A 57,671-nucleotide genomic window follows, 5' to 3' on the forward strand; every position below is an offset into this window, starting at 1 on the left:
TAGGTTCTAGGTTCTAGGTTCAGTTTCTGCCAACCGTTTGATTAAGGCAAATAAATCTCTATAAATCTGGCACAAATTATAAGTAAATTCATTTTGTTGCAGATGGCATAACCCACCAATTTTACCTAAAAAAAAGGCCTGCTAGGCAGGCCTTTTCGTAAACTAATATTAGCAATCAGAAGCGTCAGGAATTGCAGATAAAACAGGAGCAACTGTCGCACTTGTAGCTTGTGTATAGGTAAAACGGCATTCTGCTGGGGCACCTTTTTGCCACATAGTCACAATACCTGTGCCTTCAAATATAACCCACTCTGCACCTGTATCAGTAGCAACTGTTGGATTTGTAGCGCTAGTTCCTGCATCAAAGCTCACTTCTATAGCATTCTCCAACTCAGCTTCTGTCGCTTGAAGATAACCAAATTGTGTAACTGCGTTAGTGCCAGTACCAATGTCAACAGAAGGAGGAGTCGTGTCTGTTGCCGCTTTTTTCTCTTCACCAGCCAAGGCAGCTTTAGAATAAACCAAGCTGTTTGCACCTTGAATTGCCGCTTTCATACCACTCAAAGCAGAGACACGTGCATCTGATTGCAGGTTAATAAACTTAGGTGCCGCTGTGACAGCAAGAATACCTAAGATAATGATTACAACAACTAATTCAATTAAGGTAAAACCTTGTTGTCTTTTCATATAAAACTACCTTTCCTTAAGGACGATTAAATTACGCTACTTATAAACTAAACTAGTTATAGACCTAGCGGCTAAAAATACAAAAACAAATTAATACCTTAAATTGCGATTAAGGTGAAAATGGCGTTTGGGTAAAACTTAATACTGTGCCTGTGCCAGGGTTATATACCACACCCTTAGCACCTGCGGTGGATAAGTCCGGTGCAGGTGTTGGCACACCCGTCGTTTGGTCCAACACCAGTGATGCCACTTGATGGTAAACACATATATCTAAACCAGCGACAACCGCGCCGGTAATGGCATTAGCACTGCCACCCGCGCCATCGATAACCCGTGCCGTATAACGTTGGTTACGGGCATCCTGAGTGTAGAGCACATTACGTGGAGCACTCTGCAAGACAGTATTAAACACTTCTTGGCAGCTGGCATCCGTCATAGTGGTCACATCCGTCACCGAAGCACCCGTTGGATAACCAAAGCGAGGATCGAGGGACACTGAGGTGCCGTCGAGAATAACAGTCGAATTTTGGCGTCCATCGACCTCCCACTGCGAACGCACAAAGCTCACAGCCGTCGATAAACCACCTGCGACACCATCAACACTCGCATCCTGGGCGTCATCAGTCACATTTAAAAAACGTGGAATGGCCGTCGCGGCCAACAGACCTAAAATCACTATCACTATGACTAATTCGATGAGTGAAAAACCATTTTGCTTAGTTTTCATCAGCTTCCCCTATTTTTAACGAAATCCATTCTAACAGCTAAATCAGTTTAAAAAAGCCTGTTACTTAACAATATTTTATTTTTGCGTCAAAAAAATGACCCTGCCAGAGTTAAGTTGATAACCAATACTATCGCCATTTTGCGAGCGATAACGACAGCTAGTATCCTTGGAAAAAAACTCACCCATTAAGGTGTCTTCCTGCAACTCACTTCCCATTAGCTGCAGCCATAACTCCTGACAACCTAAATGATCTAACTGTTTAGGCTGTGGCCAACCTGAGGCACTCATCTTAACCACACTTTGTCCCACGGTTTGCTTTTGATCGGTAAACACTTCCCAATCTAGCCGTAATTGCGCGGGTTTGCCAAGGGATAACCACTGGGAGCGCACCATAGCGAGGACGTTCAAAAAACGGGCATGCTCCAGTTCCACACTCCTAGCCGCGACCTGAGGCATGCTGGAAAAATACTTAATGCCGATCACCGCCATAACCACTAATACTAAGATGATAGTGATCATACGTCCGTAAACCCGTAATAGATCGCTTTCTGCCTTCTGCTGGCTCTGCATCTATTTATAGTCCTTCTCGTGGCAAACGTGGGCGCATATTCTTATTTGCCACCTTTAACAACATTGAGCATATCCCACATCGGCAGGTAGATCCCGAGCGCCAACACCAGCACTATCGCGGCAACAATCCCAATAAGAATAGGTTCTAATTTAGCAGTGAGGTTTTTAAGATCATAGTCCACCTCGCCCTCATAGAAATCGGCGGCATCGTTTAACAGTTGGTCTATCTGCCCGGTTTCTTCACCCACGGCAACCATTTGCAATACTAAGGGAGTAAATAACTTACTCTGATTTGACACCCTAAGCATGGAATCGCCAGACTCAATTCCACGGCGCATACCGACGATTTTGTCATGCATATAGGCATTATCCACGGCATCGGCCACTAAGCTCAGCGCCTGTGTCATAGGTACGCCAGCACTGAGCATCATGGAAAAACTACGGCAATAACGCGACAGTGTCGAACGTTCAATAATTGAACCTACCGCTGGGATATGGAGTTTCCACTTATCCCACTGCTTTTCGCCTTTTTCCGTATGGTGCCAATAACGAATACCGACTACGGTTGCCACCAAGGCCACTAACATCAAGGGCCAATAATTGACAAAAAGATTCGATGTTCCAATCAACACCTTAGTTGCCCAAGGTAAATCGGCACCGAAACGGGCAAACATTTCGGCAAACTTAGGGATCACCATAATATTTAAGATCACCATGGCGATTGTGATGGCGATCAGCACAAATATCGGGTATCGCATGGCCGCCTTAATGCGGCGGCGGGTTTCCTGCTCGCGCTCTATATAACCAGAGAGCTGGATAAAGGCATCCTCTAACTTACCGGTGTTTTCCCCCACATGCACCATAGAAACAAACAGAGAATCAAATACATCCGGATGTTGATTCATCGACGACGATAAAGGGCGCCCTGCGGTAAGCTGCTCGGAAATATCATTGAGGGCATCTTTCATCCGCTGCGAATGGGCGGTTTCAGATAATCCCGCAATGGCCCGTAGAATAGGAATCCCAGAGCGAGTCAGGGAGTACATTTGCCGGGTAAAAATTTGCAGTTCATCTAAACCAACTTTGCTGCCAACGAGCTGGGCCAATGAAAATGATCTCACGGCCTTAGCGACTTTCACCTCGAGGGGGATAATCCCTCGGGCCAAGAGCATGTCTGCGGCGGCGCTTTCCGAGGTCGCATCGAGCTGTCCGGTAACCGGCTGGCCCTGTCCACTGCGTCCACGATATTGATATATAGGCATAATTACGCCTCAAAGCCTTGTTGGCTCATCATATCCTTAGATAAGGGGATCTGTGATTCGCTCACATCCTCCACCAGCTTCGCCACCTCTTCAATGGTGGTCATGCCATCACTCAAATATTGTAGTGCCGATTCGGCAAGCGGGGTAAAGTTGGGACTCTGCAGGGCGGCGTGGGCAAACTCCTGTGGGTTACCCGAGCGCATGGCATCAATCATATTTTCATCCAGTTCGAGGATTTCAAAAATCCCGATCCGGCCACGATAACCGCTGCCGTTACAACTTTGGCAACCTGTGCCGATTCTAAAGTTTGCCGCCGAAAAATCTTTGCGACTCACACTGCTAAGCCAGGCCTTTTCCTGCGCGCTGGGGTGATAGTCGACCCCGCAGTTATGGCATACCCGCCGCACTAAACGCTGGGCAATAATCACCCTTAAGGCACTCGCCACTAAATAACTGGCGGCGCCCATATCGAGCAACCGCAGCGCACTGGTGACCGCATCGTTCGTGTGCAGGGTGGATAATACAAAGTGGCCCGTTAAGGCACCGCGCAAACCAATTTCGACCGTTTCTTGGTCACGCATTTCCCCGACCATGATGATGTCCGGATCTTGACGTAATGTGGTACGCAGTACGTTAGAAAAATCGAGTCCAATCTTATGATTAACTTGAACTTGGTTAATACGTGGTAATTGATATTCGACCGGATCCTCCACCGTAATGATCTTACGATCGGCGGTGTTCAGCTCGCTTAAAATACCGTATAACGTGGTGGTTTTGCCGCTACCCGTAGGCCCAGTCACGAGCAACATGCCATGGGGGCGCTTAATCTGTTTACGAATACGGGCCAAAATATGCGCCGGCATACCGGTTTCGTTTAAGGTCAGTAAACCCGCCGACTGATCGAGTAGACGCATCACCACAGACTCACCGTGGTAAATCGGCATAGTCGACATACGTACGTCAATTTGATGGCCTTTAATTTCCATATGAAAACGACCATCCTGTGGCAAACGTTTTTCAGAAATATCGAGGCCAGCCATTAACTTAAGCCGCAGGACTAAGGCGGCGGCGATATTCACTTCATTCAGTATCGTTTCATGCAACTGGCCATCGATACGCTGGCGAATACGTAGGGCTTTATCACCGGGTTCGATATGGATATCCGAGGCGCGCATCTGGACCGCATCCTCAAAAATCGACTGTAACAACTTAACGACTGTGGTTTCGTTATCGCTGTCACCCGAGGTTAAGCTTGCCAAATCAAACATTTGGTCGGCAGCATATTCCTCTTCGAGCTTGCCCGCGATCTGCGCAATCTGATCCGTGCGCCGATATAAATTATCAAAGGCTTGTAATAGTTGCTGTTCGGGTGCGACCGCTAAGGTGAGCTTTTTCGGTGCGACTAAGATTTCTAAGTGATCGAGTGCCTGTAGATCCGCCGGGTCACTCATCGCGACTAGCACGCTGTCACCCCGATCTTCCACCGCCAGCGCGCGGAAACGTCGTGCCTGCACTTCGGGAATTAACTGCACTACCTCCGCGGGAATAGGGCGCTTACTGATATCCAGTAGCGGCAAATTCAGCTGCTGTGAAAGAAACTGCAACAACTGATGCTCGGTAATAGAGCGAAGGTCGATAAGGGTTCGACCCAGTTTATGGCCCGTTTTGCGCTGCTCGGAGAGGGCCTGCTGCAGCTGCTCTTCGGTAATAATGGATTCTTGAACTAACAGATCGCCCAAACGCATCTTTAATCTGGGTTTCATTGGCTAGCTCCTAGTTGGTTTAAACGTTGTTCAATAAAAGCGGTGGCCTGCATTGAGAGCCCTGGATGGCTTAACGCGCTGTGATAGGCTTGGCTGGCTTGAACAAATTGCTGCTGTGAATCCAGTGCATAGCCTAAGCCCATCCACCATTTCCCCTGCTGTGGCTCCAGTTGCAATAACTGCCGATAGGCCTGTTCTGCCAAGGTAAATTGACCTTGTTTTTGGGCTAAATCACTCTGTGCTAACCATTTCTGCCGAGCTAACACGTGGCTATCGGGAATGTTCGCTAGGCTAGCTAAGGCTAACTCTGTGTCTCCCATCGCCTGCTGCACTCGAGCCAATAACAGAGTCAATTCAAACTCCTGTGGATATAAGAGCCAGCCTTGCTGTAATACTTGCGCCGCATCGTGCAATTGCCCTTGCCCATAATATAGCGCAGCCAATTGCTTGCGCGCTTCATGTAGACTGGGATCAAAATTTAACGCTTTATCATAGTGCTCAATCGCCTTACTCCAGTCTGCTCGCTTATCTGCATCGTTCGCCATGGTAAGTTGTTTTTGGGCTAATTGAGTCGGTGTAAGCCTGACTTCCGTCACCGCCATTTTGCCTGCGGCTTGCACTGAGTTCACAATAGGCTCGGGCGTTGGGGTAGGTTTATGTTCGTCAACGGATTGGGGCTGGATTTCGGTTTTAGTGTCGATACCAAGAGCCACATCCGATGCGGGAACCTGAGCCACGAGATCATCAATAGGCACTGCGGTACCAACAGCGGGCACAGTGACTGATGACGAGGATTCTGTTGTCGCTATTGGCTGTGATGTTTGTGCTTGTGATGCTTGCAATTGTGGCTGTAGCTGCTGCTCTAATTGCGGTTGCGGTTGCAAAACAACATTCTCTTGTTTGTTTATCCCTTGAAAGGCATAAACCGACAGAGCCCCGAGAAGCAGACAGACCACACCGATCAACCAGCCTTTTTTTGAATGCCCTGCGCGTCCCACATATTGCATTTGTGGCGGCGTAATATTGGTGAGCTGATGTCCCTGCTGGCGCTTATCGAGGTCCTGCAGCATCTTGTTAATCACACTCATATCCTATTCCCCCACATTTGCAGGAGATCCACACCCGAGACAGTGATGGCGAGAATTAAGGCCGATAGAGCCATGAAGGCCAGTGCGAAATAAGTTCGCCATTTCCACACCTTGAATGCATCTAGATTCGCATCTTCGGTGTCTAAAATGGCACCACGCACGTGGGATGCCTGTACTTGTATGGCACCCTCACCAAAGCTTAACAATAGGGCTTTATGAGCTAATATGTTGATCAACCTAGGAATACCTCGGGATGCATAGGCGATTTTCCGGGTGAGTTTGGCATTAAACAAGGGTTCACCCGCCCGCCCTGCAATCGCTAATCGATGGCGAATATAAGCATCGACTTCATCCCATGTCAGTGGGCGCAGGTTATAGCTGAAGGTAATACGTTGGCGTAGCTGTCTAAATTCTTGCCGCTTTAGTCTGTCATCAAGCTCAGGCTGCCCAAACAGCACCACTTGAAGCAATTTACGGCTCTCGGTTTCAAGGTTAGTGAATAATCGTAGGGCTTCGAGGCTATCATCGGGTAGCGCTTGAGCCTCATCGAGCACTAATACAATCGAGTGTCCATGGGCACTTAAGGCAAGCAACTGCTGCTGGATCAGCCCTGTCAGTTGCTGCTGATCCATGTCGGCAGCGTATTTTAACCCGAGTTCATTGGCGACCGCCCAGCGCAGTTCGGCGGGCGTTAGGTAGGGATTCGGTAAATAGGCGCAGTGAAAACCATTCGGCAGCTCATTAATTAACTTCCGACAAATTAAGGTCTTACCTGTACCTACTTCCCCCGTGACCTTGATAAAACCCTCACCCGTTTGCAGAGCCATTTGCAGCACTTGCAAGGCTTCCACGTGTGGCGATAACCCGAAAAAAATCCGGTGTTAGGTGTTAAGGAAAAGGGGGTTTGGCTTAGGCCAAAATGCTTCAAATACATAGAAGCTTACTTATTCTCCGGATACCAACGATCGAGTAAGGTCTTAGAACGCTCTAACTCATTCTTCCAAGTGTCGCCGCCGACCACAGTCGGCTTGAGCAAAATAATCAGCTCAGTTTTCTTTTTTTGTTTACTGCGATTTTTAAAGAGTTCGCCCATAAATGGAATATCCCCCAGCAAGGGCACCTGTGAGACAACTTCAATATTCTCACTCTTCATCAAACCACCGATCACGACCACATCGCCAGAGGCAGCCCGAATCACAGTATCGGACTCACGGATCTCACTCTGCGCCAATGGCAGCTCTAACGAGTCGGAGCTGACTTTAATTTCCTTTGTTTGTTCTTTGACATCGATAACCGATGGATGAACATGGAGCAACACGTTACCGTCTTTATCAATTTGCGGAGTGACATCGAGGGCGATGCCCGAGAAAAATGGCGTTAATTCAACCTGTGGCGTCGTTATTGGTGTTGTCCCTGCGACTGTGGTTGAGGATACATCGGTAACAAAATACTCATCGGTGCCGACTTTAATGACCGCTTTTTGGTTATTAGACGCCGTTACCCTTGGGCTGGAGAGCACATCCACATCCCCTTGGGTATCTAGCAAGTTGATCATGGTTGCGAAATCGGAGCCTTTGATGCTGATCGAGGTGACCCCCCCAATGGCGGAAGTGATCTTATCACTTAGGCCGGGTCCCGCCGAGGTGCCAAAATTGATATTGGTATTGCCCACATGGCCCAAGACGTTTTCCCACTGGATCCCCTGCTGATAACCATCGGACAAGGTCACTTCTAAAATTTTAGCCTCGAGGATCACTTGGCGCTGCAGGTGACTTTCGGCCGAACTTAAAAAAGTACGCACCTGACGTAACTCATTTGGATAGGCGCGGATCGTCACTAAACCAGCCTGCGGCGTCACGACCACTTGGCGGCCATTACCCGTGTCACCGATAATCGCCGTCAGAGTCTCCTTCAACTCCCCCCAAAAATCCGTCTTAGTGCGGGAGCGAATAAAAGTACCGTTGGTACTATCGCTGTTATTGCCGTTCGAGTTACTGCCATTATTCGAATTGTTATTCGAGCTATTGTTGTTGAAATTACTGTTATTCGAATTGCTATTAGAGTTACCGTCATTCGAATTATTATTGTCGGATATCCGCCCCGAGCTGACCGAAGTCAACGACAGGCCATCACGTTCCATATATAAGTAATTCAGCGGGAAAGTTTCGGTACGCATTCCCGCAGGGAATACCCTGAGAACTCGGCCTTCTCGGCTAACTTCGTAGCCGTAAATATCTTCAACGACTTGAATAGCTTCACTTAAGGTAACGCCTTTAAGTGAAAGAGAAATAGTACCTTGTACGTCTGGGTGCACGGCGACACTCAGGGGTGTGCCTTGTACTAGGCTCGGAAAAACACTTTTGCATCCACATCATGGGCCGACACATCGAAGCGTCGTTCGGTTTCCATCGGTGGAGTTAACCCCGCCATCAGCGCACCCGAATTAAGCTCACGTTGCACCGCATCTGGCATGGTCGCAGGTGGAGGCGGCGTTGCGGGTTTATCCACTGCCGTCATGGATGCTGCGAGTTCGGCCTTTGAGGCTTCAGGCTGTGGCCTATCCGTGGTTTGGCACGCCAGCAGACAAAGTGAGAGTAGAGGTGTGAAGTATTTAATCGCTGTCATCTGAGTTGTATTCCCTATCTCTCTGTTATTGCTTGGAACAATGCCAATTTTCGTCCATCGGAAAGTGATACAGCCGAAGGCGTGATGCGTACGACAGTCACCCCTTGAATGCTGTCACCGACAGACAAGATTTTATTATTGATCACGGCGTAGGCCATCTTTCCTGAACTGACTATGCTATTTAACACTAAGGCTTGATCATGGGATTGTCCCCCATGGCCCGCGCTGGAAAATCCTTTACCGGGTAAGGTCGGATCGCGCAATGCCTCCGCCGATACATTGGAGACAAGACCGGCTAATGCAATGAAAATATAAGGCTTATTTAGCAACACTGATAAAGTCCTTATTAATACTCAAGGTATAGAGTTCGATATCTATGCTTCCCTTTGGATAATCGGCGACCTTGTAGTCGAGCCGTTTCCAGTAAAGCTTGTCCGGCATAGCCTCAACCGCTTCAACGAAGCGCAGCACAGAGAAGTAGTCCCCTTCGAGGCTCATGCGGATCCCATGGCTGTATAAATTCAGCTTTTTCTCTTCCCCTACGGCCAAAAGCGGCACTGGGGCAATCGAGGTAAATTTCAGGAGCTTTATCCCTTGGATCTGTCCGAGTAAGTTGCTCAATAACTCGGGCATATAATCTGCGGGTACCATGTCGACCATCTGCTCATTGAGCTGCGCATCAATGTCTTGGTTCTGCTGCAATAGCAAATTGAGTCGCTGTTGATAATCTTGATTGGGATCCATAGCTAAACGCTGCTGATATAAATCAAGCTGTTGTACTGAAATGCTATTTTCCTGTTCAAGCGTCTTGAGCTGCTGGGCTATGCTACTGTGATTTTTCCAAAGTGATTCTAATGGCATAAAACCCAGCATACCCAACAATACGAGTACCGCGACCGCGATCAACACCCGCTCACGCTGACTCAGTACATCAAACTTCTGGCCTAAGCTCTTGAATATCGCTTTCATCGAGTGGACTCCACTGGCGTCTCACTCATTAGCGTGAACGCTAAAGGCTTATCCTCACCTCGATCCATTGTCATAGAAGAAAATGCTTGTCCTTTCAATGTATTGGTTGTTTTTAGTTTACCAACCCACAAAGGGATACTCTGTGGATGGTCGGCAAAACCCTCAAATATAAAGTGTTGCTCATTAATGGCGATGCGACTTAGCCAAACACTGGCATCGGAAACCCTAGCGAGATCCTTAAGCACTGGGCCAAACCCGCGGCTAGTGAGGGATGTGCGCACCGCGAGTTCACTCATTAACAATTGTTTTAACGCTAACTGCTGAGATTCCAAATCGACGCGTGCCACTAGGGCTGGATCGGGTTTACGGGCGGCAATTTGTGCTTCGAGTTCAAGCTTTTGTTGATCGAGCCGTTGTTTTTGACTGCTGGCTTGTTGCAGAGCAAACTCGGATTGATTCAATTGCCAGTAACTGTAGGCCCCCACAATAACGCAGAGTAAAACCAAACCTGTGGCATAGGTCATTAATCTTGCAAAGGTGAGCCGCTGCTCAGGCGGTAGTAGTGTTGCAGAATATAAATTAACCCTAGATTTCATCACTCGGCACCTCGGGAAAATTCGCTAAAGGCTAATCCCGCCATTCGAGCCCCGACAGCGCTTTTATCGATGACATTGACAGCTTGATTAAAGTTTGCCGAAACTAACTTAGCTAACGCATCAACGGCACCATCGACCAATAACTCGATAGAGGCCACTGGTGCTTGCCTGAGCTGGCTCTCAAAATAATCCATCGAACGTTGAATTTCTAAGCTGAGATTATCGGCAAGGCCATAATTGAGTTGATCAACGTCGGTTTTATCCAGTTGCATAAAGCCGCGAACCCGTCGCTGCATATAGAGCTGACCCTGCTTAACAACGGTCAGAAGTAATTCCTGGCCAGTATGATGACTGACGATGAGACGCGCTTGGTTGTCATCGATAAATAAGTTAGTCATAGCTAACTCTTCAATACTGATCCCCGCGACACTAAGCCCTTGCCCAAGGATGGCTTGTACTATATTGACTAAGTAGTCTTTTGCCACCACCACCACACTGATTTTATTGCTTGGTAGGGGCGACTCAAAATAATCCAAGTGGATCTGCGGCACTGGAATAGTCACCATATCTTTGATTGACCACAGCAATGCTTGGGGCAGTTCTTCGGCATCCACATTGGGTTTATCGGCGACTAATAATTGGTAACAACCACTCACGAGTACAATCTGCAGCCGAGCATTCGGAAAGGTGCGGGCGAGGGCCGCAAAGGCTGTTTGCCATTGCTCATTTTGCAGTTCAAATGATACCCATTGCTCCGCCAGGTTGTCGGTGGCGGGAGCATATACCCACAACTTATCAGTACAGACATAAACACCGAGATCTATTGGTGTCGCTTTATTCTGCCAAAAGGCTAATCGACTAATGAGTCTTTTATCCATAAAAATGCCTATAACCTGATGAATTGAAAAGCTAGAGTCACAAGTTCGCTACTACTTATTTACCTGAAAAAAAGATGGTTCATGAGATGCTGTAATGCAAACTTGGGAGCTCATCAAATCCACCGTCATAATTTTGGCACAGGCTAGTCTAGCCGCTAATCAGTGAATTTTATAGAGAAATACTCCAAATCAGGCCTATTCTTCCACAAGGATCACAAGAGTCAGCCCAAATCCACTCATGTTACTGCGCCTCAATAGGGTCACTAAAATACATGCCTTGGGCCATCCCTACTCCGAGGATCTGCAAGGTTTGCCACTCTTCAAAGACTTCAACCCCCTCGGCGCACACTTGCACTTCGGTACGATATAAACCACCGATTAAACTACGAATAAATAATTGATTTTCTGGGCGTAAATGAATATGGCGCACGATAGATCTGTGTAACTTAATCATATCGAAGTGACATTCTCTAATATAGTAAGTCCCAACAACCTGCTGGCCGACATGGTCAACGCAGAGGCGAGCCCCCATCTTACGTATCATATCGAGCTTAGGCTGTAGCTTTTCTTGATGATGGATAACTATGTCTTCAGAGACTTCAAAAATCAGTCGCGGTGTAAGGTGACGATATTCCAACAGAGTGGTTTTTAGCCATTGGGTAAAAGCGCGACTCATTAAGGAGTCTAAGCTCAAATTCACGCTATAAACTTGGTTTACATGTTGCACGTCACTCAGTAAAGCCAAGACCCGCTCAATCATCTGCCGCTCAATCTGCGGCATTAATCCACATTTATTTGCCATTGGAATAAAGAGCGTGGCACGGATTAGTGCGCCTTGATTATCCCGCGCACGGGTAAAGATTTCTCTATGGTGCTCAACGCCATCGGAATCGATAATGGGCTGACGAAAAGGATAAAAACGCCGTTGTACTAAGGCATTCTCTAAAAAGCTGCGCCAGCGAACAGAGCCCTTGGCAAACTCTTCATCAATGGCTCCCTTATCGTACATAAACCAATTGCTGTTTCCCTGTAATTGTGCGGCACGCAGTGCCATGTCGGCCTCGTCGATCAACTGGGTCGCATTGTCACCCGCAGTAAAATAGGCGCAACCTAAGTGGAAGAAATTATCGCTATTTTCCACATCGGGCAGGGGCTGACTTAGGCAAACCTTCAGCAACTTACTGGCGAGTTGATCTGCCTCTATTAACGAGATTTGCGGCACGACTATGGCAAACTGATTATGGGAGCGGCGGGCAAAAATACTGTTTGGCAGGCTTTGTAGGATCTGGCTAATGCCGTTGACTGTGGCACTGAGCAGATCCTTTGCCACTTGCTCACCCTTAGCTTGCTGCAGCAGATCTAAATCATCCATCTCCAATAGATAAATGACCCCGTGGGCAACCATGCCTTGGTCATTGCTTAAGGCATCGAGGCGATTATTTAAGAACAGTCGATTACCTATGCGAGTTTCGGCATCGAGGAAGGTATTGGAACGAATAAACTTATCGAAACGGCCACGTTCTTTTTGAGCATCCTGCAATTCTTCAAGCAGTTTCGTCAGCGCACGATTAATGAGCCTAGGCCTACCCTTTCCCGGCGTCGACAGAGCCTGCTCGTGTTTACCCTGCAGGATCAAACGACTGCGCTCGGCAAGTTCCTCTATGCCATCCAATTGTTGGGAAAACCAAGAATAACCCAAGCGAACAAAAGCTATTACGGCTAATAAGCCAACACCTAAGATCAAGATTTCATACCAACTGACACTGTAATGTGCAAAGGGCTGCGGCAGGGTAAGTGTCATTCTCAGCCCTGCGGGGTCGAGAAGATGGTTATACACCATGGCATTTTGGGCTAACACATTGCCTTTATAGGCAAATAGCACGTCGTCGTTCAGTGTTAAACGAAAGTCAACGGCATTATAGGCCAGTAGCATAGGCGGCAACCAAGACTCCAACTCCCAATCGGGCTGGGTATGGTAATGGTTAACGAGCATGGATTCGAGTTCAGACACTTTTTGCTGTTGAAACTTATAGGTCAACTGCACAAAGCCCATCATGGCGCTGAGTAAGAATACAAAGGCGATAGCAGCCAAGGACATCAACCAAAAACTGGTTAATTTTGTAGTTAACATTCGAGTGAATTTCATCGATCCGCTATCCTGCAGAATTATTATAATTATCGGTGCACTCTTAACACGAGTTCAACAAATGCTGCCTTGATTATTCAGTAGCATAACCTAAAAGGCAACCAAGGGTTTCATACCTGTTAAAAAACAAAAAGAGGCTAATTAGCCTCTTTTTGAATATATACCCAAGTTACCTCAAGACATGGGTTTCATCTTGAGGTTGTTTGGGTATAGGCCACTTTTAGCCTAGTCGGCGTATTGTGGCAGCGTTGGAATGGCCGCAACGCCAGAGTCAATAGCGGCCTGCGCTACAGCACGGGCAACTTGGGGTAATAGGCGTGGATCCATTGGCTTTGGCAGCACATATTCTGGGCCAAAGCTTAATGAACTGACCTTAGGATAGGCTTTAAGCACACTCGCAGGAACGGGTTCCTTAGCTAATGCTGCAATAGCATGTACGGCGGCGATCTTCATTTCATCATTGATGCAAGAGGCACGCACATCTAAGGCACCGCGGAAAATAAACGGGAAACACAGCACATTATTCACTTGGTTAGGATAATCGCTACGGCCAGTTCCCATAATCAAATCACTGCGAATCGCATGGGCCAACGCTGGCTTGATCTCAGGATCTGGGTTAGAACAGGCAAAAATCACTGGTTTATCGGCCATCATAGCGACTTCGTCGGCGCCAATGACATTAGGGCCAGAAAGACCTAAAAACACATCCGCGCCTTTAATTACATCTTGCAGCGTACGTTTATCGGTATCATTCGCAAAGAGTGCTTTATATTCATTAAGATCCGTACGGCCAGAATGAATAACGCCCTTAGTGTCTAACATATAAATATTGGCGCGATTCGCACCACACTTCACCAGCATGGTCATACAGGCAATAGCAGCAGCACCGGCGCCCATACACACAAAAGTGGCATCACTAATGAGTTTGCCTTGGATTTCTAAGGCGTTGATCATACCCGCCGCAGTTACAATTGCCGTGCCGTGTTGATCGTCATGGAATACAGGCACCTTACAGCGCTCAATCAACTCACGTTCAATCACAAAGCATTCGGGGGCTTTGATGTCTTCAAGGTTAATACCACCGAAGGTATCGGCAATTGCCGCAACAGTGTTAATGAACTCTTCGGGCGTATTATGGGTGATTTCAATATCCGTCGAATCAATATTAGCAAAATGCTTAAACAGTAACGCCTTACCTTCCATCACAGGTTTAGATGCTAAGGGGCCTAAATTGCCTAAACCCAGAATCGCAGTACCATTGGTGATCACTGCGACAGTGTTGCCCTTATTGGTGTAACGGTATGCATTGTCAGGATTAGCGGCGATTTCGCGCACAGGCTCAGCCACACCAGGGCTATAAGCAAGGGCGAGATCGTGACTCGTTTCGGCAGGTTTGGTAAGGCAAACTGCGGTTTTGCCTGGAACGGGGAATTCATGATAATCGAGCGCTTGTTGACGAATATCCGACATTTTAAAATCCTGAAATGCGACATTTATAGGTATGGGAGTAAGGCCTGCCTACTCAATATCACCTCATCAATGGGTGATTTAAACGGTGCGGCAGGTCGAAGTAAGATACGCCAATCGGGTAAATTTTTAAATAAAAGATTGAGAAATTTCGGTTTTGTCCCTAAATGCCCCACCTAAGCCGAGTTTTATAAACTTACCTTAGCGGATAAGGCACTATTGCCCACTCAAATTTGTAGGAAACAAACGTAAATTTTATATGAATAATGCGGCTTATAGCGTATTAACACGGAAAATATTGGTTAAATTACAATATCAGAGAGAAGTAGCCCTTATCTTATAGTTAATTGCTATAAATAAGTCTATTTGTCGTTTTAAAGATGTGAGTTAGAACACTTTTCGTTTTTTTGAAGCTGGGGTGGTGCATGTCCGTGTCGCTGAACAAAAAGCAAAAAGCAAAAAGACAAAAAGCAAAAAGGCGCCTAGGGCGCCTTTTCTAGAAATAATGCTGTCGCAATTATTTCTTTGCAAGCACTGCGAAGCGCTTGTTGAATTTGTCGATACGACCGCCCGTATCAACAACTTTCTGTGTACCTGTGTAGAATGGGTGACATGCACCACAAACGTCTAAATGCAGGTCTTTACCAGCAGTAGAGTTTACTTTGATTACGTTGCCACAAGTACAGTTTGCAGTGATAACTGCGTATTCTGGGTGGATACCTGGTTTCATTGGGGTTACCTCAAAATGTAAGGCCATGTCGCTCTTCCAACCCTTAGTCGGACACCACATGCAGTTAATAACGATATGTTAGGGCGCAGAATAGTACAGTATCACCACGGCGGATACAAGTAGATTATCTGAGCGTTTAACGGATAATAATCCCACCTATCTACGCCCTAGCCCGCGTTTTTACCTTCGAATATAGCCTTGGCTTCCCCTGAGTCTGAATAGCGCATCAACATATCCTTAGGTGGACAATAAAGCGTCACATTTTTCTTTAGGGCATTGATTTTATTTTTAGCAAAGGCTTTAGGATTCGAATCATAAATAGCCAACATGGCACCATACATATTCAGCTCCCATTCGGCGGCGTAGCGCTTCGCAATGCGCCACAGGGTTTCATTGGCGGCATAATTGAGCACACATTCCTCAGATGCCAGCGTAGTAGACTCACTCGGTTTGACGTCGAGAATAGGTGGTGCGTCCATTAATGCACTTTGTCCCCTAACACTTGAAGCGGTATTAGTCGTATTGATATGCGCAGTGGCTACGGGAGCCATTACTGTTGATTCTGCGTCAATATTGGCAATTTTAGCTGTGCTACCAAGTACAGGCTTCACCGTTTGAGTAGTGTTAACCGCAGCATTTGGGTTAAGTTTAGGCTCTGGCGTTTTATCAGCCCCAAACACTGGCAGACTCTTTACCTCATACCAGCGATCGACGTGATATTCCCGCACCAACAACCGTGCCTTAGGATCGGTGACATCCTCCACCCCAGTCAGCAAAATCAGAAAACGATTAAGCTGCTGCGCCATCAACTTTTCTTCCCCCGTGGACTGATGCACCACAAACTCTAAGCGCGTGATATCCTGATTATCGGTGATCACGTTCAGCCGTATCTTAGGATAAGCACCCAACTCAAACATCCGGCTATTGATACTCACATGGGAGACCTGCGCCACGGCAGTGGCACTGCACATTAAGGCAAGCAGTCCTAATAATCTCGCTATTTTAGTCATTTACTTACTCTCAACTATCCATGGATAAACCGTCATTAGGACTAGCCCTCGCTAGCCGTGCTGAGTACACTAAACCCCATTCCCATTAAAGAATCGCCCAGCATATGTCACTGTTTGTTGAAGTTGCCTTACCTGTGCCTATGCGGCAAAACTTCAGTTACCGCGTTCCAGCAACCTACCAACAAGCCCCCAAAATCGGTGTGCGTGTCAAGGTACCCTTTGGTCGCCAGCAACTGATCGGTCTCGTCACAGCAATAACAGATAGCTGCAACCTAGAACCCAAGCAAATTAAATCTGTTATCGAGTTTATTGACGATACGCCTTTACTGCCAGAATCCCTTTATAAATTAACCCTATGGGCAGCAAGATACTACTTTTGCAGCCAGGGACAAATGCTCACTCAGGCGCTGCCCGTCGCCCTACGTAAAGGGGTAGATGCCACGCCACAGACTATCTACTACTGGCAACTCACTGAGGTCGGGGAAAATATCGCGCCAGAGACCATTAAACGCGCGCCCGCACAAAAAAAACTGCTCGATTCGCTCAGAATCGCTAGTTTAACTCAGGAGGACCTCGTCAGTTTAGAGATCAGTAAAACCGCCTTAAAAGCCCTAGAAGAGAAAGGCTGGATTGAACGTCACGAAAAGCTAGCAGAGCTTAATCTTGATTGGCGCACCAAGCTAGAACTGGATGAAACACCCCACAGGCTAAATAAAGAGCAAGCGGTCGCAGTCACTCTCCTCAATCAGCAGCAAGGATACCACTGCACCCTATTAGAGGGCATTACCGGTTCGGGTAAAACCGAAGTCTACTTAGCTGTGCTCGAAGAAATACTCAAACAGGGTAAACAGGCACTGATCTTAGTGCCAGAAATCGGCCTGACACCACAAACCATTAATCGATTTAAGCGCCGATTTAAGGTCAATGTCGCGGTGTTACACTCAGGTTTAACCGATAACCAACGCCTCGAAGCATGGCGACAAGCCCGCTGTGGCCAAGCGGCAATCATCATTGGTACCCGCTCAGCCCTCTTCACCCCAATGGCGTTCCCTGGGGTGATCATTCTCGATGAGGAACACGACAGTAGTTTTAAACAGCAGGAAGGTATCGGCTACCATGCCCGCGACTTAGCCGTCATGCGCGGACATCTAGAAGCTATCCCAGTGATTTTAGGCTCGGCCACACCCTCACTCGAAAGTCTACAAAATGCCTTAAGCGGTCGCTATCAGCATTTACAGCTTGGTGAGCGGGCGGGCGCAGCCAAAAAAGTCCGGCAAGGGATCATAGATATTAAAAATTTACCCTTGAAGGCGGGGATGTCGGCACCACTGATCAATGAAATCCGCGCCCATTTAGATGCTGGCAATCAGGTATTGCTGTTTTTAAATCGCCGTGGTTTTGCCCCAGCCCTGCTTTGCCATGAATGTGGTCATCTCCATGAATGTGACCGTTGTGATGCTTTTTTCACTGTACATCAATCCCTTGGAGAGATCCGCTGCCACCATTGCGGTAACCAATATGCGATCCCTAAACAGTGCCACCACTGCGGCAGCACTATGCTGATGGGTCAAGGCATAGGCACTGAACAGTTAGCGCAGGCATTAGAGCAAGAGTTTCCCCAATACCCAGTTGTGCGCATTGATAGGGATACCACTCGACTCAAAGGTTCCCTTGAAAAACATTTAACCGCCATTCATAAGGGAGAATATAAGATCCTCGTCGGCACCCAAATGCTCGCCAAGGGGCACCATTTCCCCGATGTCACCTTAGTCGGGTTACTGGATGTGGATGGGGCACTCTTTAGCGCCGACTTTAGGGCTCCGGAACGCTTTGGCCAGCTCTATACCCAGGTCGCAGGGCGAGCTGGCCGCGCCAGTAAACCTGGCACAGTGTTACTGCAGACCCACCAAAGTGACAATCCTATTTTAAGGGATTTGCTGCATCGAGGTTATGGTGAGTTTGCCCGCAGCCAACTCAAGGAGCGGCAACAGGCATTATTGCCACCGGCTTGGCATATGGTGTTAGTGCGCGCCGAAGCCCATTCAGCCCTAGATGCCGATAACTTTCTCAACGCCTTTGCCGCCCTATTGCCCCAGGATAAAGAGTTTGAGGTCATAGGCCCAATGCCTGCGCCACTCGATAAAAAAGCGGGAAAATTCCGCCGCCAGTTAATGTTTCAAGCCAAAAATCGCCATCGCTTGCAACAGGAATTTGAACGCATTCATCCCCTTATCGAACAACTTCCCGAAGCCAAGCGTTGCCGCTGGAGCCTTGATCGGGATCCGCAGGATCTGTTGTAGCTCGGTTATTTGATAAATATTTCAGCGCCATTTGATAAAAAGTCCTTGGGAAGATAGCAATTAAGCACCACAAACGGCTAAAATATGCGGTTATTCCCTGTATTCACTCTTAAAGTTAGTAGCTAATTAATCCATGAAATCACATATCCAATCATTACTTGAACAAACACTCGAATCCTTTAAACAACAAGGCATTTTGCCGGCTGATTTTGAAGCGCGCATTCAAGTAGATCGAACCAAGGATAAGAGTCATGGCGACCTAGCAACCAACTTAGCCATGATGCTGACCAAGGCGGCGGGTAAGAATCCCCGCGAGTTAGCCCAGCTGATCATTGACAACCTACCCGCTTCAGCCTATGTCGCTAAAGTCGAAATTGCCGGCCCTGGATTTATCAATTTCTTCATTGATGACAGTGCCTTAGCTAACCAATTGCAAACAGCGATTCAGGATGAGCATTTAGGGATTAAATTACCAACGCCACAAACCATAGTGGTGGATTACTCTTCACCTAACCTTGCCAAGGAGATGCACGTAGGTCACCTACGTTCGACCATCATTGGCGACAGTGTAGTGCGTACCCTTGAGTTTTTGGGCCACAAAGTTATCCGCCAAAATCATGTGGGCGACTGGGGAACTCAGTTTGGTATGTTGCTGGCCTATATGGAAGAACTGCGCACCCAAAATGGCGAGCAGGCACAGCTTGAACTATCTGATTTAGAAACATTTTATCGCGCCGCCAAGCTGCGCTTCGACGAATCGGCAGAGTTTGCTACCCGCGCTCGTCAACTCGTGGTCGAGCTGCAATCGGGCGATGAGTATTGCAACAAACTGTGGCGCGAATTTAACGACATTTCCTTAAGCCACTGTCACGAGGTCTATGAGCGTTTAGGTGTCAGTCTGACCCGCGCCGATGTGCATGGTGAAAGTGCCTACAATGCGGACCTCGAACAGGTTGTAAAGGATTTAGACGCTAAAGGGTTATTGACCGAAAGCAACGGCGCTAAAGTCGTGTTCCAAGAAGCCTTCCGTAACAAGGAAGGTGAAGCACTGCCCGTGATCATTCAAAAGGCCGATGGCGGTTACTTATATGCCACGACTGACCTAGCTGCTATGCGTTATCGCTCCAACGTTTTGAAAGCTGACCGAGTGCTCTACTTTGTGGATCTGCGCCAAGCACTGCATTTCCAACAGGTCTTTAGTCTCGCTAAATTGGCTAAATTTGTTCGCGATGATATGTCACTGGAGCACTTAGGTTTCGGCACTATGAATGGTGAGGATGGCCGTCCATTTAAGACCCGCACGGGTGGTGTGGTCAAGTTGGTAGATTTGTTAGAGGAAGCCAACCACCGCGCACTGGATCTCGTTCGCAGCAAAAACCCCGATATGGATGCAGCGACCTTAACCGAAATTGCCCGTGTCGTAGGCATTAGCGCGGTGAAATACGCCGATTTATCTAAAAATCGTACCAGCGATTATATTTTCAGCTTCGAACAAATGCTCAGTTTTGAAGGCAATACCGCGCCTTACTTGCTCTACGCTTACACCCGTGTAGCAGGCATATTTAAGCGGGCCACCGACGTGGATTTAAGCCAAGCGACTATCGTACTCGAGCATGAGAAAGAAAAAGACTTAGGCAACAAACTCGCGCAGTTTGGTGAAATCCTCAATCGCGTAGTAGATAAAGGTCAGCCACACGTATTATGTGGTTACCTCTATGAATTAGCGGGCGCATTCTCCAGCTTCTACGAGGCTTGTCCAGTGCTTGCCGCCGATAGTGATGCACAACGCGATAGCCGCTTGTTGCTATCACAACTGACGGCTCGCACCCTGCAAAAGGGCCTAAATCTACTAGGTATCGAAACCCTAGAACGGATGTAAGCCATGAGTAATCGCGACTACGCCAACAGAAGACCGCAATCGGGCGCTAAACCGCGCCCCATTCGCGCAACGCGAGCACGGCCAGCCCAGAAGAAGGCTGCGCCGCACAAAAGGCTTCCCCTAGCGTTAATCCTGTTTGCCTTTATCGCTGTGGGCTGTTTTGGCTATTTTCTTTGGAGTATCAAGGATACAGCCAAACAGACCGCCTCGCAGACGGCAGCAGTAAAAACTGAACCTCGCACTAAGGCACAAGAACCCGCGGCAACGCTAACGCCTAAGGTGAAGGAAACCGATCGACAAGCGGTTGAGGTAACGGTTCCCGTTGATGAACCCGCGGTGGCCGTGGTCCCTAAAAAAAGATCCCAATGCTCTGCCACCACAACCAAAGGAAGAGTGGACCTATTTGGACGAGCTTGAAAACAAGCACGTTGAAGTGGATCTTCCCGATGTTGTGGCAACCCGTACACCACAGCAATATCAATTGCAGTGTGCTTCGTTTCGTCAGGAATCCCAAGCCAATCAGATGAAGGCTGTTATTGCCTTTCAAGGTTTAGAGGCGCAGGTAAGGCAAATCGAAGGCACCACAGGCACTTGGTATAAGGTCGCATTAGGACCATATGAAACCAGGCGAGAAGCGGAACGTAAACGCCATGTATTGCAAAATGCAGGGATCAATGGCTGTCAAATACTAGCGATTGCCAAGTAGTCGTTATTCGCTTAAGCAAAAGGCCAAATACCGAGTATTTGGCCTTAAGTGAAGGGGAAACTCAGAGTAGCATCAAGCTAGTTATCCCTTACTGCTTTTCTCTTTTAACCCTATGCTATTCATCCAATAATCGAAATCCACCATATTACCGGGCAACACGACTCGGCTGCTCTTATGGCTTAATCCATCGAGCTGTTTCATATATTGCTCACCCAACTGCATTCTCAGGGCATTATGACCACCGGGTGCTGCAATCACAGCGGCCAAGCGTTCAATGGATTCTGCAGTAGCGCGGGATAGGGTTAAGATCTCCTCCGCCTTACCTTCGGCTTCGTTAATACGGCGCTGCATCTCCCCCTCGGAACGGTTGACTGTTTCAGCCTTTATCCCTTCGGAGCGGTTAATCTTACTCTGCTTGTCACCTTCACTCTTAGCCAATAATGCGCGTCGTTCACGTTCGGCATTGACTTGCATTTCCATGGCATTTTTAACCGTTTCGGGTGGCGTAATATTTTTAATCTCGTAGCGATGCACACGGATCCCCCACATAGCTCCCGCCTGATCAAGCACTTCGACTACCTTAGCGGAGATCACATCACGCTCCTCAAAGGTTCTGTCTAGATCTAAGGTGCCAATCACAGAGCGGGTCGTAGTCTGTGCTAATTGAATGGCCGCATAACGGTAGTCGGTAATACCGTAGCTCGCCTTAACTGGGTCGGTCACCGAGATATAAATCACACCGTCGACCTCCACATTCACTTCGTCACTAGAAAAGCACTCCTGCGGTGGTACGTCGATCGTTTCCTCTTTTAAGTCATGGATATAGGCCACTTTATCCACAAAGGGGATCAAGGTATGAAAACCCGCGTCTAAGGTGCTGTGATACTTGCCTAAACGCTCAACAATATAGGCCGACTTAGTCGGAACTAAACGGATTGACTGGAAAAGTTTGATCACAAAAATCGCAAAAATCAGTCCCCAAATGGCCATCACGGCGAGATCGGTATCGAGTGGGATATTCATTAACGTGCTCCTTTATTAACAGAATGTTGGCCGCTCACCGTGTGGGTGACTTGCTCCATGCCTTCGAAAAAACCTTCGAGCTTCGCCATTTCAGCGGGAACGACTGACACTTGCGCATCGCTGAGGATCTTGCCGACTTGGGCGATAAACTGCTCTTTTAGCAGCATATTCATCGCATCATTACCGCCGTTAACCGCTAGGGCCTGGGAGATCATTGCCATCCCTTCCGACTTAGCCTTGGCAATGATGGCTATTTCCTGTCCCGTACCTTTGGCTTCGTTAATCCGCTTCTGTTTTTGCCCCTCTGAAATATTGATCGCCTCCTGACGCTCACCTTCGGACATATTGATCATGGCCGCCTTTTCCGCATTGGCTAGGGTGATTTCCGCCCGCTTGCGGCGCTCGGCTTCCATTTGCTTCTCTAGGGTGTGGATCACATGGCGTGATGGCGTAATATTGCGAATTTCATAACGCAGGACTTTGATCCCCCAAGGTTCAGAGGCTTTATCAATCTCACGCACTATGGATTCGTTTAACCTATCACGTTCAGAAAAAGTCTCACTGAGGGTGAGCTTACCGATTTCAGAACGCATAGTGGTCTGAGCCAAATTCACGGCGGCTTTACGATAGTTTTCAATACCGTAGCTGGCTAACTTACCGTCCATCACTTTGAGGTAAACCAATCCATCCACCTCAAGCTGGGTATTATCCTTGGAAATACAACTCTGTGGAGGTACATCGAGCACTTGCTCGCGGGTATCGTGGCGATAGGCCACGCGGTCGAAAAATGGAATTAAGAAATGAAATCCCGGTGACAATACAGTACGAAATTTCCCCAAACGCTCGATAACGTGCACCTCACGCATAGGCACAATCAGCATCAACTTATAGAGAATGAAGAAGAAAAATAGAATAATTAAGGTAAACAGAAACATAGACTCATCCTTTAGTTTTGAAAGTTGCCTGAATAACAGGCTCAACCACTAGGGCAATGTTTTCACGACAAATAATTCGGACTTCAGTGCCCACCGCAATAATGCTGCCATCGCCGAGTGCGGGCCATTCGCTCCCTTGAAACTCGACTCGACCCGTCGTTTGCCCCGGGCCAATGGCTTGTTTTACGCGGGCGATTTGATTGTAGATATCGAGTTCTTCATCGGTATTATCCACATGGGAATCGCCACCAACGAGTTTTTGAGTCACTTGCCTGAAGGTTAGCAGCAAAACAATGGCCGAAATAAACCACAGGGTCATACTCTGCACTACGCCTTCCACTAACCCGCTCCCCAAAGCGCCAGCAACGACTAGACAAGCCGCCCCCAGCAACACGACGATACCGCCGGGTATCACAAGTTCGGCAAGCATCAGGATCAGCCCAATGATCGCCCACACTAAAACTGGATTTGAAAACACCATATTTCCCCCTGAAATGAAAGTGTCTGTTGCTGCACTATAGCAGCAGTATTATTAACATGCGACATAATATGTCATCAATTTATACTGCATCCTAAAATTAATCCTTCAACAGGTGCGCTATGGCAGTTTGGGTTAAAGGCTTCCGCTGTTCTAAAATTAAGCACAATCAATTCAAAAAGTTAGCGTGACAGCATTCAACCCATAAAATTGAAGATAAAAAATAAAGTTAAAATCAATGAATTAGGCTGATGACATGGCAAGCATTTATTATGTGATTCTGACAACAACATTCGATAAAAACTTTGAATAAATGTAAATTTTTGCATATATTGCCCGCACTTTTTACCTTGCCCTTTGACAATATAGCCATTGCTCGGTTTGAACTTATCCATCAGACTGCGCCACGTCAGTGCGAGGATTGAGTACTACATTCTTTAGCGTCTACCCTACAACAGGAAATAACAATGAAAAAAACATGCCTATGTCTAGCATTAATGCTTTCTCCGCAAGCATTTGCAGATGACTTAGTACAGTGGTGGGATTTCAGTGCAACTGCCCTCTATGGTGAAGACTACGATTTGGCACCTTCGGACAAACAAACGACTGTCACACTCGAAACCGCTGGCGCATGGAAATATGGTGATTGGTTTGCCTTCCAAGATTTTATCTACTTTAAAGGCAACCACACGGGCATGGATAGCACCACCTACGGAGAGATTTCGCCACGCTTTAGCGCCAGCAAAATCCTCGGCGAGAAAATCGCCTTTGGGCCAGTGACGGATCTGTCTTTGGCCTTAACCTATGAAGAAGGTGAAGGCCCAGTTCATAGCCTGCTGTACGGCCTAGGTGTCGATGTTGCAGTGCCTTACTTTACTTACCTAAACTTCAACACTTACCGCCGTGATGCGATGAGCTCAGGCAATATCAGTGATGGCTGGCAGTTTACCCCAGTATTTCGTATCGATATTCCCGTGGGTTCCGCCAATATCGTCCTCGATGGTTTTATCGACTGGGTATTTGCCAGCGACAATGACGGCTATGAAGAGAACTTCCACTTTAACCCTCAGCTGAAATATGACTTAGGTAAGAGCCTATTTGGTGAGCACAAGGCCAACAAACTATTGGTCGGTATCGAATACGATCTGTGGACAAACAAATATGGCGTGAAAGGCGTAGATCAAGACACTTACTCTGTCATCGCCCAGTACCACTTCTAGTCGATACTGCATCGCCTTAACCTAGAAGTAGCAAAGGTGCCCTTAGGCACCTTTGCTATTTTTGAACACTCGCTTTGCAGGGGAGTGTGGCTAAGCTTAAGCCAGCAGTTTTTTCGCCGCAGCAACCACGATAGAAACCGCACTGACTTCAGTTTGTTTCATTGTGGCTTCGTTCGGGATTTCCTGTTGAGTGCGGTTCACGATAACGCCGGCCACACAGGCAGCACGCCAACCTTGAGTCGCACACATAGTGAAGAGTGTCGCCGATTCCATTTCATAGTTCAGCACACCCATTTCTTGCCATTCTTTCATTGAGCCCGCAAAACGACGGGTCACACGGCCAGTCACAGTGTCATAACGCTCTTGACCTGGGTAGAAGGTATCAGAAGAAGCAGTCACACCGATATGTGGCTCTACGCCCGCATCACGACACGCGGCAACCATAGCCGTAGTACATTCGAAGTTAGCAACCGCAGGAAACTCCATAGGTGCAAAATGTAGGCTAGCACCATCTAAACGTACGGATGCTTGGGTCACAATCACATCGCCCACATTGACTTGGGGCTGAATCGCGCCTGTAGTCCCTACGCGCAGGAAGGTATTTACCCCTAACTGTGCCAATTCTTCAACGGCAATAGACGTTGATGGACCACCGATACCCGTTGAGCAAACTACCACAGGCTTACCATCGGCATAGGCTAAATAGCTCGTATACTCGCGGTGGCTCGCAAGGAAAGTCGCATTATCCATTAACTCGGCAATACGTTTTACACGCTCAGGATCACCCGGCACAATTGCCAAGGTTGCACCATCGAGCATCGCTTTGGTCAAACCTAAATGAAATACATCAGCCATTATGAAAACCCCTTTCATTTTTGATAATTAAATTCTTATAAAATCGACTTTAACCTAGTATCGAAGCGGTGAAGGTTAACTTGATCACAGAATTATCGGCAAGAAGTAATTGTTTAGTCGTAATGTAATTACCAAAACTATTACCGTCTGATCACAAAGATAGCAAATGTTCGACGGTTCTGGTTGATCGCCTGAATTCTGCTGGAGAAAGTGTGAGCCAGATCGACTTGCACGCCATAGGTTAAGCTTATGATAATATAATTAATTGATTTAAAAGAAATTAGACCTAACTCTCCTTTACGGCTAATCTGAAGGGACACAAATATTGATCTCAATCACGTTTCCTCCTAATGCATTAAGGTTAGGGTTAAAGTGAAATCAGAAGTGTAGTAAGTAACGACAAGGAGAACGCCAATGTTTCCAGAGTACAGAGAGTTAATTTCCACCCTCAAGGCCCAAGATGCTCATTTTCAACGCAAATTCAGCGAGCACAATCAATTAGACGAGGAAATAAAACAACTGGAAAAACGAGTCGGTAGCGATTTCAACCCTGCGGTGAAAGAACTCAAGAGTAAAAAGCTACATTTAAAAGAAGAGATCTATCAGATCCTTAAATCCCACGAACAAAACTAAAACTAAGGGCGCCTAAGCGCCCTTTTTACTGCCAACCCAAATCCTTACAAATAGTAATCTTTGAGCGGTGGGAAACCGTTGAAGCAAACAGCCGAATAGGTTGTAGTGTATGCCCCCGCAGTTAACCAATACATTCTGTCGCCGATCGCGAGATCATTCGGCAGACCATAGCTATAGTGCTCATACATAATATCGGCACTGTCACAGGTCGGGCCCGCGATAACACACTTCTCTAACTCACCTTGTTTATGGGTGAATATAGGGAATTTAATTGCCTCATCCATAGTTTCAATCAGACCCGAGAATTTACCCACGTCGGTAAATACCCAGCGCTCTAACGCGGTGTAAGATTTCTTACTGATCAGCACCACTTCAGATACCAGCACCCCAGCGTTAGAGATCAGCGAGCGACCTGGTTCGAGAATGATCTGTGGCAAATCATCACCGAAATCTTCCTTCAAGAAATGGGTAATTTGCTCGGCATAAACGCCCAATTGATTGGTTTTGTCGATATAGTTCGCTGGGAAACCACCACCCATATTGATCATTTTCAAGGTGATATTGTGCTCATCACGCAGACGATCGAAAATGCTTTTTACTTTGCCAATCGCCGAATCCCAAGCACCTATATCACGCTGCTGTGAACCCACGTGGAACGAAATACCGTAGGGTTCTAGCCCTAATTCTTGGGCTAGGACTAACAGCTCATAGGCCATTTCATTCTGGCAGCCAAATTTGCGTGACAATGGCCAATCGGCGGTATCAGTACCTTCGGTCAGGATACGGACATAGATGCGTGAACCGGGGGCTTCTTCGGCGATCATACGTAGATCGGCTTCAGAATCCGATGCATACATACGCACACCGCGCTCATAAAATGCACGCACATCTTGGCGTTTCTTAATGGTATTGCCGTAACTCACGCGGTCGGCAGTCACGCCTACCTTAGTGACCATATCTAGCTCATAAATCGAGGCAATATCAAAGTTTGACCCTTTATCTTTTAATAAGGTCAAGATCTCGGCCGCTGGGTTCGCCTTAACTGCATAATAAACGTTGGCATAAGGAAAACTATTAACCATGTCATCGTATTGTTTCGCAATGATACTGGTATCGATCACTACGAATGGGGTTGCTTTGTCTTTGGCAAACGCTTCAATACGCTTGAATGTGTCCATGTCATAATAATCAGCAACATCAATAGATTGAAATTGGCTCATTGGGCCAGAGTCTCCTTTGGGTCAGGTCGTTAAAAAGTGAGTGTCTGTGTTAAAAACGTGCGCAGTAAACGATATTTTTTTACTTTACGCAACGAATTTTTATGCTGAATTACTAACTTTTTATTCCTTAAGGTTTTAAGGGAAGATTCTCTTTGAAAAAGTTTTTATAAAACAAATAATTACATACACAAATCCTAAGCTAAATTTGTGTTGATTATTCGAATACAAAGTGAATTTTTTACGACACGCGAAGGAGTAAGGCGGACAGACGAGCACACGCCAGCCTATCCATCCTAAATCGATAATGATTAGATGATATTAGTGCCTACTGTGCCCCTTGGAGTTTCTTAAGGGCCTGACCCAAGGCCTCACTTGAATCAAAATAAGCGATATCCAAAATATTGCGTTTATCGAGCAGTATCATGGTCGCCATATCTTTAGTATCGGGTAATAAATGGCTCACCTCTCCTTCCCTATCCAGACCGATAGCAAAGGGCAGTTCCTGCATTTGTGGTATAGCCACAAACTTAGCAATGAGTGATGGCATACCACTAATATCGGCGACATAAACTAGGTGTGCTGGAAACTGCGACTCACTTAAAGGCTGCAAAGTTTCTTTAATAATATCACCGCCTTTCATACTACGGCTAAAGAGTACAACCCGGGTTTCATCGGTTATATTGATCACTTTATCGTGCTGATCGAGTAATGAAATGGAATTAATCGCATCCCCAGCAACATAGCTAGCAGCAAATACCAGCATGGGGGTAAACAGGAAAGACAAACATAACAACCGTGTTTTCATCAACACTCGACTCCATTATTCGGATAAGTGGACAGCATACCTGAGTCATACGTTAGGCTCATCAAATCAACCGCGATTACATGATACGCTTCACAGGTAGATGGCAAACCAGTATTTGGTGGGATTTCTACGTTATACTCGCACAGTGAAATTTATTACAAGGATATCACTATGATAACACCAGGACTCGATCAAGAATTGCAGCAACTGCAGGGCGTCTACCAATTGATCACCGAATTTTTAGTCAATTATAGTTTCCAGTTAGTCGGTGCGGCGCTGATCTTTTTATTGGGTCTTTGGCTCGCCAGTAAAGTGTCCCGCTTAGTCGCTAAACAGTTCGAAAAACACAATATCGATATCACCCTCAGTAACTTCGTCAGTAATCTTATCCGTATCCTGATCATCGTCATGGTGGCCATTATCGCCCTTGGCAAAATCGGCATCAGCGTCACCCCCATGGTAGCGGCAATCGGTGCGGCCTCCCTCGGCGCGGGCCTCGCCTTACAGGGCATGCTGTCGAACTATGCAGCGGGTGTTACCATTATTGTGACTCGACCTTTTGTGGTGGGTAATACGATTGAAATCAAAGGCGAAAGCGGCGTCGTTAAGCGTATTCACTTAGGCATGACCATACTAACCAATGAGGAAGGAGAACAAATTAGCATCCCCAATAAGCATATCGTCGGTGAGATCCTGCATAACTCCTTCAGTAATAAGCTGGTCGAAACCCAATTTAACTTGAGCTACAACAACGACCCAGAAGCGGCGATAACCTTAATCACTGAACTGTTGAGCCAAAATCCCAATGTTAGTCAAGACACTACGCCTAATATCGGCATCAATGGCTTTAATGCCATCGGCATTGAGATTGGTGTGCGTTACTGGGTGCCGACCCAAAGCTACTTTCAGCATAAATATAAGATTAATCTAGCCATGTATAACGCCCTCAAACAGGCTGGTATCGAGATGGCTTGCCCTGTGCGGGAAATTCATTTGCAAGAAAAGTAACCTCATCTACTGGGGCAATGGACTCGGCCATCCGCCCCGCGTCTCCCACAGTAAACTTGCATTTTTTGCGGGAACCACGTTTACTGTGCTGCCAAAATATCAATAGTGAAGGAATACTATGTTGTTGATACTTATCATTATAGCCTTTGTCGTACTGTTTATTCTTTTTGCCAAATACCAAAAAAAGAAGATACAAGCCGAAGCGCTTGCCGCTGGAGAACCTTCGGCGCTGCTCAATCACGGACTCACATTAATCAATCAGGGCGAAGTCAATTCAGGCCTAGACTATATTCAACGGGCCGTCGATAAGGGCTTAGCCGTTGCCGCCATTGCCATGGCTGAACTGTATTCGGGCCGATTCCCACAGGTGCCCGCCGATCCCAAGGCGTCTGAATATTGGTATCGAAAAGCCGCCGAGATCGATCCGCAATATTTACCCATGCTCACCCTGACTAGCTTGGTCGCCACTGAGGCGCAAACACCCGAGCAATTGCTTGAGCAGGTAGAACAGCTCAAAACCAGTGCTGAAGCGGGGCAAGTCGAGTTTCAATATGAGCTCGCCTATTTGTATCTCAGACAACCCTTTCTCGATCCCGATGCAAGTCAAGCCATTTATTGGTTTGAAAAGGCCGCCGCCCAAGGAAACCAAGATGCCTATTACCACTTAGGAACTCTCTATTGGCACGATGAACGCGTCACTTCGGACTATAGCAAAGCACGGGAATACTTTGAGAAAGCCGTCGTCGCCGGTGATGAATTAGCGAAGGATAATTTAGGCCATATGCTGGCCGCAGGCCAAGGCGGCCCTAAGGATCTCGTTCGCGCCGAAGCCCTACTCAGCGACTATGCCGCAGAAGACGATTTCCGCCAGTATTACCTAGGCAAACGTTTCCTCTACGGTGAAGATTTTGCCATCGACTATGGCAAGGCTCGCCATTGGTTAGAAAAAACCTGCGCCGCTGACAATGTTTTTGCTAAGTTAGCGCTGGCACACCTTAAGCTACTCGACCCACAATCGGATAACGACTATCAACAGGCAAGGACTGAGTTCGAGGCTCTGGCACCCCAGTGGCAAGAGGAAGCCCTATTCGGCCTAGGAAAAATCTACGAAGAAGGCTTAGGCGTCTCACGCCAACCGATTAAAGCCTTAATGTATTACCAACTGGCCGCCATGAGCCATAACACAGACTATCGGGCCGCATACGAGAAGCTCGGCAAACGCTTAGGCACCTTAGAGATCCGTGAAGCGCAGAGCCTATGTAATAACTTTCTGCATCAACATCCCATCCCCGATGAGCAGCAAGCTTATTACTACTTTAATCAAGCGGAACTCTGCCGCAAGGGTGAACACCCTAGCCGCGAAGCGCTGCAAACCGCTGAGACTTGGTACCGCAAATCCGCCGACTTGGGTAGTCAAGATGCCATGCAAGCCATTGTTGAGATTAATCGCCATGGGTCGATAGATAAGCCCGTACAGGCTGTTATTTGGTCGAGCATACTGCTACGCAACTTTGGCAAATATGGGATGAATAGTGATCAGCTTTTGTATCAACAACAGGCCCAATCCCGCTTAACGGAATCCGAGTTGTTGTATGCCCAAAGCGAAATCGAACGCATTGAGTCCCAGCTAACGCCTTATTTAGAAAAGGATAACTAGCGGCAAAACGAGCATAAGGTTTGCTCAATACTGATTGGCCAAACCTTTGTCTATCAAGCAAAGTTATATTTAAACGCTACACTCTATTAAGCAAGTTTTAGCATTGCCCACCGATATAGGTGATCACCCAAGGCTAACGATATGAGAGTCATCCCGTTTATTCTCTTTGCCTATTTGCTTATCTCAAAGGCTCAGGCTGACACTGTCCTCCCTGTGTGGCAAGCCCATTGCCGTGACAGACATCCCGTCATCTATTTTGAAAATGAGCAATGTAAAGGCCCTGGTGCCTTAGTCATCAATCAGGTTATCAATCGCCTAGGACATCAAATCAACTGGAGCAATGTGCCATGGGCACGTACCATAAAAGTGGCAGAAACAGGGCAAGTTGATCTCATTCCAATTCATTCGATGACATCTGAACGCAGTCAGTTTCTCCATCCGATGCTCCTTGGATATAATAGGCGTTATGTGCATTACTATGCCCTATCCACTTCTCCAATCCATGTCACTCATTTTGAGGAGTTAAAGCCCTATGTTATCGGAGCCATAAGAGGCACCTTTTACAGCCATCAATTTAATAACTACAAATCACAACTCAAGGTCACATTTGTTAATAATCATCAGCAGTTAATAAAAATGCTAAAGGCTGGACGTATTGATTTAGCAATAACCTCTGAGCTTAATGAATTGCACACATTTGCGGGAAACGCGCAATTTAAAGCAATGGATTATACCGATATCAGCTTAAACGGCCGCTTCTTCAGCATCCCACGACAATCACCACTGCACAAATACGCTAAACAAGTTGAATTGATCGTTGATGATATGCGCAGCTCGGGGGAAATCACTCGACTATTTGAGTCCTATGACGTTGACCCGCCTATCAATCAACATGATTTAGCCACAACATCTAACTAAGAAGCTGTTTGGGTCATCGGATGCCGCAGCACTGTTGCCAGCGTTGGCACAACGGTTTGATGGAATGGGTGATGTGATTGCCCTTGAAAACCTTGTCGCTGCGGCAACTTTAAATAGCAAGCAATCCATCAAGTTTAAACGCCTTTAATCGAGTCAAATTATTCAGAGTTACTACTTTAGATATAGTAAATTTTACAAAGTGTTAACTCGATCACTGTCCATTTTTTGCCCTTTTCTTCCCAAAACCCACCTTGCTACATAACAAGCTAATTTAGCTTTAAAAACAACCCTTTGTTTTTAAAAATGTAAATTCATCCCAACACAACTCCGCAACCAATCAATTAGATTTTTATCAATGAAATTTTTATCAATTAGATTTTTTTAATAGAGGTGATACACCTCAAATAAACATCCAATCATCTTTGATAAATTTATTCACAAGGTGGGAGCAATAGATACATTCCACCAACAAAGTCATGTGAGTGACAATTAAGAAAGGATGAGATGATGAAAATTTCAACTAAGATCGCAATCGCCGTCGCGCTAATCAGTAGTCTAGGCCTCCAAGCCTATGCCGCCGAAGGGGGAAATCCTAAAAAGGGTAAACACCTGTATAAAAAAGAATGTAAAGCCTGCCACAGCCAAGCAGGTGAAGGCGGAGAGCTGACCCCAATGAGTAAAACCATGAGCCAGTGGGATCGCTTCTTCGATAAAGATAAGCACAAACTCAAACCTGAGGTATTCAACGGCTTCACAGAACAAGATCTCAAAGATATACAGCAATTCCTGTATGACCATGCCGCCGACTCGGAGCAACCGCAAACCTGCGGTTAATCGTTACCGAGCCTAAATCAAGGGAATAACCGCAGGCCTGCAACTGCAAGTTAACCCATTGAGATAAAACCAAAGCCCGATAAGAGAAAATGGGGAGAACACCTCAGGGCCTCCTGTTGGGTAAATTTGGCACTCGGCCTGAGTCGGTGCCAGCGGAACACTCAGGGAGAAACCCTATGCGTACACCTACACTCATTTCGATATTGGTTGCTAATGCGCTGTTTATGTCCGGCCAAGCCTTTGCCGCGGCCAATGAAGTACAAGCTGACACGCAAAAAATGACCGAGCTAAAACAACAGCTCGCCGATATCACAGAACAACTCGATGAACTCAATAGCCGAGTCGATAAAACCGAACGGCACACGTCTTTAGACCGCCTTGAAATCACTGGCGACTTTAGAACCAAGGCCCACTCACTGCATTACCGTGACGTGGTTTGGAACCCAGCGATTAAGGTTAACTTCAATGACTTTGGCGCCAAAGCCATGTCCGGTGTCTTTGGGATGCCAAACGATCCTAACTCGCCACTCGGACAGATGATGCAAGCCAATCCCGATCTGGCCGCCGCCTTCCAAAATGGCATGTTGCAGGGGGTGATGCCCTATGTGCTAGCCCCTCAGCAGATACAAGATATTGATAACGATATTTTTTATACCACTCGCCTACGGTTAAATCTTAAGGCCAAGGTATGGGATAACGTCAGCTTTGCTGGTCGCCTGAGCATGTATAAAAACTGGGGCGACTCCACTGGCGTACAAGTGTTCGACTCCTGGCGGTCATTCACTATGGATGGCACCAGCAGCGGCAACACCAGTGGCGACTGGTTAAGGGTCGAACGTGCCTATTTCGATTGGAAAAACATCAATGGTTCAGAGTTTTATCTCTCGATTGGCCGTCGCCCATCCACCTATGGCCCACCAACCCACTACCGTGAAAACGAACTCCGTGGCGGTACACCTTCAGGCCATTTAGTTAACTTTAACTTCGATGGCGCCACCTTAGGTTACAACCTAGGGGAAATCACTGGAGTGGAAGGACAAGTGGTTCGCTTCTGTTATGGCCAAGGTTTTGAATCCCAATGGGGCAATGGCGAAATGTTTGGTGACATAGTCACCAAAGATACCCACCTCGGCGGTTTTAATATCGATGCCATCAATGACGGTACTAACTTCCTGCAATTTACCCTGTTTGGCGCTAAAGACGTAAATGACGGCTTTAAGGGCACTATGGCCTTCCCGACCCAGCTCGCAGGTATTTTTGCCCCAACCATGTACCAAGATATGCAAAAGTTCGACAACTTTAACTTTGTCACCCGTGTACAACCCAGCGGTGTGATCGGCGACATGTATCTAGGTGGAATTGGCTTTGCTAGGGAAGAAGCCAACGATATCAAATGGTTCGCTTCACTCGGTTGGACTCGCGCAGAACCTAACGGTAACGCCGGCATGTTCGGTGGCATGTTGTCCGATGCCGTCTTTGAAGCTGAGCTCAACAGCACGGGCACCGAAATCATCATGGTGCCTAAGACCAGCGATGATACTGACACCAAAGACGGTTATGGCATCTATGTGGGTATCCAAATCCCTGCCCCCTTCGGCAAGTTCGGTTTGGAATATAACTATGGATCCGAGTATTGGACGCCCTTTACCCAAGCGCAGGACGACCCTATTGGCAGTAAATTAGCTACCCGTGGCCACGTCGGCGAAGCCTATTACATCTTTGATATTAATCCAAAAATGTTTATCAAACTTGCAGGGCTCTACTATGACTTCGAATACACAGGTAGCGGCACACCTGTAGGTGCACCGCAAAAAATCGATGATGTACTCGCGGGTTCGGCTTACTCCATGCTGCCCGTGGTCGATAAGGCCTTCGATGTGAACGCCTCACTGACCATTAACTTCTAATCCGTATAGATAAAAGCTATCAGCCCTCGGTCAAGCCGAGGGCGGGAGTACAAAATGAAAAGACTCTTACTTATTGCCTTGGCGGGCATAACATTACAAACCTATGCCGCCAATCCCCATAAAGACGCACTAAAAGGCCCTTTTACCACAGGCTCTGAAGTCACCACACAATGCTTAGTTTGCCACGAAGACCAAGCGACAGATGTGATGAAAACCTCCCACTGGACTTGGGAGTTAGCACAGAAACTCCCCGATAGAATAGTGCTGCGGGGTAAGAAGAACAGTATTAACAACTTCTGCGTGTCGATTGCGAGCAACGAGCCCCGCTGCACTAGCTGTCACGCTGGCTATGGTTGGAAAGACAACAATTTTGACTTTAAAGATAAAACCAAAGTCGATTGCCTAGTTTGCCATGACACCACAGGCACTTACGTTAAAGATCCCGCTGGAGCAGGGGAACCTATGGCAAAACTCGACCTCACTAAAATCGCCCAAAACGTGGGTGCTCCCGTGCGGGATAACTGCGGTAGTTGCCACTTCTACGGTGGTGGCGGTGACGCGGTAAAACATGGGGATCTTGATTCTTCCATGTCTTACCCAGACAAAGCGACCGATGTGCATATGGATAGCGATGGCAATGATTTCCAATGTCAAAACTGCCACACCACAGAGAAGCACATGATATCGGGTAATGCTATGGGTGTTTCACCCGGTGGCGTCGACCATATTGGCTGTGAAAATTGCCATGAATCAGCGCCCCACGCGAACAAAAAGCTCAATACCCATACTGCAACAGTTGCCTGTCAAACCTGTCATATCCCCTATTTTGCCAAAAATGAACCCACCAAGATGCGCTGGGATTGGTCTACGGCGGGGGATGATAAACCTGAAACTATTGATCAATATGGCAAACACACCTACCAGAAGAAAAAGGGTGACTTTGTATGGGAAAAAATGGTGCCGCCACAATACGCTTGGTACAACGGCACTGCCAACGCCTATATGGCGGGTGACAAAATGGACCCCAATGCAGTCACTAAACTCACCTACCCAATGGGTGACATTAACGATACCAAAGCCAAAATCTACCCCTTTAAAGTGCACACGGGTAAGCAGATTTACGACAAGAAACTCAATATCTTTATCACCCCAAAAACCTATGGTAAAGGGGGCTACTGGAGCGAGTTTGATTGGAACTTAGCCGCAAAACTGGGTATGGAAGCCAATTCAACTATGTTGGAAAAAGGCATCAAATACAGTGGCGAATATGGCTTTGCCGCAACCGAAATGTGGTGGAGGATCAACCATATGGTGTCGCCTAAGGAGCAAGCGCTTAACTGTAATGACTGCCACAACAAAGGCACTCGCCTCGATTGGCAAGCCTTGGGGTATCAAGGCGACCCAATGAAAAACAAGCAAGGCCCTAAACATAAACAACCTTAATTAACCCGTTTCCTGCAATACCTTTGAGATCTTAGTGTTTCACTAAGATCTCTTTTTATGTTGTCGCATGCTGACACAAATGCAGACAATTAGACTCAGCGATTCCTCTGCCTTGCCCCAGTTTGTCTCACTGGGTAACGCCACACGGCAGTTTGACTCTGTCTATCACCAAAATCATCTGATTTTTATGGCATTTATTTTGCCTAATCAGGCAATGTTCAATTGTGGCAACCTCTATGACCGCGGGCAAAACCCCAACACAGCACCCGACTCAACCGCTCAACCGTTTACTCGGTGAAACCAGTGGCGCCTTCGCCGACCTAGGCACTTTTTTACCCTTAGTCTTGGGCTTAATTGCCCTAAACCAATTTTCGCCCCAGGGGATATTTTTAGGCTTTGGCCTATTCGCGATATTAAGCGCCTTATTTTATCGCCGCCCGATCCCCGTCCAGCCCATGAAGGTCATCGCCGCCCTCGTGATCGCCCAAGGCTTAACCCCAGGAATGCTGCAAGCGAGTGCCATGTTGATGGGCATCATACTGTTAATTCTGGCGTTTAGCGGTGCCATCACTTGGCTCGCCAAACAATTATCCCAAGCCGTGAGTGTTGGTATCCAACTCGCCATTGGCCTGCAATTAATGTGGATGGGCACTAAGATGATGAGCGATCTTTGGCTGCTCGGACTCGGCGCATTCGCCCTGCTTTTTGTGAGTAAATTCTTGCCATTACGCTACCTTGCTATGCCTCTGGTGATTGCGGCGGGCATGTTTTGGCAGGCTAATAGCCAAACCGAAATGGCCAGCAGCCTGAGCATTCCCGCCGTGAGCGCCTCGCTACACTTGGCTTGGCCGAGTCTGAACGAGTGGAGCTCGGCGGCGATTTTGCTGGTGCTGCCACAGCTCGCCCTCACCTTAACCAATGCGGTGATAGCCACCTCGGCAATGGCGCAGGAAAAATTCCCCGAAGACGCCGCTAAACTCACGCCTAAAAACTTGGCCATTAGCTCTGGGCTTGCCAACCTGTTACTCGCGCCTTTTGGTGCGGCGGCCATGTGCCACGGTGCGGGCGGCCTCGCGGTGCAATATCACTTTGGTGCGCGAACGCACCTCACGCCATTAATCTTCGGCGGCACTTGTGTTGTTATCGCCCTGTTTTGGGATGGCCAAATAGCTTGGTTGCTCGGGCTTATCCCTGTGGCAATTCTCGGCAGTTTGCTCTCCATCGGCGGTCTACAACTGGCGTGGTCAAAACGCCTCATCGATGGTAAGCCCTTCTGTATCTTTGTGATCATCTCGACCGCTATGACGTGCCTTGCCATCAACGCCGCCGCAGGGTTGGCGGTAGGGATTATTCTCGAGCAGGGACGCCGTACTTGGGCCATGCTAGCCATGCGTTAAACACCGATATCTCCCTGAAAGTGAAAACCACAGCACATCTCAGTGCTGTGGTTTTATCCCTTAGAAAGTTCTCGCAGGATTGGTGGGTGTATCCTTTTGTGCCAGCGCCCATTTAGCAATCGCATCCTTACGCATAAAACCCACTTTTGAGTGTTCTTTAGCGTATTGAATAAACTTGTCTAAGGCATTGGCAAGACCTGGCGTACCACCGATACGGTCGTGCACACTGATGGACATCATCCGCCGCTGGGATGTGCCTTCCTGATAGAGCATATCGAATTCGTCTTTAAGCTCCTGTAGGAAGGCGGCAGCCGTCATCGCAGTATTGCCACCAAAGCGACCTATATCATTGTTACGTAAGGTATAGGGCACCACCGCAAAGGGTTTACCCTGCACTGGGATAATCGAAGGTTCATCCCTTGATAAATCATCAATATGATAGATAAAGCCCAGATCCTGCAGGATATTTAAAGTTTGGGTGCTATGGCGCATCCAAAACGCATTAAACCCTATGGGGCGCTGGCCGGTGATCTTTTCTAAGGTATTGATACTCTCTATATAAGAATCACGCTCCTGCGCTGGCGACATGCTGTATTGCGGCGTCCACGTCTGCCCATGGCCTGAAATCTCATGGCCTTCATCCGCCACTTGTTTTGCAAGTAATGGATGTAATTCGGCGGCGCGGCCCACCATATGGGAGGTCACTTGAATATTGTGCTTACGCCATAGACGCAGTAAACGCGGAATCCCCTCATTCATCCCGTAGTCGTACCAACTGGGGGTAATAGTATCCGGATAACCCTGCTCCATTGGTGGAAACGGGCCTTCGGCATTTTTATCCTGCGCGCCAGCCTCAAACTGCATGGATATAGAGATCACCAGTTGCTCGCCATTAGGCCAAAAACGGTTGTTCATACTGCCTCCTACCGAAGTTTGTGTTTGATCATCGAGTGCCACTGCCCCCGGTAATCCCATAGAGAAGGCTGACTGACTTAGACCAACGCCAGCTATCAAGGCGCCACCCGCCTGTAAACTTGTCTTTAAAAATTGTCGACGCGGGTTCATGACTTAGCTCCCGTGGACACGGCTTTCGAGGCCAGTTGGCTAAATAGCGTTTGATAATCCTCGAGGTGCCAGTTATCTGTGATAAAACCATCACGAACTCGGTACATATCTACGGCGCGAAAATCGATTTTTTGCCCTTGTCCACGCTGATCACCAAAGACACCGGTAAAATGGCCATTAAAACGTAACCGCACTACGGCGCGATCCCCTACCACCAGCAGATGCTCAACGGTTACCGAGAGATCGGGCACCGCCGCCCTAAAGGCTTTAGAGGCGTCGAGCGGCCCAGTGATCCCCTGTGCGCGGCCTTGGGGGAGAGTGCGATCAATAAAATGGGTCGCTAATGCCCAGTGGGTAAATGTCGGGTCGCCCGTATCCCAAAAGCTAGCGTATAACAGGGCGGCGTGGGCAATGGTCTCAGATTGCGGCGAGCCATCACTGATCAGCTCCATTGCCGTAACCTTAGGGGTAAGGGCCGTTTTCACATCGACACTGGCCAGAGCCGACTCACCCTGAGCGGCAACAACCGTCATGCTGAGGCTAAAGCCTAAAATGGCTAAGCCGAGTAATCCTGAGCCCCATAAACCTACTTTTATCCAAGGCGCAACGGCGCAATAAGGACGATTTTTCATTACGCCACCCCATTATCGCTTGAGTGCATAACCGCACCTAATGCCGTTTTATAGCTAGGATAATCCGTATATCCAGCCGCACTGCCGCCAAATAATGGCCCCTTGTCGAAGGGCGATAGGGGTAATTGATTGGCTAATCGATAGGGCAGATCTGGGTTAGCGATAAAGGCACGACCAAAGGCCACTAAGTCGGCATAACCTTTTTCAATGACCTCATTAGCCCGCTCGACACAGTAACGACCCGCCACAATAATGCTGCCTTTAAACACGTTACGCAGCTCGATTCTGAAGGATTCTGGCACCTTGGGCGCATCATCCCAATCGGCTTCCGATAAATGCAAATACGCCACTCCCAAAGCCGATAAATGCTTAGCAGCCAACAGGATAGTATCGACTATCTCAGGGCAAGCCATATCCTTAAAGGTCACATAGGGTGCGAGGCGAACGCCAACTCTATCGGCGCCAATCTTGGCACTTACCGCTTCAACAACGTCCAATAAAAACGAATACGCTTTTCGGGCGAGCCGCCATAGGCATCGGTTCTGTGGTTAGAATTAGTCCGCAGGAATTGGTCGATGAGATAACCATTGCCAGCGTGGATTTCGATGCCATCGAAACCTGCGGCAATGGCACTGGCCCCCGCGTTGGCAAAGTCGGCCACTACGCGGTCAATATCCGCTTTGGTCATTTCCCTCGGCTTGGGGCAGTCCACCATTTGTCCCTCGGGATGCTGCTCATCGACAATCCACACTTTAGTGCCTACAGGAGTAATCGCCGAAGGTGCAATTGGTGCCACGCCATGCTGAAAAATAGGATGGGACACCCGGCCCACATGCCAGATTTGATTAAAGATTTTGCCACCCGCTTGGTGCACCGCCGCGGTAACCTTTTTCCAGCCGTCAATTTGCGCCTCGGTATAGACGCCGGGGGTGAAAGAGTAGCCTTGGCTGTCGTCCGAAATTTGGGTCGCTTCGGTGATAATCAGGCCTGCCGTAGCGCGCTGGGCGTAATATTGCGCCATTAAGTCGTTGGGAATATTTCCAGGTTGTGTGGTACGCGCCCGTGTCATCGGTGCCATCACGATACGATTTTGCAGCGTCAGTGCCGCTGACCCATAGGCTGTAAATAAACTCATATGCACTCCGAACCATAAATGAAGTTTGAATATCTGAGTGCAATAGTGCATTAGTTAATCTATATTGATAATCAGCCTAATATTTAAATCATTTTCAAAAATAATTTGATATGTATCATATAAACGATCTGCAACTCGCCCTGCGTATCGCCGCGCTCGAAAGCCTCTCCGCCGCCAGCAAGGAGATCGGCATGACGCCAGCCGCCGCCAGCGCCGCCCTCCAACGGCTTGAAAAAAGCTAGGCTGTCAGCTGTTTGCTCGCTCGACACGGCGATTGCAACTCACGGAAGAAGGGCGAATATTTCTCGACGCCGCCAAGCCAGCACTCGCCTTACTCGAAACAGCTTCCGCCAATTTGGCCGAACATAGGGGTGAACTCAAAGGTGAAGTACGTATTGCCCTGCCCTCGGATATTGGTCGCAGCAGGATCCGCAGTTGGTTAGATGAATTGATGGATAGCGCGCCAGAACTGTCGATCCAACTCTATTTTGGCGACCATATGGCGGATCTTATCGATCAAAATATCCATTTGGCCCTACGCTATGGTCAGCTTGAAGATTCCAATCTAAAGCGGCGCCAACTGTCGATGACCCCAAGAGTGCTGGTCGCCTCCCCCGCTTATCTTGCGCAATATGGCGAACCGCAAACACTGAATGAACTGAGTCAGCACCAAGTGTTGATCTTAAATCGGGGCGGCGAGCCATGGCAGAAGTGGAAATTTAGCCATAATGGTGAAACCGTAGAGATTGAAGTCAGAGGAAAACGCTTCTGTAACGATGGCGCCGTGATCCGTGACTGGGCACTGGCGGGACGTGGTATCGCCTATAAGAGCTGGCTCGATGTGGCGCAGGATGTCACCGAAGGCAGGCTAAAGCTTATCTTAGCCGATAAACTCGCTCCTGCGGTGCCACTGCAATTGGTCTATCTTCAAACCGACTACCCTAGTCATAAAATACGTCGCACCATAGAGTTTTTAGCCCAAAAACTGCAGCAATTTAGCCAAGAATACCCAGCACCTTAGATGTATTTTGGCTTACTTTAAATCCATAAAAAGGCATACCCAGGCTAGCTGCATCTTCAGGTTATTAAAGGGAAAACACTAGCCTTTAGGCAAGACCACAGTTACCACGCAGCCCTGTTGCCAAGGTAGTTGTGCGTGTGCCGATTGCTGGCAGTTTTCAATCTGAATACTGCCATGGTGACGGCTAACCACATCCTTACATATCGCTAATCCCAAACCGAGCCCCGCATCTTTGGTAGAGGCGAACGAGGCCATTAACTCGCTAGCCTGCCCTTGTAAACCTTCGCCATTATCTATGACTAATACCCTGATTTCACTGGAGTGGTAATAGATCTCAATCCTTAGTTGCCGCGCCCGGTTATCCTTGCAGGCCTCAAGTGCATCTAAGCTGTTTTTCACTAGGTTGACCCACATTTGACTTAAGCCAACAGTATCACCCATTAATTCAAAGGGATGGCCTTCAACTGCCACAGTCACTTGTACGCCAGCTCGGTCTAGCTCACGGCGTAATAGGGCTAAAGCCTCTTTGACCACTAAGGTGACATTCAGCGATTCGGCCTTGGCCTGACGGCGCTTAAGCAAACCGCGAATACGGTGCACAACAGCCCCAGCTCGTATCGATTGCGCATTGATTTTACCCAAAATATCATAGAGTTCAGGATTATCCTGCCCAAGCCTTTCTAGCTGTAACATGGCGCCTTCACTATATTGGGTGATAGCAGCTATGGGCTGATTCAGCTCATGGGCCAGCCCCGCGCCAATCTCCCCTAGAATCGCCGCACTCTGCAACCGTTCTAATTGCAATGCTTTATCTTTTAACTGCCGCTCGGTGCTGACCAAAAACTCGCTCTTTTGACGGAATTTATATTCGAGCCACAGATGATAAATGGTCGACACGATAAAGATCAGCAGCAATACCCCGCCCCACTCTTTATTTTTCTCCATCCATTTATAGACGGTTTGATACAGGGGCGGTGCTGCGCCTTGCAGCTGCAATTCTTTAAATAATTCAATCACCTTTAGCTGACTCACAGGAGCAGTCCAACCTAAGGTATCGGCGGTAATGGCCGCCACATGGTCGGCGGGTAAATCAAACAAAGCACGGGTAATTTGCATGGTGAGTCGTGGAGAGACGGTATCCGCCGCCGCAAATGACCAGTTAGGATAAAGCTGGGTGCTGACCTCACAATCGTATCCGGGCGGATTGGTTGGATGAATGACTCGATAATCCGCCTGATTGATAAGCCCGGTTTCGATCATTTCCTCTAAGGTGCAAAAAGGTGCAATGGCGGCATCGGCATTACCGTCGCGCACTTGGTAGATCAGCGGTTCTAAAGGGAATCCGAGAAATCGTACCTGGCCAAAGAATTGCTCCGGCAGATAGCCCATCTTATGCAGTAATCCCATCGCCGCCTGATAGCCACCCAGCGCCTGCGGATCGCTGGCGACCACATTCTTGCCTCGCAAGTCCTGCAGACTGCGGATTGGGCTATCGGCGCGCACAATAATAGTGGCGCCTATGGTAAAAGTGCTGCCCTGATGCTTGCGGCTCTTCATGGTCGCGAGCCAAGATAGCGGAAAGTTATTGCTTAAGTGCAGATACTGGCCGGGGTTAGTCACAATAAACTGCAAGTCGTGGCTGAGTAACTGGCTACGCATACCATTAAAATCGACGGGCACCACTTCAAAACGGCTATTAGGAACTTTTTCGCTGAGGTAATCCATCATAGGTTGCCAGCGTTGTTTCGCCTGTAACACCCCGTGATTGGCCAAGACCCCCACTCTAAATTCATTCACAGGAAGTTCTTCATCGGCATAGGTTAGATTGACCCCCATCAGGCTCAAGATGCAACCCACCACCAGCGCCCTACACCAAACTCCCATTGCTATCGCCTTGTGTTATATGCCTTTGTATTCGAAATACTCTATGCCCTAGGCAAGAATTAAGCTGTGAATGGCGCCAAACTCTGGGATTGACCCCATGGCATTTGGCTAATTTAGTGATACACCTCCCAAGACCTAGGCTTAAAATTGAGCCTACTACAGGGCAGGCTTAAGCTGATGTAGTAGCAAACCACCGCAAGGGAAACCATGTCCACCAAACTGCCACTGTATTTAGTCGATGATGATGAAGCGATTCTCGACTCCTTGGGTTTTATGCTCGGGCAATTTGGCTATCAAGTACAAACCTTTAACAGTGGCCGAGACTTTTTAGCCCAATGTCCGTTAACCCAAGCGGGCTGCGTGATCTTAGATAGCCGAATGCCGGAGATCACCGGCCAAGAAGTGCAGCAAAAACTGCTCGAAACCCAAAGCCCGCTAGGGGTTATCTTTCTAACGGGGCACGGCGACTTACCCATGGCACTGAGCGCCTTTCGCAAGGGCGCCTGCGACTTTTTTCAAAAACCCGTATCGGGCAAAGCCTTGGTTCAAGCTATTGAAAAAGCCCATAGGGAAAGCCAAGCCAGTTTTGGACAACAGAGCCTACAGCATAAATTTGCCCAACTGACCGAACGCGAGCAGCAAGTGTTGGCCCATGTGATCCAAGGTATGACCAATAAGCAAATCTCAGAGGCCATGTATTTATCCTTACGAACCATCGAAGTGCATCGCGCTAAGATTATGAAAAAACTCGAAGTAAACAATATGGCGGAGTTAGTACAACACGTAGGGAATCTGAATTCTGTCTTATAAATCAGAGCCCTGTATCGGTTAAATACTCGCATCCCCCTCTCGCCAGCCATGATTCATTATCAACTAACCCCATATTTCCTAGACCATTCAAGATACAGTAACAACACAACTTTCATCCTACCTGCGACAAGCTGTCGCAGTTTGTCACTTTGGCTTTGTCGCTCGAGCAATAAACTGCCACACTCGGCTCAGGTTCTCTCCTTTATGCCCGCAGGCATTAAAGATCCACTGCTTTTGAACCTTCCCCCGAGGGCGCCAGTTCCCTCGGGGATTTTTTTATCCATCCCACAAACGAATACCACCCTTCGATATCGTCACTACAGCAAAAATAACATGATTTACCCTAGGCCCTAGCTGCAAACCAGCTATATAATTCCTAACCGCGTTAGATAATGATAAAATCATGGAAGAATCAATGTTTAAACCATTAATATTACTTAGCTTTAGTATCTTAGCATTAACCTGTGTTAGCGGCTGTGTTGGGCCATTAAATGCCAAGTGTGATGCGCACTCCCCCTATAGTAAACAAGAATGCAATGCAGCCGATGCCGCTGTTTATGTTGCAGCGGCCATGTTAGAAGGCTCAGATAAAGGACAGAGTTGTAATGATATGTCGGGCAAAGCGAAGCAAGATTGCCTTGCGCAGCAACAGGCATTGAAAGAATCATTAGAAAAACACGCCCGTAAATAGGGAGCTTAATCCCCCGATGCCTTCATCTAGACAGGGCGATAGACTCTCTTCCCATTAAGCACTCATTTTATTGCCAAAGGAGCGAGAAAGATCGCAGACTCCTTTGGCATTTGTCGCTATAACTTGAATTATTGCCATCGATCCCCATATCTACTCCATCATCCACCGAGCGATTTAACCCTCGGGCCAGAGAAGAGGATTCACAAGTGACCACTATCGTATCAGTACGCCGTAATAATCAAGTTGTCATCGCCGGCGATGGCCAAGTCTCCCTAGGCAATACCGTCATGAAAGGTAACGCCAAGAAAGTGCGTCGCTTATACCACAATAAGGTACTCGCAGGCTTTGCAGGTGGCACCGCCGATGCTTTCACCCTATTCGAGCGTTTTGAGGGCAAACTCGAAATGCACCAAGGTCATTTGCTGCGCTCGGCCGTCGAACTCGCTAAAGATTGGCGGACTGACCGAATACTGCGCAAACTTGAGGCTATGCTGGTCGTGGCGGATGCAGAAGCCTCACTGATCATCACAGGCAACGGTGATGTAGTGCAGCCAGAATATGACTTAGTCGCTATCGGCTCGGGTGGTAATTATGCACAAGCTGCAGCGCTCGCCCTACTGCAAAATACCGAGTTATCGGCGCTAGAAATCGCCGAAAAATCCTTAACTATTGCGGGCGATATCTGCGTATTTACCAACCAATTCAAGACAATTGAAGAACTCAATTACTAAACAGCCCGTGAGGAATATTATGTCTGAAATGACCCCCCGTGAGATTGTCCACGAGCTGGATGCACATATCATTGGCCAGAAAAAGGCCAAACGCTCCGTTGCCGTCGCCCTGCGTAACCGCTGGCGCCGCATGCAATTGGATGCCGACTTCCGTCAAGAAGTCACTCCAAAAAATATCCTAATGATAGGCCCAACCGGTGTCGGTAAAACTGAAATTGCCCGCCGCCTTGCCAAACTGGCTAACGCGCCTTTTATTAAAGTTGAAGCCACTAAGTTCACCGAAGTCGGTTATGTGGGTAAGGAAGTCGAGCAGATTATCCGCGATTTGACCGACATTGCCATCAAGCTGACCCGCGAACAACAAATGGGCAAGTGTCGCCAGCGCGCCGAAGAACACGCCGAAGAACGCATTCTCGATACCCTGTTGCCTAAGCCGAAAAATGACTGGGACAACACTGAAACCGACTCTAGCTCAAACACGCGTCAGGTCTTCCGCAAGAAGCTACGTGAAGGCCAATTGGACGACAAAGAAATCGATATCGATGTGGCGCAGCCACAGGTGGGCATCGAAATCATGTCACCACCGGGCATGGAAGAAATGACCAACCAACTGCAAAGCCTGTTTAAAAAATATGGGCCAAGCGCCAGCAAAACGCCGCAAGATGAAGATCAAAGAGGCCTTTAAGCTGTTGATCGAAGAAGAAGCGGCCAAGCTGGTGAATCAAGAAGATTTAAAGGAACAAGCCATTGAATTAGTTGAGCAACACGGCATAGTGTTCCTCGATGAAATCGACAAGATCTGTAAACGTGGCGAAACCTCAGGCCCAGATGTCTCCCGTGAAGGCGTGCAGCGCGATCTACTGCCATTGGTTGAAGGCTGCACTGTCACCACTAAACATGGCATGGTCAAAACCGACCATATTCTGTTTATTGCCTCGGGCGCATTCCAGATGTCTAAACCATCGGATTTGATCCCAGAACTGCAAGGCCGTCTGCCGATCCGCGTTGAGTTAGATGCGCTATCGGCCGATGATTTTAAACGTATTCTGACCGAACCACACGCCTCGCTCACCGAGCAATATGTGGCGCTAATGGGCACCGAAGGCGTGAAAATCGAGTTTACCGAATCGGGCATAGAAAGCATTGCCAAGGCGGCTTGGCAGGTGAACGAGCGTACCGAAAACATTGGTGCCCGTCGTCTGCATACCGTGATGGAAAAACTGATGGAAGATATCTCCTATGAGGCATCCGACAAATCCGGCAGTTCGTTTGTAATTGATGCCGACTATGTGAGTGCTCACTTAGATAACTTAGTCCAAGACGAAGACTTAAGTCGCTTTATCCTCTAAGCATTCAAAGCTTGTAAACGGTCAAAGTCGATTGTGCTTGGCCCTTAGGCTGGTTTGGTATTCAGTGAATGTCAAACCAGTACCTAAGTGTAAAACTGTGATCACGGCTAAGGCATACCCTTTGTATCCTTAGCCGCTAAGGGCTACATTAACTAAGTGTTATTTTAATGAGCCGTTATCTTATCCCCAGCATTTTTTGGTAGCCAACCTATGACCACTGCAAGCCCCAATGTCATCGACCTCAAATTAAAACGTAAATCCCGCATTTTAGAAATCAGCTTCGATAATGGTGAGCAGTATCAACTCAGCTGCGAGATGCTCAGAGTCTACTCGCCCTCCGCCGAAGTGCATGGTCACGGCAATCCCAAACTGGTCACCCACAAGAAAAACGTCAATATCACCAGTATCGAACCCGTGGGCAATTACGCCGTAAAAATCGTCTTCGACGATGGCCACGATACCGGCCTATTCTCATGGAAAGTGCTTTACGATCTCGCCACCCACCAAGTGGACTTATGGGAAAATTACTTAGCCCGACTGCGCGCAGAAAAAGCCTCCCGTGAACCCCTGATCGCGATGAATATAAAGTACAACTAATACATTAGGTTAGCTGGCTATTAATTGTGAGATTTAAACAATTACATTACAGCTAACGACAGAAGTTTAAGAGTATTCGGCTATAGATTAAGCACTGTTATTCCAGTGCTTAATTCCGCTAATCTCTGCGTATGCTTTAACTCTAAAAACAGGTCATTTTACAATGGGTAGCTTGTGAATCTGTTACCCCTCTTGCTGACTTGAGTATCTAAGGAAAGATAATGTCGGAAAAAGTCCCCTGCACAGCCTGCCAAACCTTAATCATGCCCAGCACCGCCGAGCGCAACGCGGGCTTATGTATGCCCTGTAAAAATGGTAATCGTGAAAATATCGAGCAGGCAAAAGCCTATTACCAAAAGGAGCGGGAATTAGATAAAACCTGCCCTTTTAGAGCCCTGTGGCGAGATATTGTGGTGCAGGTGCATGACGATAAACAGGGCTTTCACACTCTAAGCGAAGCGGCGCAGCACTATTACGCAGTCAATTGTCTTTCAGGCGAAGTCTACAACGGCGGCTTTATTCAGTATTTCGATAACTCATCGGGTGAGCATTATGCTGTTGCCGAGCGCGGCCTTCAGCAAATAGGCGCTATGCATTCGTTAGTCCTATTACAACAGGCTAAACAGGCGGTATTTGGCGACCATCCCGTCCCTACCGACAGAGACCAACGCCTCGCCGCAACCGATAATCCAGTAGCCGAAGCCCGACTCAATCAACTCGATGATGAGTTTTATAAAGATTTGGATAATCTTGATATCAAGCTAGAGAGCTATGCGATACAAACGGGATTGGTTAACGCAATCGAATGATTGCGGGGTTATTGTGAGTACTTTACACAAGTAATTAAGCGCAACGTTAACTGAAACTATCAGTAATATTTTTTAGTTTAAAGTCGTGGGGCTTCACCCCACACCCGACCAAAAGGGGAAAAGCGCCTGTTCCCCTTTTGGATATCCCTCGGCGTCCCCGACGGAGTTGAAAGCCCCTTGGGCATTAAGCGTTCTAATGCTATCGCGTCAGACGCTCGTCCCTGATTCGACTGACGCTATTTCGGCATCCATGCCTCGCTCACGCAACGAACGCAAATGCCCTGCGGCAACTCCGAGGGGATAGTGAACTCCTGAAACTTCTGTGTTGGCTGTTAGTATCTAGAGAGTTTTGCATGTCCTAGCTTCGAGTCATTGCATATAATTAGTCAGCGATATCTATCTGACTAATCAGTTCAATCCGGTTAAATGCCATTCCGCGCAGATCAGAATAATTCCTCCACGAGTCAATACTTCGAACAAATTGGATTAAGTTAGTCAATTCTCTTTGACGCGGATCATTTTGGGCAAGTTCATCTTTTAACTGTTCCCATGGAGCAATTATTGGATCCAAATCGATGTTTCTATCTTCATCATATCCAGATTTGATAAGCCAACCACATATAGTGCCAAATGACTTTGGAAGAGGTGTGGTTTTAATATCGCCTTCCAGCAAAAATGCGATTACGTCATTGGTACAACTCACATCCAGCTTAAAACGTTGGTAAAGGGCATTATCCTCCTGACGAAGTACCAGCATACACAGCAGTACTACGGCATAAAGATCCTGCCTTTTATTTATTGAGCGAATAATCAAACGCAACCTAGTGATCAGTTGATCAATATCCCTTAATGTGTAATCAAAACGCCCGCAAAGCCAAAACAACATATTTACAACAGTTTCAATTTCGTTGCGCCCTTCTAGCCGCTTAGCAAAGTGATTTTGTAAGTCTTGCTGTTGTAGCTTAACCCGTATATATGCCTTCCTATCTGGAATTCTCAGGCTGTAGTCTAGGTCGATAAAGCGTTTAAGATAATTTAGTCCATCGAAACTCGGTCCGTAGACACCTTGAATGCTCTTACTGAGTTGATCACGATTCACTGCAAGTACAAATACCAAACGGTCGATATCAAATAAATGCTTAATACGTTCCAGCACCTCAATAGCATAAGTAGGTTTGCAACGATCAAGTTCATCGACAAATATTATTAGGTTGGCTTGGTCCTCGGGCAAAGCATCCAGTGCAACAGACAACTGATGCTTAAATTTGGCCAAAGATTTTTGTTTTACGTTAAAGCTATCGACCAAGCTACCAACTGCATCACCAGTTAAATCAGAAGCAAGTTTCTCGTATTCTTTACCCAGATCCAATGCGCCAAAGGTAGCGGCTTTTACTGCAGCCACAGCAGTCGCTTTGATGATCCCTGGAGCACATTCTTTGGCCTTATTCCACGCTTCTTTTATCGCGGGCTTGCCAGATTGTGTTGCTAGCCAGTCATCTAGTACAGATAGCATAGGTAGCAGCGGATCTTCGGCAAAATCACTTTCCCATGCGTTGAGGTAAAGACTCTCTTTACCCTCATATTTCAGGAATTGCTGCCACAGTTTAATAAAGGTCGTCTTGCCGCCCCCCCATGGAGCATCAATAGCAAACACAAGAGGCGCCTCAACATTTAGCAGCACTGGGGTCAGGTTTTCAATCTCCTTACTGCGATCCAGCTTATCAGCAGCACATGGCCACTCGTCATGAACATTGGGAGGGTTAATACGTAGTGGTATTAGTTTTTTTGGGTAATCATTTGAATTTACTGAGTTGTCAGACATGGTACATCCCTGTTGCTGATAAATTTTTTAGGTTTAACGAATAGCAAGACTTGTATGTTACAACCCGTCTGCTCATTTGGTTAAGTAAAACTGGGAATTCTATTGAAACACCCATTATTCAATTTTAGGAAGATAGAGTTTTAGTCTTCTTTTAACATAAGAGTAAGCAACGCCGAAACTTTAGAAGTTCACCTTTCCCTGCGAAGTTGCTGAAGGGCGTTGAAGGAAATCGCGTGAGCGAGGCATGGATGCCGAGTTAGCTTTCGGGGTACAGGATGTACCATCGGAAGCGTTAGCTATTTTCGAATAAGCACGAAGCCACTAATCAATGCATGTAACTTCGCTAGGGGCGGCAAGGGAGATCCAAGAGGGAATTGCTGTTGATCCCCTCTTGGTCGGGTGTGGGTTGAAGCCCCACGACTTTGACTTTGCTTTTAAAAGCAATCAAACCAAACTTAGATAAACCTCATTGTCGAAATCCCGACAAATACCCCAGCTTGTGATCCTCACAGTGCTGCAATCCGTAATGTTCAGCAATATCCCATCGCGAAATGTGTAACCGCGACAGTCATCCACCAGAGTCCACCTAATGCAATTACGGCAGCAATCACAGCAGCAATTACAGCACTTCCATACGGTTAGGCTGATTTTAGGCGATCAGCTTAATGCCCAGCATACTTGGTATCAGCAAGTCGATCCCAAGGTACTGTATTTAATTGCAGAATTGCACCAAGAAAACACCTATGTGACTCATCATGTGCAAAAGATCTGTGCATTCTTTAGTGCCATGGCGCAATTTGCCAGCGAGCTAAGCGCTGCGGGGCATCGGGTGTGTTACCTGGGAAAGATCGGACAAACATCTCTTTTTTCTAGAGCAGTACATACCTCTTTAGATACTTGACGTACAGGTGAGCATCCAAGCCGCTCTATTTTACCTGCCCGCCTTCACCCACAGGCTTCTTTAATAACTTACGCTGCAAGGTGCGGCGATGCATACCGAGTTGGCGGGCGGTGGCCGACACATTGCCCTGATTGGCATTGAGCACTTGCTGAATATGCTCCCACTCCAGCCGTTTAGGATTAAGTGGCGAGTCATCGACTTCATCTTCTTGAAGTGTATGGGAATGACTATCCATATCCAATGCTGTGAGTAGGGTTTGGGTATCCACTGGCTTAGCCAAATAGTTATCGGCGCCGAGACGAATAGCTTCTACTGCGGTGGCGATACTGGCGTAACCTGTGAGCAAGACCAGAGTCACCTTAGGCAACAGATTACGCAGTGGCACAATAAGCCCCAGCCCATTCGCCTCGGCCAGTTTCATGTCGAGCAAAATATGGCTTGGACGAAACTCCCGCGCCACCAGCAGCACATCGCTAGCGTCGTGGATTAAACGACACTCAAAGCCGTGGCGACTCAGCCTTCGCGCCAAAATATTTGCCAGCGCTTGGTCATCTTCAATAATCAACAGACGCTTCATGCGCTTACCTCCTCGGAGATCTGACTCTGCGGCCTTAACACAGAGAAACGGATCTGTGCCACTGTGCCGCCTTGGGGGTGGTTAGCCAAGATAAGCTCCGCCCCCAGTCGGTTTAAACTCGCATGACTGAGCAACAGAGCGATACCTAGGCCCTTGGGGCTCTCGATTAATAAAGTGCCGAGTTGTGGTAATAAAGCAGGGGCGATACCTGTACCATAATCGCGGATCTGCAGATAGATTTGATCTTCCCTTGGAGCTATATCCAAACTGATATCCACCTGCGCCGTCCCTAGGGTTTCGGTGCTAGCGCGGGCAGCATTCTCAATTAAAGCCATGATCGCTGGCGTTAGGCTCATATCGGTTAAAATGTTCTGCCCGGCGAGTTTATCAAAGGCGCAGGTCATCAACCAATGGATCTCTGTTTGCGGCATCAGCAGCAGTGTTTTCTGTTTAAGCCCGTCAATAAGCTCGCCGAATAACAATGGACGCTGGCGGCGGTCGCGAATCGATTCAGTGGCTAAACGTAATTCGGCAAGCGTATGCTCACAGCGACATAGCGCGGTTTCCATCTCTTCCACTAACGCAGAAACATCGCCATTTTCCTCTTTAACTTCATCGAGTAATAGCCTTAAGGTTGATAGTGGTGTAGCCAATTGGTGTGCCATTTGTGCCGAAGCTGTGCCCAATGCCAGCAGTTGCTCCTGGCGCAATTGTCCCTCTCGCATAAATGCCAATTGTGCGTCCTGCCGGCGCATGCGTTTAGTGATCAGCGCCACGCTGGTCGTCATCACTAATGCCGAAATCACAAAGTTAAACCACATGCCCAAATAATGGGAGCTCATGTCCATGCCGTGGTGCTGCATCGGTGACTCTGGCACGGTAAAGATCATCAGACTGTAGGCGAGCGTCGATATCGCCGTTAGCACCCCAGGTGCCCAGATAGGTAAAGTTACTGCCGCAAGCGCGATGGGTAGCAATAATAACGAGATAAACGCATTGGTGGCACCGCCGGAAAAGTGCAACCACGATATCCAAAATAGCGTGTCTAGACTGAGGGCGATAAAGAGACCACTCTCTTTGGCAAATAATGGCTTACGCAATGCCAGTGTGAGCGATAGGAATAGGGTCTCTAGCACAAGTACATGGACTAATGGCTCCATTTGCAGGCTAAGGCCAAAGGTATCGGCGGCGAAGGTGGTTAAACCAATTTGCAGCAATAGACCTAAGGTTCGTAGCAATGCGACTTGGTCGGCGGCCTGCAGACTCGTGCCTAATATCTTAGTCATAGCCATACCTACAGAGTGAGTCCGAGTGTGGCAAGTGCACCACTCGATTGCGTTAATGCTTGGCGCACGCCAGTGGCAAAATTCATTTCAGAGCGAATCTCCATCGCCGCTAAACGCAAACAGCTCAAAGTACAGTCCCTCGGCCTTTTGGCGCTATCCGTCGGCGTAGATTCAGGCGTTAAGTGCGCCGTGCTGAGCTGCAAAATCTCCCCTAAGGTCAGCAGCATTTGGTACTTAGTCATAGTCTCTGCTGCGCTAAAGTGATAAATCCCCTGCACTGTCGATTCTTGAAGATGCAGGGCAATCAGCTTATCGATAGCGTTGGCAATATCGGCAGTTGACGTTGGGCTGCGCACCGCCCAATCATCGATCCCCAGAGGGCGTTTATCCATAAGCTGCTGGATCAGCACCAACACCGCTGACTCACTGAGTTTTTCGACTTGCCCATAGAGGATAGGTAAGCGCAGCACCGCAAAATCGGGATCAATACCTAACACTATCTCTTCGCCCTTACGCTTTGACTCGCCGTAAAAATTAACAGGGTGAGTCGCGGCATCTTCGGCATACTTGGGTTGAGTACCATCGAACACATAGTCGGTGGAAATATAAATAAGCCACGCATGATTGGCTTTGGCGGCCTGTGCTAAGGCTTGACTGGCGGATAAATTCAACGCCAAGGCCGCTTGAGGATTTTGCTCCGAAACATCGGGGCGGCGCTCTGCTGCGCAGTGGACAATCACTTGAGGACTGTGACGGGAGACAAAGTCGGCGACTTCGCTAGGGTGGGTAAGATCGAGCCTATGTACGCTATCACTGGCGCGGCTAAAACCCGTAGCGACCACTTCATGCCCTGTTAATTCAAGCTGTTTTACGACAGCCCTGCCGAGTAGCCCAGTCGCCCCCGTTACCATGATCTTCGCCATATGCCCCTTCACCATTCACGCTGAATCTTGGCTTACGATTCTAAAAGCTTTTCATATTCAACGCACTTGTTTACTCTTATTTGCCGAAGTTAACCCCATATAAACCTAACTAGAAAAGGCTGAATTTGAGTTCAACACTTCCCTTAATATTAGCGGGGCCAATGCTGCGCCACTGCGATGCCTCACACTTTACCCTGTGGTTTGTCAGTCGCGAGCCCTTAACTGAGCTTAAGTTACACCTAGGCGAGCAAGCATATCCGTTACAGGATACAGATTTGTATCATGTGCCACTCGGACAACATGCCCATCAATACCTTGTTACCCTGTCGCGTCCAGAGTTACTCACACCCAATAGCGTCACGAGCTACCAAGTATTCGCCGCCCAACATGGGGATATTTTTGCTGCCATAAACCAGCTGAACTACGGCCAGGCTGCTATGCCAAGCCTGCGTTTCACTCCCCAATTAACCCATATTTGCCATGGTTCTTGCCGTAACCCCCATCACCATAGTGACGATGCTTTAGTCGCCGCCGATGCACGATTATCACAGATAATAGAGAGCAACTTAGACGAACGCCCGGCCCTGATTATGCTCAGCGGCGATCAGGTCTATGTGGATGATATTGCAGGCCCCATGCTATGTGCTATCGGCCAAGTGATAGAACTACTCGGCCTTAATCATGAGTTATTTGAAGGGGCGAACATCCAAGGTAGCCAAGACATTCGCTACCGCCCAGAGGGGCTATATCAGCGGCATAAAAACCTACTACCCCATACCCAGTATCCCGCCAAAACCGCACTGTGGCATTGGTATCGTAATCACCCGATTTTTACCTCTTCGATCGCCGAAAATCACTTAGTCAGCCTCAGTGAAGTCATCGCACTGTATCTACTCACTTGGTCGCCCGAACTATGGGATCTCGTCAATATTCCCAGGGACGTTGAGGGTCTAACACCCTCCCATAGCGCACGTTGGCGCAAGGAATGGCAGCACTTACTCGCCTTTAAAGCGGGACTGAAACAAGTCAGGCGCTTTATGGCACATATTCCGGTTTATATGATGTTTGATGACCATGACATCACAGACGATTGGAACCTCACCGCCAAATGGGAGCAAGCCGCATACGAGCATGCATTTTCGAAGCGTATTATTGGCAATGCCTTGATTGGCTATGTTTTATTTCAAGGGCTTGGCAATGCACCAGATAAGTTTTCTAAAGAGATCAGGCCATTATTGGATGCTTTTTTTAAGCAGCCACAGGCCAAACTACAGGATGAGCTTATCGATCAACTGCTGCAATTTGAGCAGTGGCATTACACTCTAGACACTTTTCCCAAACTGGTAGTGCTCGATATCCGCACCCGCCGCTGGCGTAGTGAATCAAATCTGGCAAAACCCTCAGGTCTAATGGATTGGGAAGCCCTGATGGACTTGCAACAGGAGTTACTCGGTCAGTCTAAGGTCATTATTGTCTCACCGGCACCGATGTTTGGGGTCAAATTGATTGAAGCAGTGCAACGCACGGCCACCTTGATGGGGGCATCTCTCCTCGTGGACGCCGAAAACTGGATGGCTCACCCTGGTGCCGCTAACAGCCTACTGAGTATTTTTATGCACCGTAAAACACCGGAGCAATTTGTGATCCTCTCCGGCGATGTACATTACTCCTTCGCCTATGACATCGGCATCCGCTTTCGGCGTAGTAGCCCCCAAATTTACCAGATCACCTGTAGCGGTATTAAAAACCAATTCCCCGAAAAGCTCCTGCCCCTTTTCGACAAACTCAACGGTTGGTTTTATGGTCATTTTTCACCGTTAAACCTACTGACTAAACGCAAACGCTTGTTGATCCGAGGTAGACGCCCCAATGGCGAGCCAAGCAAACGTTTAGTCAATCGGAGTGGCATAGGCATCTTGACCTTGGCAGATAATGGTGCGCCGACAAAAAATCGCTGTTTTACATGGAGATATGAGTGAAACCCTATTCGAGCCACCTAAACAAAAGTAACGACTCATACGGGCTTATCTCGGGGATTAGCGCGCTAAGCCTAAAAACACCGAATATCTAAGCCCTATTCCTGTCGCCCCTAAATAGCCGTTTCGAATTGTAGATCACTTTATAGGGCAAGCCGGATATCGGTAAGCAGGCCCCCTGCGCCATGGTGAGCATCGCATAGCGATACGCTGCGAACGAGAGCCATGGAGGGCGAACTGGCTTTTGTGTATGGATACATTTGGCGTGGTGGTGCCCTCAGGGAAGAGTTAATGGCGTACCTGCGTGCGATACCCTGCGATGTAGCATAATTAAGAACAGTTAGTTAGGTGGACATAATGCTTGGCGCTGACGCAAGCATAAATCCTTCACATTGAATATCGTGATAAATCCCACTCACAGGGTCGATAAACCGCAAACGCTGCGCCATCAATTTGAGCGGCTGAGTAAAGTCATCCGGCCCTTTAGGTAATAACCTTGGATAAAATCTGTCATTTAATAATGGCATACCGAGACTGAGCATATGCACACGCAACTGATGGGTTTTGCCCGTAATAGGGCTGAGGTGGAATAAGCCTACATCCCCCTCGATTGCCACAAGGCTGATCTCAGAGTGGGTATTCGCGTCCCCTTCAACCACTTGCATAATAAAACTCGGTTCACTCGGCTGCATACGGTTTTTCACCGTCCAATGCAGCGGCAATGACAAACAGCCCTTTCGATATTGCTCAATAATGTTGGGAGTCAGTTTGGCCATCGCTTGATAATCTTTACGGATAACATCGTCGACAAAGAGTTGGTGGTACAAGTGCCGGGTTTGGGGTCGAGTGGTCATCAAGATCACCCCTGCGGTTTCACGGTCTAACCTGTGGGCTGGCGCGATCGTCTCGATACCAGTTCGCAATCTTAATCTGTGCACTAGGCACTCATTGACATAGTTACCGCTTGGGGTCACTGGTAAAAAGTGTGGTTTATAGGCCAAGATGACATTTTCATCCTGAAAGAGGATCTGCTCTTCGAAGGGAACCAGAGTTTCCACAGGCACTTCGCGGTAATAATATACCCGCGCCGTTGGCCGATATGCCGAGTCTAATTTAATGACACTGCCATCCTGCCAGTGCACTTTGCCATCGAGGATCCGTTGTCGCCACACCTCCTCACCTATACGCGCAAAATGGGTCGCGAGAAAGGCAAACACGGTTGATTTATCGGTAACCTCCCTTGGGAGTACCACATAGGAGGGCTGAGCTGCGCGGGCGGTTTGAGTCATATAAAAAAATAGCGGCCAAATACAGCCGCTATTTTAGCCCCGATGCGGTTTTTCAGTCCACATGGGACTTGATAAGTTGCAGCACAAAATCCATGGTTTTATGGCAGTCGGGTTGGTTCACTAGTAAGAGTTTATCCTTGTTATACATAGGTAATACCTCTAGCCAGCGCTGACTTACCCAAGCCGCATCCTCTAAATGTACTTGGGAGTAGAGTTCGAGCAAATCCGGGTTCACCTCATAAAATTGCTCGAGTGCGGCGCTGATCAATTCAAACTCACCTTCGATGGGCTCCTCCTGCCAGTTACGGCAAGGCAAAGTACGGGACATCCACAGTTTATCTTTAGCCTGTGCCGCCGAGAGTATGCTGACCCGCTGCCGCCCTTCGAGCACTATGCTGAGTGAATCATCTTCAAGCTGGTTAAAATCGATGATATCG

45 protein-coding genes and 8 pseudogenes (1 of these 53 running past the window's edge) are annotated in these 57,671 nt (G+C 47.8%); 21 read left to right on the forward strand and 32 right to left on the reverse strand.

Going from position 1 to position 57,671, the window contains the following annotated elements:
- Nucleotides 1-168 precede the first annotated feature (168 nt).
- The 16 genes and pseudogenes from SOHN41_RS16140 to SOHN41_RS16215 all read right to left on the reverse strand — a co-directional run bounded on the left by SOHN41_RS16140 (nt 169) and on the right by SOHN41_RS16215 (nt 16,518).
- Nucleotides 169-687, reverse strand: coding sequence for a prepilin-type N-terminal cleavage/methylation domain-containing protein (locus SOHN41_RS16140; protein WP_007651039.1), 519 nt, complete (start codon nt 685-687; stop codon nt 169-171).
- A gap of 109 nt (nt 688-796) precedes the next feature.
- On the reverse strand, nt 797-1,414 hold the full coding sequence (locus tag SOHN41_RS16145; protein ID WP_007651040.1) for a prepilin-type N-terminal cleavage/methylation domain-containing protein: 618 nt from the start codon (nt 1,412-1,414) through the stop codon (nt 797-799).
- Nucleotides 1,415-1,489: 75 nt separating this feature from the next.
- The gene (locus SOHN41_RS16150; RefSeq protein WP_007651042.1) at nt 1,490-1,984 is read right to left on the reverse strand and encodes a hypothetical protein; all 495 of its coding nucleotides are present in this window, start codon (nt 1,982-1,984) and stop codon (nt 1,490-1,492) included.
- Between the two features lie 41 nt (nt 1,985-2,025).
- Nucleotides 2,026-3,246, reverse strand: coding sequence for a type II secretion system F family protein (locus tag SOHN41_RS16155; RefSeq protein ID WP_007651044.1), 1,221 nt, complete (start codon nt 3,244-3,246; stop codon nt 2,026-2,028).
- Between the two features lie 2 nt (nt 3,247-3,248).
- A complete protein-coding gene (locus tag SOHN41_RS16160; RefSeq protein WP_007651046.1) occupies nt 3,249-5,009 on the reverse strand; it encodes a GspE/PulE family protein in 1,761 nt (586 codons plus the stop codon).
- Nucleotides 5,006-6,097 carry a tetratricopeptide repeat protein gene (locus tag SOHN41_RS16165; RefSeq protein ID WP_037459425.1) on the reverse strand — a complete coding sequence of 364 codons (1,092 nt, stop codon included), beginning with the start codon at nt 6,095-6,097 and terminating at the stop codon, nt 5,006-5,008. The genes SOHN41_RS16160 and SOHN41_RS16165 overlap by 4 nt, the downstream gene beginning before the upstream one ends.
- Nucleotides 6,094-7,031, reverse strand: a pseudogene (locus SOHN41_RS16170) (ExeA family protein). The gene SOHN41_RS16165 and the pseudogene SOHN41_RS16170 overlap by 4 nt, the downstream one beginning before the upstream one ends.
- A 6-nt stretch (nt 7,032-7,037) precedes the next feature.
- A pseudogene (gene mshL, locus SOHN41_RS16175) lies at nt 7,038-8,722 on the reverse strand (pilus (MSHA type) biogenesis protein MshL).
- 14 nt (nt 8,723-8,736) lie between these two features.
- Nucleotides 8,737-9,054: a hypothetical protein gene (locus SOHN41_RS16180; RefSeq protein ID WP_037459427.1), complete on the reverse strand. Its 318-nt coding sequence runs from the start codon at nt 9,052-9,054 to the stop codon at nt 8,737-8,739.
- On the reverse strand, nt 9,041-9,691 hold the full coding sequence (locus tag SOHN41_RS16185; RefSeq protein ID WP_007651058.1) for a hypothetical protein: 651 nt from the start codon (nt 9,689-9,691) through the stop codon (nt 9,041-9,043). The genes SOHN41_RS16180 and SOHN41_RS16185 overlap by 14 nt, the downstream gene beginning before the upstream one ends.
- Nucleotides 9,688-10,290, reverse strand: a complete 603-nt coding sequence (locus SOHN41_RS16190; protein WP_037459433.1) for a PilN domain-containing protein — start codon at nt 10,288-10,290, stop codon at nt 9,688-9,690. The genes SOHN41_RS16185 and SOHN41_RS16190 overlap by 4 nt, the downstream gene beginning before the upstream one ends.
- Nucleotides 10,287-11,165 (reverse strand): hypothetical protein, encoded by an 879-nt coding sequence (locus SOHN41_RS16195; protein WP_007651061.1) that lies wholly within the window; start codon nt 11,163-11,165, stop codon nt 10,287-10,289. Before SOHN41_RS16195 ends, SOHN41_RS16190 begins: the two co-directional genes overlap by 4 nt.
- Nucleotides 11,166-11,406: 241 nt before the next feature.
- Nucleotides 11,407-13,311 (reverse strand): RNase E specificity factor CsrD, encoded by a 1,905-nt coding sequence (gene csrD, locus SOHN41_RS16200; RefSeq protein WP_007651063.1) that lies wholly within the window; start codon nt 13,309-13,311, stop codon nt 11,407-11,409.
- A 225-nt stretch (nt 13,312-13,536) separates the two neighbouring features.
- A complete protein-coding gene (locus SOHN41_RS16205) occupies nt 13,537-14,781 on the reverse strand; it encodes a malic enzyme-like NAD(P)-binding protein (protein WP_007651065.1) in 1,245 nt (414 codons plus the stop codon).
- Between the two features lie 514 nt (nt 14,782-15,295).
- A complete protein-coding gene (gene rpmE / locus SOHN41_RS16210; RefSeq protein WP_037459453.1) occupies nt 15,296-15,508 on the reverse strand; it encodes a 50S ribosomal protein L31 in 213 nt (70 codons plus the stop codon).
- Nucleotides 15,509-15,675: 167 nt separating this feature from the next.
- Nucleotides 15,676-16,518, reverse strand: a complete 843-nt coding sequence (locus tag SOHN41_RS16215) for a FimV/HubP family polar landmark protein (RefSeq protein WP_037459435.1) — start codon at nt 16,516-16,518, stop codon at nt 15,676-15,678.
- A 104-nt stretch (nt 16,519-16,622) separates the two neighbouring features.
- Between SOHN41_RS16215 and priA the strand changes: the two genes are divergently transcribed.
- The 3 genes and pseudogenes from priA (at nt 16,623) to SOHN41_RS16230 (ending at nt 21,403) form a co-directional block, all read left to right on the forward strand.
- On the forward strand, nt 16,623-18,818 hold the full coding sequence (gene priA, locus SOHN41_RS16220; RefSeq protein ID WP_007651069.1) for a primosomal protein N': 2,196 nt from the start codon (nt 16,623-16,625) through the stop codon (nt 18,816-18,818).
- Between the two features lie 133 nt (nt 18,819-18,951).
- On the forward strand, nt 18,952-20,697 hold the full coding sequence (gene argS, locus SOHN41_RS16225) for an arginine--tRNA ligase (RefSeq protein ID WP_007651073.1): 1,746 nt from the start codon (nt 18,952-18,954) through the stop codon (nt 20,695-20,697).
- A gap of 3 nt (nt 20,698-20,700) precedes the next feature.
- A pseudogene (locus tag SOHN41_RS16230) lies at nt 20,701-21,403 on the forward strand (SPOR domain-containing protein).
- An 81-nt stretch (nt 21,404-21,484) separates the two neighbouring features.
- Here SOHN41_RS16230 and SOHN41_RS16235 read toward each other — a convergent pair.
- The 3 genes from SOHN41_RS16235 to SOHN41_RS16245 are packed head-to-tail and all read right to left on the reverse strand — an operon-like array spanning nt 21,485 to nt 23,842.
- Complete coding sequence (locus tag SOHN41_RS16235) at nt 21,485-22,426, reverse strand: SPFH domain-containing protein (protein ID WP_007651078.1); 942 nt, start codon at nt 22,424-22,426, stop codon at nt 21,485-21,487.
- Nucleotides 22,426-23,361, reverse strand: a complete 936-nt coding sequence (locus SOHN41_RS16240) for an SPFH domain-containing protein (protein ID WP_007651080.1) — start codon at nt 23,359-23,361, stop codon at nt 22,426-22,428. The genes SOHN41_RS16235 and SOHN41_RS16240 overlap by 1 nt, the downstream gene beginning before the upstream one ends.
- A gap of 4 nt (nt 23,362-23,365) precedes the next feature.
- The gene (locus SOHN41_RS16245) at nt 23,366-23,842 is read right to left on the reverse strand and encodes an NfeD family protein (protein ID WP_007651082.1); all 477 of its coding nucleotides are present in this window, start codon (nt 23,840-23,842) and stop codon (nt 23,366-23,368) included.
- Nucleotides 23,843-24,306: 464 nt separating this feature from the next.
- Between SOHN41_RS16245 and SOHN41_RS16255 the strand changes: the two genes are divergently transcribed.
- On the forward strand, nt 24,307-25,059 hold the full coding sequence (locus tag SOHN41_RS16255; RefSeq protein WP_007651083.1) for an outer membrane protein OmpK: 753 nt from the start codon (nt 24,307-24,309) through the stop codon (nt 25,057-25,059).
- Between the two features lie 96 nt (nt 25,060-25,155).
- On the opposite strand, the gene udp is transcribed toward SOHN41_RS16255, so the two are convergent.
- Nucleotides 25,156-25,914 carry a uridine phosphorylase gene (gene udp / locus SOHN41_RS16260; RefSeq protein ID WP_007651084.1) on the reverse strand — a complete coding sequence of 253 codons (759 nt, stop codon included), beginning with the start codon at nt 25,912-25,914 and terminating at the stop codon, nt 25,156-25,158.
- 414 nt (nt 25,915-26,328) lie between these two features.
- Here udp and SOHN41_RS16265 point away from each other — a divergent pair, with 414 nt between their 5' ends.
- On the forward strand, nt 26,329-26,547 hold the full coding sequence (locus SOHN41_RS16265) for a YdcH family protein (RefSeq protein ID WP_007651085.1): 219 nt from the start codon (nt 26,329-26,331) through the stop codon (nt 26,545-26,547).
- 44 nt (nt 26,548-26,591) lie between these two features.
- Here the strand turns inward: SOHN41_RS16265 and SOHN41_RS16270 are convergent, their stop codons facing one another.
- Nucleotides 26,592-27,767: a type III PLP-dependent enzyme gene (locus SOHN41_RS16270; protein ID WP_007651087.1), complete on the reverse strand. Its 1,176-nt coding sequence runs from the start codon at nt 27,765-27,767 to the stop codon at nt 26,592-26,594.
- A 325-nt stretch (nt 27,768-28,092) separates the two neighbouring features.
- Nucleotides 28,093-28,572, reverse strand: a complete 480-nt coding sequence (locus tag SOHN41_RS16275) for a hypothetical protein (RefSeq protein ID WP_007651089.1) — start codon at nt 28,570-28,572, stop codon at nt 28,093-28,095.
- 171 nt (nt 28,573-28,743) lie between these two features.
- Between SOHN41_RS16275 and SOHN41_RS16280 the strand changes: the two genes are divergently transcribed.
- From SOHN41_RS16280 to SOHN41_RS16310, 7 genes are all read left to right on the forward strand, one after another.
- Nucleotides 28,744-29,580 (forward strand): mechanosensitive ion channel family protein, encoded by an 837-nt coding sequence (locus SOHN41_RS16280; protein WP_007651091.1) that lies wholly within the window; start codon nt 28,744-28,746, stop codon nt 29,578-29,580.
- Between the two features lie 118 nt (nt 29,581-29,698).
- Nucleotides 29,699-31,237 carry a tetratricopeptide repeat protein gene (locus SOHN41_RS16285; RefSeq protein WP_007651093.1) on the forward strand — a complete coding sequence of 513 codons (1,539 nt, stop codon included), beginning with the start codon at nt 29,699-29,701 and terminating at the stop codon, nt 31,235-31,237.
- A gap of 141 nt (nt 31,238-31,378) precedes the next feature.
- A complete protein-coding gene (locus tag SOHN41_RS16290; protein WP_007651096.1) occupies nt 31,379-32,155 on the forward strand; it encodes a substrate-binding periplasmic protein in 777 nt (258 codons plus the stop codon).
- A 504-nt stretch (nt 32,156-32,659) separates the two neighbouring features.
- Nucleotides 32,660-32,989, forward strand: coding sequence for a c-type cytochrome (locus SOHN41_RS16295; protein ID WP_037459440.1), 330 nt, complete (start codon nt 32,660-32,662; stop codon nt 32,987-32,989).
- Nucleotides 32,990-33,165: 176 nt separating this feature from the next.
- Nucleotides 33,166-34,896: a DUF3373 domain-containing protein gene (locus SOHN41_RS16300; protein ID WP_007651104.1), complete on the forward strand. Its 1,731-nt coding sequence runs from the start codon at nt 33,166-33,168 to the stop codon at nt 34,894-34,896.
- A 54-nt stretch (nt 34,897-34,950) separates the two neighbouring features.
- Nucleotides 34,951-36,339: a tetrathionate reductase family octaheme c-type cytochrome gene (locus tag SOHN41_RS16305; protein ID WP_007651106.1), complete on the forward strand. Its 1,389-nt coding sequence runs from the start codon at nt 34,951-34,953 to the stop codon at nt 36,337-36,339.
- A gap of 236 nt (nt 36,340-36,575) precedes the next feature.
- Nucleotides 36,576-37,736: a putative sulfate/molybdate transporter gene (locus SOHN41_RS16310; RefSeq protein WP_007651107.1), complete on the forward strand. Its 1,161-nt coding sequence runs from the start codon at nt 36,576-36,578 to the stop codon at nt 37,734-37,736.
- A gap of 60 nt (nt 37,737-37,796) precedes the next feature.
- On the opposite strand, the gene SOHN41_RS16315 is transcribed toward SOHN41_RS16310, so the two are convergent.
- From SOHN41_RS16315 to SOHN41_RS16325, 3 genes and pseudogenes are all read right to left on the reverse strand, one after another.
- Nucleotides 37,797-38,801, reverse strand: a complete 1,005-nt coding sequence (locus SOHN41_RS16315) for a polysaccharide deacetylase family protein (RefSeq protein WP_007651109.1) — start codon at nt 38,799-38,801, stop codon at nt 37,797-37,799.
- The gene (locus tag SOHN41_RS16320) at nt 38,798-39,433 is read right to left on the reverse strand and encodes an ester cyclase (protein ID WP_007651111.1); all 636 of its coding nucleotides are present in this window, start codon (nt 39,431-39,433) and stop codon (nt 38,798-38,800) included. The genes SOHN41_RS16315 and SOHN41_RS16320 overlap by 4 nt, the downstream gene beginning before the upstream one ends.
- Nucleotides 39,433-40,568: pseudogene (locus SOHN41_RS16325) on the reverse strand (alkene reductase). Before SOHN41_RS16325 ends, SOHN41_RS16320 begins: the two are co-directional and overlap by 1 nt.
- Nucleotides 40,569-40,678: 110 nt before the next feature.
- Here SOHN41_RS16325 and SOHN41_RS16330 point away from each other — a divergent pair.
- Nucleotides 40,679-41,589: pseudogene (locus SOHN41_RS16330) on the forward strand (LysR family transcriptional regulator).
- 78 nt (nt 41,590-41,667) lie between these two features.
- Here the strand turns inward: SOHN41_RS16330 and SOHN41_RS16335 are convergent.
- A complete protein-coding gene (locus SOHN41_RS16335; protein WP_007651130.1) occupies nt 41,668-43,473 on the reverse strand; it encodes a sensor histidine kinase in 1,806 nt (601 codons plus the stop codon).
- 207 nt (nt 43,474-43,680) lie between these two features.
- Here SOHN41_RS16335 and SOHN41_RS16340 point away from each other — a divergent pair, with 207 nt between their 5' ends.
- The 6 genes and pseudogenes from SOHN41_RS16340 to SOHN41_RS16365 all read left to right on the forward strand — a co-directional run bounded on the left by SOHN41_RS16340 (nt 43,681) and on the right by SOHN41_RS16365 (nt 48,460).
- Nucleotides 43,681-44,283 (forward strand): response regulator transcription factor, encoded by a 603-nt coding sequence (locus tag SOHN41_RS16340; protein ID WP_007651131.1) that lies wholly within the window; start codon nt 43,681-43,683, stop codon nt 44,281-44,283.
- A 415-nt stretch (nt 44,284-44,698) separates the two neighbouring features.
- Nucleotides 44,699-44,974, forward strand: coding sequence for a hypothetical protein (locus SOHN41_RS16345; RefSeq protein ID WP_007651134.1), 276 nt, complete (start codon nt 44,699-44,701; stop codon nt 44,972-44,974).
- 206 nt (nt 44,975-45,180) lie between these two features.
- A complete protein-coding gene (gene hslV / locus SOHN41_RS16350) occupies nt 45,181-45,705 on the forward strand; it encodes an ATP-dependent protease subunit HslV (protein ID WP_007651135.1) in 525 nt (174 codons plus the stop codon).
- Nucleotides 45,706-45,724: 19 nt separating this feature from the next.
- Nucleotides 45,725-47,054: pseudogene (gene hslU / locus SOHN41_RS16355) on the forward strand (ATP-dependent protease ATPase subunit HslU).
- Nucleotides 47,055-47,264: 210 nt separating this feature from the next.
- Entirely contained in the window at nt 47,265-47,651 is a 387-nt protein-coding gene (locus tag SOHN41_RS16360; RefSeq protein WP_007651141.1) for a gamma-butyrobetaine hydroxylase-like domain-containing protein, read from the forward strand.
- A 221-nt stretch (nt 47,652-47,872) separates the two neighbouring features.
- The gene (locus SOHN41_RS16365) at nt 47,873-48,460 is read left to right on the forward strand and encodes a DMP19 family protein (RefSeq protein ID WP_007651143.1); all 588 of its coding nucleotides are present in this window, start codon (nt 47,873-47,875) and stop codon (nt 48,458-48,460) included.
- 382 nt (nt 48,461-48,842) lie between these two features.
- Here SOHN41_RS16365 and SOHN41_RS16370 read toward each other — a convergent pair whose 3' ends face one another.
- A complete protein-coding gene (locus SOHN41_RS16370; protein WP_050801851.1) occupies nt 48,843-50,282 on the reverse strand; it encodes a KAP family P-loop NTPase fold protein in 1,440 nt (479 codons plus the stop codon).
- Between the two features lie 589 nt (nt 50,283-50,871).
- Here SOHN41_RS16370 and SOHN41_RS16375 point away from each other — a divergent pair.
- Nucleotides 50,872-51,123 (forward strand): annotated as a pseudogene (locus SOHN41_RS16375) (cryptochrome/photolyase family protein); the annotation flags it as partial.
- Nucleotides 51,124-51,208: 85 nt separating this feature from the next.
- Here SOHN41_RS16375 and SOHN41_RS16380 read toward each other — a convergent pair.
- The 3 genes from SOHN41_RS16380 to SOHN41_RS16390 are packed head-to-tail and all read right to left on the reverse strand — an operon-like array spanning nt 51,209 to nt 53,969.
- Nucleotides 51,209-51,760 carry a response regulator transcription factor gene (locus tag SOHN41_RS16380; protein ID WP_007651150.1) on the reverse strand — a complete coding sequence of 184 codons (552 nt, stop codon included), beginning with the start codon at nt 51,758-51,760 and terminating at the stop codon, nt 51,209-51,211.
- Nucleotides 51,757-53,046: a sensor histidine kinase gene (locus tag SOHN41_RS16385; protein ID WP_007651152.1), complete on the reverse strand. Its 1,290-nt coding sequence runs from the start codon at nt 53,044-53,046 to the stop codon at nt 51,757-51,759. The genes SOHN41_RS16380 and SOHN41_RS16385 overlap by 4 nt, the downstream gene beginning before the upstream one ends.
- Before the next feature lie 8 nt (nt 53,047-53,054).
- Nucleotides 53,055-53,969: a dTDP-4-dehydrorhamnose reductase family protein gene (locus tag SOHN41_RS16390; RefSeq protein WP_037459445.1), complete on the reverse strand. Its 915-nt coding sequence runs from the start codon at nt 53,967-53,969 to the stop codon at nt 53,055-53,057.
- Between the two features lie 161 nt (nt 53,970-54,130).
- On the opposite strand from SOHN41_RS16390, the pseudogene SOHN41_RS16395 reads away from it, so the two are divergent.
- A pseudogene (locus tag SOHN41_RS16395) lies at nt 54,131-55,979 on the forward strand (alkaline phosphatase family protein).
- Nucleotides 55,980-56,289: 310 nt separating this feature from the next.
- Here SOHN41_RS16395 and SOHN41_RS16400 read toward each other — a convergent pair.
- Together SOHN41_RS16400 and SOHN41_RS16405 are read right to left on the reverse strand one after the other, a co-directional pair.
- Nucleotides 56,290-57,234, reverse strand: a complete 945-nt coding sequence (locus tag SOHN41_RS16400; protein WP_007651161.1) for a pseudouridine synthase — start codon at nt 57,232-57,234, stop codon at nt 56,290-56,292.
- Nucleotides 57,235-57,286: 52 nt separating this feature from the next.
- On the reverse strand, nt 57,287-57,671 hold the 3' portion of the coding sequence (locus SOHN41_RS16405; protein WP_007651163.1) for an LON peptidase substrate-binding domain-containing protein. The gene runs 191 nt beyond the window's last position; the window shows 385 of its 576 coding nt (coding positions 192-576); its start codon lies beyond the right edge, outside the window; it ends in the stop codon at nt 57,287-57,289.

The organism is Shewanella sp. HN-41 (assembly GCF_000217915.1).
GTDB lineage: Bacteria > Pseudomonadota > Gammaproteobacteria > Enterobacterales > Shewanellaceae > Shewanella.

What these genes read in the sequence shown, in the direction of transcription:
- SOHN41_RS16340 (WP_007651131.1), top strand. Translation starts at nt 43,681, where the DNA reads ATGTCCACCAAACTGCCACTGTATTTAGTCGATGATGATGAAGCGATT.
- argS (WP_007651073.1), top strand. Translation starts at nt 18,952, where the DNA reads ATGAAATCACATATCCAATCATTACTTGAACAAACACTCGAATCCTTT.
- SOHN41_RS16245 (WP_007651082.1), bottom strand. Translation starts at nt 23,842, where the DNA reads ATGGTGTTTTCAAATCCAGTTTTAGTGTGGGCGATCATTGGGCTGATC.
- SOHN41_RS16320 (WP_007651111.1), bottom strand. Translation starts at nt 39,433, where the DNA reads ATGAAAAATCGTCCTTATTGCGCCGTTGCGCCTTGGATAAAAGTAGGT.
- SOHN41_RS16205 (WP_007651065.1), bottom strand. Translation starts at nt 14,781, where the DNA reads ATGTCGGATATTCGTCAACAAGCGCTCGATTATCATGAATTCCCCGTT.
- SOHN41_RS16215 (WP_037459435.1), bottom strand. Translation starts at nt 16,518, where the DNA reads ATGACTAAAATAGCGAGATTATTAGGACTGCTTGCCTTAATGTGCAGT.
- SOHN41_RS16385 (WP_007651152.1), bottom strand. Translation starts at nt 53,046, where the DNA reads ATGACTAAGATATTAGGCACGAGTCTGCAGGCCGCCGACCAAGTCGCA.
- SOHN41_RS16400 (WP_007651161.1), bottom strand. Translation starts at nt 57,234, where the DNA reads ATGACTCAAACCGCCCGCGCAGCTCAGCCCTCCTATGTGGTACTCCCA.
- SOHN41_RS16300 (WP_007651104.1), top strand. Translation starts at nt 33,166, where the DNA reads ATGCGTACACCTACACTCATTTCGATATTGGTTGCTAATGCGCTGTTT.
- rpmE (WP_037459453.1), bottom strand. Translation starts at nt 15,508, where the DNA reads ATGAAACCAGGTATCCACCCAGAATACGCAGTTATCACTGCAAACTGT.
- SOHN41_RS16155 (WP_007651044.1), bottom strand. Translation starts at nt 3,246, where the DNA reads ATGCCTATATATCAATATCGTGGACGCAGTGGACAGGGCCAGCCGGTT.
- SOHN41_RS16295 (WP_037459440.1), top strand. Translation starts at nt 32,660, where the DNA reads ATGATGAAAATTTCAACTAAGATCGCAATCGCCGTCGCGCTAATCAGT.
- SOHN41_RS16160 (WP_007651046.1), bottom strand. Translation starts at nt 5,009, where the DNA reads ATGAAACCCAGATTAAAGATGCGTTTGGGCGATCTGTTAGTTCAAGAA.
- SOHN41_RS16165 (WP_037459425.1), bottom strand. Translation starts at nt 6,097, where the DNA reads ATGAGTGTGATTAACAAGATGCTGCAGGACCTCGATAAGCGCCAGCAG.
- SOHN41_RS16360 (WP_007651141.1), top strand. Translation starts at nt 47,265, where the DNA reads ATGACCACTGCAAGCCCCAATGTCATCGACCTCAAATTAAAACGTAAA.
- SOHN41_RS16305 (WP_007651106.1), top strand. Translation starts at nt 34,951, where the DNA reads ATGAAAAGACTCTTACTTATTGCCTTGGCGGGCATAACATTACAAACC.
- SOHN41_RS16270 (WP_007651087.1), bottom strand. Translation starts at nt 27,767, where the DNA reads ATGAGCCAATTTCAATCTATTGATGTTGCTGATTATTATGACATGGAC.
- SOHN41_RS16390 (WP_037459445.1), bottom strand. Translation starts at nt 53,969, where the DNA reads ATGGCGAAGATCATGGTAACGGGGGCGACTGGGCTACTCGGCAGGGCT.
- SOHN41_RS16235 (WP_007651078.1), bottom strand. Translation starts at nt 22,426, where the DNA reads ATGAATATCCCACTCGATACCGATCTCGCCGTGATGGCCATTTGGGGA.
- SOHN41_RS16285 (WP_007651093.1), top strand. Translation starts at nt 29,699, where the DNA reads ATGTTGTTGATACTTATCATTATAGCCTTTGTCGTACTGTTTATTCTT.
- SOHN41_RS16335 (WP_007651130.1), bottom strand. Translation starts at nt 43,473, where the DNA reads ATGGGAGTTTGGTGTAGGGCGCTGGTGGTGGGTTGCATCTTGAGCCTG.
- SOHN41_RS16365 (WP_007651143.1), top strand. Translation starts at nt 47,873, where the DNA reads ATGTCGGAAAAAGTCCCCTGCACAGCCTGCCAAACCTTAATCATGCCC.
- SOHN41_RS16195 (WP_007651061.1), bottom strand. Translation starts at nt 11,165, where the DNA reads ATGGATAAAAGACTCATTAGTCGATTAGCCTTTTGGCAGAATAAAGCG.
- SOHN41_RS16240 (WP_007651080.1), bottom strand. Translation starts at nt 23,361, where the DNA reads ATGTTTCTGTTTACCTTAATTATTCTATTTTTCTTCTTCATTCTCTAT.
- SOHN41_RS16265 (WP_007651085.1), top strand. Translation starts at nt 26,329, where the DNA reads ATGTTTCCAGAGTACAGAGAGTTAATTTCCACCCTCAAGGCCCAAGAT.
- SOHN41_RS16370 (WP_050801851.1), bottom strand. Translation starts at nt 50,282, where the DNA reads ATGTCTGACAACTCAGTAAATTCAAATGATTACCCAAAAAAACTAATA.
- SOHN41_RS16380 (WP_007651150.1), bottom strand. Translation starts at nt 51,760, where the DNA reads ATGAAGCGTCTGTTGATTATTGAAGATGACCAAGCGCTGGCAAATATT.
- SOHN41_RS16255 (WP_007651083.1), top strand. Translation starts at nt 24,307, where the DNA reads ATGAAAAAAACATGCCTATGTCTAGCATTAATGCTTTCTCCGCAAGCA.
- SOHN41_RS16315 (WP_007651109.1), bottom strand. Translation starts at nt 38,801, where the DNA reads ATGAACCCGCGTCGACAATTTTTAAAGACAAGTTTACAGGCGGGTGGC.
- SOHN41_RS16150 (WP_007651042.1), bottom strand. Translation starts at nt 1,984, where the DNA reads ATGCAGAGCCAGCAGAAGGCAGAAAGCGATCTATTACGGGTTTACGGA.
- SOHN41_RS16280 (WP_007651091.1), top strand. Translation starts at nt 28,744, where the DNA reads ATGATAACACCAGGACTCGATCAAGAATTGCAGCAACTGCAGGGCGTC.
- SOHN41_RS16145 (WP_007651040.1), bottom strand. Translation starts at nt 1,414, where the DNA reads ATGAAAACTAAGCAAAATGGTTTTTCACTCATCGAATTAGTCATAGTG.
- SOHN41_RS16310 (WP_007651107.1), top strand. Translation starts at nt 36,576, where the DNA reads ATGACCGCGGGCAAAACCCCAACACAGCACCCGACTCAACCGCTCAAC.
- SOHN41_RS16140 (WP_007651039.1), bottom strand. Translation starts at nt 687, where the DNA reads ATGAAAAGACAACAAGGTTTTACCTTAATTGAATTAGTTGTTGTAATC.
- SOHN41_RS16345 (WP_007651134.1), top strand. Translation starts at nt 44,699, where the DNA reads ATGTTTAAACCATTAATATTACTTAGCTTTAGTATCTTAGCATTAACC.
- priA (WP_007651069.1), top strand. Translation starts at nt 16,623, where the DNA reads ATGTCACTGTTTGTTGAAGTTGCCTTACCTGTGCCTATGCGGCAAAAC.
- udp (WP_007651084.1), bottom strand. Translation starts at nt 25,914, where the DNA reads ATGGCTGATGTATTTCATTTAGGTTTGACCAAAGCGATGCTCGATGGT.
- csrD (WP_007651063.1), bottom strand. Translation starts at nt 13,311, where the DNA reads ATGAAATTCACTCGAATGTTAACTACAAAATTAACCAGTTTTTGGTTG.
- SOHN41_RS16275 (WP_007651089.1), bottom strand. Translation starts at nt 28,572, where the DNA reads ATGAAAACACGGTTGTTATGTTTGTCTTTCCTGTTTACCCCCATGCTG.
- SOHN41_RS16185 (WP_007651058.1), bottom strand. Translation starts at nt 9,691, where the DNA reads ATGAAAGCGATATTCAAGAGCTTAGGCCAGAAGTTTGATGTACTGAGT.
- SOHN41_RS16290 (WP_007651096.1), top strand. Translation starts at nt 31,379, where the DNA reads ATGAGAGTCATCCCGTTTATTCTCTTTGCCTATTTGCTTATCTCAAAG.